The organism is Pseudomonas sp. Irchel s3b2, from assembly GCF_900187445.1.
Lineage (GTDB): Bacteria > Pseudomonadota > Gammaproteobacteria > Pseudomonadales > Pseudomonadaceae > Aquipseudomonas.
This window is the reverse complement of record NZ_FYEB01000001.1, coordinates 1,092,293-1,149,963: the sequence shown is the minus strand read 5'-3', so window position 1 is coordinate 1,149,963 and position 57,671 is coordinate 1,092,293. Positions and strand designations below refer to the sequence as shown.

Here is a 57,671-nt window from a genome sequence, read left to right as displayed (position 1 = left end):
CCGCTGGATGAAGTCGATGATCTGCCCGCCGGCAGCTACTGCATCGTCATGACCCACAACCACCAGCTTGATCTCGAACTCACCGCCGCGATCCTCAAGCGCAACGACTTCGCCTACTTCGGCCTGATCGGTTCGAAGACCAAACGAGTGAAGTTCGAACACCGCCTGCGTGATCGCGGTTTCGACAGCAGCGTGCTGCAACGCATGCGCTGCCCGATGGGTATCGGCGAAGTCAAAGGCAAGTTGCCTGTGGAAATCGCCATCTCCATCGCCGGCGAAATCATCGCCACCTATAACGCGAATTTCGGCCGGCACACTGCCAGCGCCGGATCATCGATCGCCAAACTGCTGCCTGCTTCACGCCGCAGTCAGGCTTCCCATTGAGAACCCCCATGCCCCAGACTCGCAAAGCCTACCGCGCCGCCCTCCTGCACAGTATCGCCGACCCCGCCGAAGTGGGTATCGAAGCCTCATACGAGTATTTCGAAGACGGCCTGCTAGTGGTCGATAATGGCCAGATCAGCGCCATCGGCCACGCCAGCGAATTGCTGCCGACCCTGCCAGCCGACATCGAGATCACCCATTATCAGGACGCACTGATCACCCCCGGCTTCATCGACACCCACATCCATTTGCCGCAAACCGGCATGGTCGGTGCCTATGGCGCGCAACTGCTGGACTGGCTCAACACCTACACCTTCCCGTGCGAAAGTCAGTTCGCCGACAAGGCCCATGCAGATGAAGTCGCGGATATTTTCATCAAGGAACTGCTGCGCAACGGCACCACCACTGCACTGGTGTTCGGCAGCGTGCATCCGCAGTCGGTGAACTCGTTTTTCGAGGCAGCCGAACAGTTGGACCTGCGGATGATCGCCGGCAAGGTGATGATGGACCGCAACGCGCCGGACTACCTGACCGACACCGCCGAATCGAGCTATGTCGAAAGCAAGGCGCTGATCGAACGCTGGCACGGCAAGGGCCGCCTGCACTACGCGGTCACCCCGCGCTTCGCGCCGACCAGCACCCCGGAACAATTGACCCTCGCCGGTCAGTTGCTCAGCGAATACACCGGCTTGTACATGCAGACTCACATCAGCGAAAACCTCAAGGAAGTCGAGTGGGTCAAGGCGCTGTTCCCGGAGCGCAAGGGCTACCTGGATGTCTACGATCACTATCAATTGCTCGGCGAGCGCTCGGTGTTCGCCCACGGTGTGCACCTGTGCGACGACGAATGTGCGCGACTGGCGCAGACGGGTTCAGCGATTGCGTTCTGCCCGACCTCGAACCTGTTCCTCGGTAGCGGCCTGTTCAATCTGCCGATGGCCGAGAAACACAAACTGAATGTCGGCCTGGGCACGGACGTTGGTGGCGGGACCAGTTTCTCGCTGCTGCAAACCCTGAACGAAGCCTACAAAGTCATGCAGCTTCAAGGCGCGCGACTGAGCCCGTTCAAATCGCTGTACCTGGCCACCCTCGGCGGTGCCCGCGCGCTACGACTGGAGGACAAGATCGGTACCCTGCAACCGGGCACCGACGCGGACTTCCTGGTGCTGGACTACAACGCCACGCCGTTGCTTGGTTATCGCCTGAAGCAGGCCAACAACATTGCCGAGACGTTGTTTGTATTGATGACGCTGGGGGATGACCGGACGGTGCTGCAGACGTATGCGGCGGGGAATCTGGTGCATCAGCGCTAAATCTTTCGGGCATAAAAAATCCCCCGTCGCTTTTCAGTCCGGGGGATTTTTATTGCCTGTCAGAAAGCCATCGGTGCAACGCGGTCTGACTTAAAGCTTGGCTGTTGAACGTCCAGGCTTCTTGGTCTGCAACAAATGCGAGAACACCGCATGCAAATCATCCGACGCACTTTCTTCGTCGAGGTTGAGTTTGCTGTCGATGTGGTCCATGTGATGCATCATCAGGTCCACCGCCAGCGTCGCGTCCCGGGCTTCGATGGCATTGATCAACTGGGTATGTTCATCGTAGGAACAGTGGGAACGGTTGCCACTTTCATATTGGGCGATGATCAACGAGGTCTGGGACACCAGGCTGCGCTGAAAGCTGATCAGCGGCGCGTTTTTCGCAGCTTCTGCCAACTTCAGATGGAACTCGCCCGACAGCCGGATACCGGCGCCGCGATCGCCACGGGAGAAGCTGTCGCGCTCGTCGCTGACCATCTGCCGCAGTTCGGCGATTTGCTCGGCGGTGGCGTGCTGAACGGCCAGTTCGGTGATCGCCCTCTCCACCAGACGCCGGGCCATGAATACTTGGCGAGCTTCTTCGACACTCGGGCTGGCGACGACCGCACCGCGATTCGGTCGTAGCAACACCACGCTTTCATGGGCCAGACGCGACAGCGCGCGGCGAATGATGGTGCGGCTGACCCCGAAAATTTCCCCCAGCGCTTCTTCGCTCAACTTGGTGCCGGGCGCCAGACGCTGTTCGAGGATGGCCTCGAAGATATGCGCGTAGACAATATCGTCCTGGGTACCGCTGCGGCCGGCTTTGCCTGCTCGCGGTTGTTTCTTGAGGGGTTGCAACTGTTCGTTCATGGGCACTCGAGTCGGGAGAACTGCGGCGAATTGACCGTGACTGTAATACGGCACAGTGGGTCGCTGGCAAGTATCGCGTAAAAAACACCGCGATTGTACACAATGAAAGGTGGCAACACGACTGTACGGCTGTTTGTCGCCTTCGCTGTATTGCAACGACCGGTTACTTTTCAGTTTAGGCTTGAACGCAGAATCCGCAGCCAAATGCGATGCCCTGTAGGAGCGAGGCTTGCCCGCGAAGGCGTAGTGTCAGTCGATATCAATGTTGAATGACACGACGCCTTCGCGGGCAAGCCTCGCTCCTACAGGGTTCATCAGAACAAGGAACACCACCGTGATGACCGACGCCACGCACACGCAGCTTCGCCCCCTGACCGATACGTCGCCTTCAGCCATCGTCGCCGGGTTCATCGCCATGATGACCGGCTACACCAGCTCACTGGTGCTGATGTTCCAGGCCGGGCAAGCGGCGGGGCTGACCAGCGGGCAGATTTCGTCGTGGATCTGGGCGATCTCGATTGGCATGGCGGTGTGCTCGATTGGCCTGTCCCTGCGTTATCGCACGCCCATCACCATCGCCTGGTCGACCCCCGGCGCGGCGTTGCTGATCACCAGCCTGGGCGGGGTCAGCTATGGAGAGGCCATTGGCGCCTATATTACTTGCGCGGTACTGGTGACCATTTGCGGCTTGACCGGCAGTTTCGAACGGCTGGTGAAAAAGATTCCTGCCTCATTGGCAGCAGCGTTGCTGGCGGGAATTCTGTTCAAGATCGGCAGCGAGATTTTTGTCGCCGCCCAGCACCGCACTGCGCTGGTCCTGGGGATGTTCTTCACCTATCTGGTGGTCAAACGCCTGTCGCCGCGCTACGCCGTGCTGGCCGCGCTGTTGATCGGCACCGCACTGTCAGGGCTCATGGGGCTGCTGGATTTCAGTGGCTTCCATCTGGAAGTCGCGACGCCGGTCTGGACCGCGCCGCATTTCTCCCTGGCCGCGACCATCAGCATCGGCATCCCGCTGTTCGTGGTGGCGATGACCTCGCAGAACATGCCGGGCATCGCCGTATTGCGCGCCGACGGCTACAACGTGCCTGCCTCGCCGCTGATCACCACCACCGGCATTGCCTCGTTGCTGTTGGCGCCGTTCGGCTCCCATGGGATCAACCTGGCCGCCATCAGCGCGGCAATCTGCACCGGGCCGCATGCCCATGAAGATCGCAACAAGCGCTACACGGCAGCGGTCTGGTGCGGGATTTTCTACGGGATTGCCGGAGTGTTCGGCGCGACGCTGGCGGCGTTGTTTGCCGCATTGCCTAAAGAGTTGGTGCTGTCGATTGCCGCGCTGGCGCTGTTCGGCTCGATCATCAATGGGTTGAGCATTGCCATGGCGCAAGTGCAGGAACGGGAAGCAGCGCTGATCACCTTTATGGTGACGGCGTCGGGGCTGACGCTGTTTTCCATCGGTTCGGCATTCTGGGGGATTGTGGCGGGAGTGTTGACGTTGGTGATTCTGAACTGGCGCAAAGCCTGAGGGGCCCTTCGCGGGCAAGTCGAATCGCCGCACTGCTCGCTCAGGTTCAGCGCGAAGCCCTTGTAGGAGCGAGCGGTGCGGCGACCCGACTTGCCCGCGAAGGCATCCCCGATATCGACACTTCAAGTGGTCAGCGCCGCACCGGTAATCATAACCAAGCCAACGATTCAAGGACCATGACGCGCAAAGGATTGCTTTCTACGCTCAGCAGCTTGATGGCCAAGGCGCAGCAGACCACGATCAACATGGGTTTAATCAACCGTGGACCGACACGAACAGCGGCTCGTGCACCCAATTGAGCGCCGATGAAGGCCGCCAAAGCCATGGCTATGGCAATCGGCCAAATAATCACACCTTTGGTAATAAAGACCGACAAAGAACCCAGGTTGCATGAGGCGTTGGCAAGTTTGGTAAAACTCATGGCCCGCATCATGCCCAAGCCGCAGAGAAGTACAAACCCGACAATAAAGAAAGAGCCCACACCGGGGCCAAATATACCGTCGTAAAAGCCCAGGATTGGCGCGACGGTAAACGAAAAAAGCAAAATGCCGATTCTCTTGCGTCGATCTTCATTGACCAGTTTGGGAGAGAAAGCAAAATAGATTGCCACCAGAATCAGCATGACAGGCACGCAAACTTCCAGATAGCGCTTATCAATAGAGCTGACCAGCAAGGCACCACTGGCGCCGCCAATAAACCCGCAGATCACCAGGAAACGGCCTTCGCGCCACTCGATCATTCCTTTGCGAGCAAAGGTTACAGTGGCCGAAATTGTTGCTGAAGCGGCCTGGAACTTGTTCGTTGCAATGGCACTGATCGGATCTACACCTGCCAGAAACAATGCAGGTAAGGTAATCAAGCCCCCACCACCGGCAATCGCATCAAAAAAACCGGCGAAAAAAGCGACAAGCGCCAACATGCCTATTAAATCCCAAGACATTGCATTCTCTCTTTCTAGTTATTGGCCAGTAATCACATGACTAGCAGCTTGGACGCTTAAAAAATCAGCCCTGCAGCAGTAACGGGTCCTCTGAAATAACGACAGGGGAAGAAAATTTTGAAAGCCCGAAAATACGTACCAGGACCCGTCTGTTGTCTTTGATGACATCGCGACAGTGCAGGGATCGGACGTTATTGATGACCATGGCCGACTCTTGCGTCAGCGTGTATTCGACTGGAGTTGCTTCGCTTACCCCTTGGCAAAGGGCGGCATAGGCCGTTTTGACAAAATTCGAGGCGTTGTCATTGACCGAAAAGCGATATGAGTTGAAGCGCGCTGCGAACCCGACCTTGTCGTCAAACTCCAGAATCGAAACGTTACGGCCATCTTCCCCTTTGCCACTGACAAAGGAGTCGCTACGAGTGAATTGGAAGTTACCCGTGGTCAGAGCGAGGCAGTTGGTGACGCCGATTTTTTTCAGTATGGGAAGCAGCGGGATGACCCGCGTAGGTTCCAGGCTCGGGTTCCACAGGGCGGAAAGTATGAGCGAGGACGGAGACGGCGAGTGCCCGTCTTTCGCGTTCATGGCGCACCAGTAAGGCGCCTCGGTATGCGGGCCAAGCGCGAGGCCGGAATGGGAACTCAGTTCTTTGATGTCCGGCTCGGCATTGATTTTGATGAGCCCGCCACCTTTGAAGTTGGCCACCAATCGAACCAGTTTTCCTTCGTTGTCCATGTCATAGGCAAAGGAAATGTTATCCACCAGTTTCAGCAAGATCTGATTACGGGCCGCCAGGAAAAGGACGTCGTATCGACTTTCCAGGAATGTCAGGTCTGGTAGTTCATTTGGAGGGCTGCCATCAGTGATTTTTTGCAGCCCTTCAAAGATCAACACGCAAACAAGGCCATTGGAGTAGGCCGCCAGTAGTTCGCATTGGTCTTTCGAAAACGAGAACTTTAATTCGGTGGCTGCCAGAGAGGCTTTGGACTTGGCGCCTTGTGCCTGCGGCCCGCCAATGGCGGCCAGTTCTTCAGCGAACCTGTGAAGCAATATTGACTGCCTAATATCAAAGCTGAAAATTCTGATTTCCTGTTCAGTAAAAAGCTTAGCGTTTTCGACGTACTGTTTGATGGCGTCAGTCATTGCCTACATCCCTGTTGTGTATCTGCTCCCGGTTATGCGGCAGCTCCTCCTCCGATTCTGCCCAATCCGATGATCAGCGTATGTCATCCATTTCCGTTAAAGCATACGGAACGTTCCGGCAGACCTGAGAGACTGCCAGGAAAGGCCGATGCTTCTCAGGCCGCGCCACGCGGCTCTTTTCCGGCCACCATAGCCAAGCTGGTTGCGCTTACGCGCAACGCGCTATGCCTGGCGCAGGCATAAAAAAACGGCGACCCTGGGGTCGCCGTTTTTTTTGAACATCAAGCTACCGGATTGATCGGCTTTTCCGGGTACCAGACGTCGATCAGCGGGCTGACGGTTGCTTCGGTCAGTTCGCTGCGGCCTTTGAGCCAGGCTTCAACAGCGGCACGCTGCTCTTCGGAAACCGAGCCACGCTTCTGCAGGCAAACCAGACCGAAGTCGTCGCCGCCCACATAGCCCAGACCGTTGGCTTCCATGGCTTCTTTCAGGAAAGCGTCGAGGAAAGCATCAATGGCTTCATCAGCCAAATCTTCTTTGAAATCCAGGTTCAGTTCGAAACCCAGCTCTTGAAATTCATCGACGCACAATTTTTTGCGCAGACGCTGGGAACGGTTAGTCGCCATTGGAACAATCCTCAAAAGTAATAACGGGCCGCACTTTAGCAGTTTAAGGCGCCGATTGCCCGCCTCAGAACGGCGCTACGCCTACCGTCGGTAAAAAAATAGCGGATTAGAAGACCGGAGTAAGGCACAAGCCATTACACCTTGGGGCATAATGCCGACACTTTCATGACCACTGAGGGAATTTATCTCCATGCCCTCGTCTTTGTTCCCCTCGGCTGTAGGGTTTTATTTCAGATGATCAAATCTTTGCGTCCATTGCTGCTGGCAAGTCTTCTTCTGCCCCTGGCCCTTCCCGTTTCCGCCGCTTCGATCAACACCGCCCTGTCGCCCAACGTCGAAAAGGCCCTCAAGGCCAGCAAGTTGCAGGACAGTGCTCTGTCGCTGGTGATGATCCCACTCAATGGCCCGGGCACCCCAACCATTCATAACGCTGACGTTTCGGTTAACCCGGCCTCGACCATGAAGCTGGTGACCACGTATGCTGCGCTGGAAATGCTTGGCCCGAACCATCAGTGGAAAACCGAGTTCTACACCGATGGCACCCTCAGCGGTGGCATCCTCAACGGCAACCTCTACCTCAAGGGTGGCGGCGATCCGAAGCTGAACATGGAAAAACTCTGGCTGCTGATGCGCGATTTGCGCGCCAACGGCGTGACCCAGGTCACCGGCGACCTGGTGCTGGACCGCGGCTTCTTCGTGCAACCGCAACTGCCTGAATTCAACGACGATGGCAATGACGAAAACAAACCGTTCCTGGTCAAACCCGACGCGCTGCTGGTCAACCTCAAGGCCTTGCGCTTCGTTGCTCGCAACGACTCGGGCAAGGTCCTGGTATCAGTCGAGCCGCCGATTGCCAGCATCCGCATCGACAATCAGGTCAAGGCGCTCAACTCCAAGCAATGCACCGGTGGCGTGCGCTACAACCCGGTGACCCAGGCTGATGGCAGCGTCACCGTGACCGTCGGCGGCCAGTTGGGCGAAGGTTGCAGTTCCCAGACCTACCTGTCGCTGCTCGACCACGCGACCTACACCGCCGGCGCCGTGCGGGCGATCTGGAAGGAATTGGGCGGCAGCATCCAGGGCCAGGATCGTCTGGCGCCGACGCCGAGCAACGCCAAGGTGCTGGCCCGGGCCTACTCCCCAGATCTGGCGGAAATCATTCGCGACATCAACAAATACAGTAACAACACCATGGCTCAGCAGTTGTTCCTGAGCCTTGGCCAGAAGTTCCGCACCGATGCCGATGGTGATGACGCCAAGGCCGCCCAACGCGTGGTGCGTCAATGGCTGGCGCAGAAAGGCATCACCGCGCCGCACCTGGTGATGGAGAACGGCTCCGGCCTGTCCCGCTCCGAGCGGGTGAGTGCGCGTGAGATGGCTGCAATGTTGCAAGCCGCGTGGCGCAGCCCGTACTCCGCCGAGTTCATCAGCTCGATGCCGATTGCCGGCACCGACGGCACCATGCGCAAACGCCTGAAGACCACCGCGATGCGCGGTGAAGCCCACGTCAAGACCGGTACCTTGAACACCGTGCGCGCCATTTCCGGCTACAGCCGCGACATCAATGGCAATACCTGGGCAGTGGTGGCAATCCTCAACGACAAGGCACCATTTGGCGCCTCCTCGGTGCTGGATCAGGTGCTGCTGGACCTGTATCGCCAGCCGAAACTGCCGACTACGGCTTCGGTGTTGTAATCCCCAACCTGATCGTTCCCACGCTCTGCGTGGGAACGATCACAAGCCCCCTCGCCACACAGGCTCGCTCCCACAGGGATTGCATGCAGCCTGGGTTAATTCATCTGCCCCTCAACCCGATCCCTTCCCGCCTGCTTCGCCGCATACACCCCTGAGTCCGCCCGCAACAGCAGCGCATCCGCGCCCTCTCCGGCCTTCCAACTGGCAATCCCGAAACTCGCAGTGACGATCCCGACCTCGTCGATCGGCGCACTGCGCAACCCTTGCCACAACTCCACGGCCAGCACATGAGCCTGTTCGCCGTCGATGTCCGGACAGAGCACCATGAACTCTTCGCCCCCCAGGCGACAAAACACATCAGTGCGCCGCAGGCGACCGCCAATACGCTCGCACACGGCCTGCAAAACCCGATCGCCCACGGCATGACCGTGCTGGTCATTGATGCGCTTGAAGTGATCGATGTCGAGCATGATCACCGACAACTCGCCGCCGCCGCGCTCGACCCGGGCCATTTCGGTGGTCAGGCGCTCCTGGAAATAGCGACGGTTATAGATTCCGGTCAGGGAGTCGGTCACCGACAGTGCGCGCAATTCCTCTTCCACGCGCTTGAGGTCGGAGATGTCCGAAATGTAGCCATGCCAGAGCACACCACCGCCGGGCAGCTCCTCCGGGGTCGCTTCACCGCGGACCCAGCGCAGACCACGCTGGGGTAATTGCACGCGGTATTCCTCACGCCATGGGCTGAGGGTGTGCGCCGATGCCTGGATCGACGCGCGGACCCGGCGCGCATCCTGAGGATGAATCCGCGCGAACACCGCCTCGGCGTTGTGCAACAGCACGTCCGGCTCGAGTTCGTAGATTTCGCGGATACCGTCGCTGGCGTAGATCACGCTGAAGCGCCCATCGAATTCCATCTTGAACTGGTAAATCCCGCCGGGCACATGAGCGCTGAGCTTCTTCAACAACAGGTCCCGTGCCGCCAGAGCCTCGTGGACGCGCTTGCGCTCGGTGATGTCGATACAGATCGCCAGGTGCCCGACCCACAAGCCTTGCTCATCGAGGACCGGGGTCGCCAGCATATTCACCGGCAAATGACTGCCGTCGTGACGGAGCAGCGTCCACTCCCGGGCTTCGTGACCGCCCTCTTCCCCGCCTTCGACCAACATCGCCTGGCACGTCGGGATCGGCTTGCCATAGCGCGCGCTCAACTCCGCCGAGCGCGCTTCAAGCTCCCGGGGCAGGTGCAGATTTTCCAGGGTCATGTGGCCCACGGCCTGCGCACTGGAGTAACCGAGCATTTGCTCTGCACCGGCATTGAAGGTGCTGATAATCCCGCGCAAGTCAGTGGCAATGATCGCCACCTGAGTCGCGGCATCCAGCACACCGCGCAACTGCCCATGGGTGCCGCGCAACTCTTGCTCACGGTCGTGAAGTTCCTGGGTCCGCTGCTCCACCATTTTCAGCGCCCGCTGGCGCTGGCTGACCAACACATAGAGCAACACACTGAGCAACACACTGAGCAAACCGCCGAGCACCACCAGGCTGGCTACCGAGGAATGGTTAGCGTTCAGGAACGCAGCGCTGGGGCGCATGTCCACTTGATAATCGTGGTCGGCCAGACGCAGTAATCGCGTGGAGGACAAGTCACTGGCCCCCGCCGTGTTGGTCGACTCGTACAACACTTCGCGCTGATCATCGGTAGACAAGTCGAGGATTCGCACCGAGAGAGAGTCGTGATTCTCCTCCGGCAGCCCGTCCGCCAGCAGCTGACGCATGCTGATCACCGCCATGACGTACCCGGCGGGCGCGGCACTCGGGAGGTTCTGATGATTGACCGGCGCCACCAGCAACACACCCCGCGCATAGGCGGGCTCGATGCCTACCAGATGCAACGGTTGCGACACGACCATGCTGCCACTGCGATCGGCTCGCTCCAGAGTCGAGCGCCGCAGGGGCTGCGCCAGCAGGTCATAACCCAGCGGCGTGGGCAATCGGCTCTGGGTTTGGGTATACAGCACCGGCACGTACTCGTTCCGTTCCGCGGCCGGCTGCAACTGGCCATCGGCGGTGAGTTCGCGAAAGGTGAAATTGCTCAAACCCTCTTCAAGCACCGCGCGCTCAAGTAGAGGTCGTTCAGCGCGGGAAACCCGTGGAGCCCAGGAATAGGCCTGGGTGCGACGTAAAAGAGGCTTGGTGTAACCGTCGAATTCTTCGCGGGACACCGTCCCGGAATAGACAAAGAACCGGCGCAGGCCGTCGAGGCGCTGCTCCTGATCTTCGAAACGTTCTTCAATACGGCTGTAACGTTCACTGGCGAGCAGTTGAAAACGTTGCCGCAATTGCTGATGAAACTGATTGAGCGTTGCCCAGGCCAGCAATCCCGTGAGAATCCCGCCGACGAGTAATACCAGCAGCGCGACCAGCCAGGCCGAAACATCTTCGCGGATAAAACCCAGGATCTTGGGGCGCACGGCGTGCAACGACATAAAAACAACTCAAAACGCCAAGTGCCGGAAAAGCCCATTGGCCATGAATGGAGTTATAGCTATTAGCCACTAATTTGACCAGCACTGAACAACCCTCTGTAGGAGCGAGCTTGCTCGCGAAGGCGGCAGCGCAGTCAACATTGATGTTGCCTGACACACCGTCTTCGCGAGCAAGCTCGCTCCTACATCCATGGATCAGCGAGCAGTGATCTTCCACGCACGGTGGATTTTGCCATTACGGGCGAAATCCGGATCGATGGTCTGGGCGGTGATTTCTTCAACGGCATAACGCTCGGTGAGGTTTTCCTCAAGCGTGAACTTGCGGAAGTTGTTGGAGAAATACAACACCCCGCCCGGCGCCAGGCGCGCCATGGCCAGATCGATCAACTGCACCTGGTCACGTTGCACGTCGAAGATCCCTTCCATGCGCTTGGAGTTGGAGAAGGTCGGCGGATCGATGAAGATCAAGTCATACTCGTCACGGCAGGCATCGAGCCACGCCATCACGTCGCCCTGCTCCAGACGGTTCTTGTCGGAGAAACCGTTCAGCGAGAGGTTGCGACGCGCCCAATCCAGATAAGTTTTCGACAGGTCGACGCTGGTGGTGCTGCGCGCACCGCCCTTGGCCGCATGAACGCTGGCGGTCGCGGTGTAGCAATACAGGTTGAGGAAGCGCTTGCCGGCCGCCTCTTTCTGAATCCGCATGCGCATCGGCCGGTGGTCGAGGAACAGCCCGGTGTCGAGGTAGTCGGTGAGGTTCACCAGCAGCTTCACGCCGCCTTCGTTGACCTCGTTGAACTTGCCCTGCGCGCTCTGACGTTCGTACTGCTTGGTGCCGCTCTGACGCTCGCGACGTTTGACCACCACGCGGCTCTTGTCGATGTTCAACGCTTGCGGAATCGCCGCCAGGGCATCGAACATCCGCGCCGAGGCTTTTTCCGGGTCGATGGATTTCGGGGCAGCGTATTCCTGAACGTGGACCCAGTCGTGATACAGGTCGATGGCCATGGAATATTCCGGCATGTCGGCATCGTAGACGCGGTAGCAGTCGATGCCTTCACGCTTGACCCACTTGCCCAGCGCCTTGAGGTTTTTTTGCAGACGGTTGGCAAACATCTGCCCGCCTTCGCTCAGGCGCGGCTGCTCGACCACCACCGGTGCCGGTTTGATCGGGTTGCCGTTCTTGTTGTACTTCTCGTACTTGCCCGGCGCTTCGATGTTCGACGGCGCATCGGACTCGGCCTGTTCCCGCTCGATCTGGCGCTGTTCCGGAGTACGACGCTCGCCGGTGACGAACTGGTCCGGCGTGACCTTGATCAGCAGCAATTTGCACGGCAAGGCGCCGTTCCAGAACGAATACTGCTTGTGGCTGCGGATGCCCATGCGCTTGCCCAGGTCCGGGGCGCCAGTGAACACCGCCGCTTCCCAGTTCAGGCAGGCCTGACGCAGACGTTCGCCGAGGTTCTGGTAGAGGTAGAGCAGGCTCGCCTCATCGCCCAGACGTTCGCCGTACGGAGGGTTGCAGATCACCAGGCCTTTCTGGTTCTGGTCCGGGCGCGGCTCGAACGTCGCGACTTCACCCTGGTAGATCTTGATCCACTCGCTCAGGCCGGCACGTTCGACGTTGTTGCGGCCCGGTTGAATCAGGCGTGGGTCAGCTTCGTAACCGCGAATCCACAGCGGTGGCTTGGCCAGGCCGGCAGCGGCGCGTTCGGTGGCTTCTTCGTGGAGTTTTTTCCACAACGCCGGCACGTGACCGAGCCAGGCGGTGAAGCCCCATTGCTCGCGACGCAGGTTCGGTGCCATATCGGCGGCGATCATCGCAGCTTCGACCAGGAACGTACCAACACCGCACATCGGGTCAGCCAGGGCTCCGCCATCGGCGGCAATTCGTGGCCAGCCGGCACGGATCAGAATCGCCGCCGCGAGGTTTTCCTTCAGTGGTGCCGCGCCTTGCTGCAAGCGATAACCACGCTGGTGCAGGCTGTGACCGGAAAGGTCGAGGGACAGGATCGCTTCGCCACGGTCCAGGCGCAGGTGAATACGCAGGTCCGGGTTGAGTTTGTCGATCGACGGACGGTCGCCCTGCGGGGTGCGCAGTTTATCGACGATCGCATCCTTGACCTTCAAAGCGCCGAAGTGCGTGTTGTCGATACCCGAACCGTGACCGCTGAATTCGACAGCCAGAGTGCCATCGTTGAGCATGTGGTCTCGCCACTCGATATCCAGCACGCCGTGGTAGAGGTCTTCGGCGTCCTTCATCGGGAAGCGCTTGAGCACCAGCAGCACGCGGTTCGCCAGACGCGACCACAGGCACAGGCGATAGGCGGTTTCCATGGTGGCCATGCCGCGCACAGCCGAGGTGTGCTCACGTGCTTCCTCAAGGCCAAGCCCGACGGCTTCCTCGATGAGCAGGCCTTCAAGGCCTTTGGGGCAAGTGAGGAAGAGTTCGAAACGATCGGACATGGTAATTCCAGAGCCTTTAGCTAAGTGAATCGGCAACGCATTGCCGATCCGGTTTTCAATCAGGCGCTTTTCTAACAGAACGCCCGCGTGGCACGAAGGTGTGCCGTTCCCACCCTGACTGCTCGGGTTAAAAGAGCTTAGATGCCAGGGCAGATATAAAAGTTGATGCAACAAAATGTCATAAATCGACCCTTCGTCGAATAGTCCCCAAATGCAATGGGGGTCACTTTCGTTAAAGGCTCAGCCCTGTGAGCCGCGCAGGGCCGATCATACCGGGGTTTGGCCAATAAACACGGGACAAATAACGTGTTACTTATGGCCATACCATCTTTATGGTTACGTTCTTATGACAAAACGATCATTCCCTCGATGTGACGCATTGGTTAGAACTCAACTCAGGTTGACGTCGCAACGGCGTCAACACCTTGGCTCGCGACGCCGGCAGCGAGCCACCAACGGCAGAATTTTTCTGCCTGACCTCGATTGAGGTCGACGCGATACATACAGTCAACAAGTGAGGGCAACACCCTATGAGAAGACTTAAGCGTGATCCGTTGGAAAGAGCATTTTTGCGCGGATATCAATATGGCGTTGGTGGTAAATCCCGTGAGCTTTGCCCTTTTACTCTACCGTCGGTACGCCAAGCCTGGATCAATGGCTGGCGAGAAGGACGCGGCGACAACTGGGACGGTATGACCGGCACTGCGGGAATCCACAGACTCAACGAACTTCACGCCGTCGGCTAATACAGGGCACACACTCCGACACGACAATCTGATTACGCAACGACTTAACCACGCACGTCCCATCCGGACGGCGGGCTTCGGCCCAGGGGCTCCTTCGAGGAGCCCTTTTTTATGCCTGTAAAAATTGCGGTGGGGCTTTTGTGGCGAGGGAGCTTGCTCCCGCTGGGTTGCGAAGCGGCCCCAAAACCAATCAACTCGGTGTATCAGGTAAAGCGCGATTGCAGGATTTACGACTGCTCCGCAGCCGAACGGGAGCAAGCTCCCTCGCCACAAAAGCCTTTACCCAAGGCTACCCAGGTTTCAGCGCAGCGCGGCGATGGCATCCACCGATTCACGAATCAGCGCCGGGCCCTTATAGATGAAGCCGGAGTAGAGCTGCACCAGGCTCGCACCCGCGGCGATTTTCTCAGCCGCGTGCTTGCCTTCGGTGATGCCGCCCACGGCAATGATCGGCAAGCGACCGGCCAGTTCCGCCGCCAGCACCTTCACAGTGTGAGTGCTCTTGTCGCGAACCGGTGCGCCGGACAACCCGCCCGCCTCATCACCATATTCCATGCCTTCGACGCCGACGCGACTCAGGGTGGTGTTGGTGGCAATCACCGCGTCCATCCCGGTTTCGATCAACGCTTGGGCGACTTGAGCGGTTTCTTCGTCGGTCATGTCCGGTGCAATCTTGATTGCCAGCGGTACATGTTTGCCGTGACGCAGCGCCAGTTCCGCCCGGCGGGTGGCCAGGTCGGCGAGCAATTGCTTGAGCGAATCGCCGAATTGCAGGCTGCGCAGGCCCGGGGTGTTCGGCGAGCTGACGTTGACCGTCACATAGCTGGCGTGGGCATAGACCTTGTCCAGGCAGACCAGGTAATCGTCGACCGCGCGTTCAACCGGCGTATCGAAATTCTTGCCGATGTTGATGCCCAGCACGCCCTTGTACTTGGCTGCCGCCACGCGAGCGAGCAAGTGATCGACGCCGAGGTTGTTGAAGCCCATGCGATTGATGATCGCCTCGGCGTCCGGCAAGCGGAAAATCCGTGGTTTCGGGTTGCCTGGTTGCGGACGCGGAGTGATGGTGCCGATTTCGACGAAACCGAAACCCAATTGGGCAAAGCCATCGATCGCCGCACCGTTCTTGTCCAGACCGGCCGCCAGACCCACCGGGTTCGGGAACTCCAGGCCCATGACCGTCACCGGCATTTTCGCCGGTGCTTTGCACAGCAAGCCGTTGAGGCCCAAACGCCCGCCCGCGCCGATCAGGTCCAGGGACAGATCGTGGGAGGTTTCCGGGGAAAGTTTGAACAACAGCTGACGGGCCAGGGTGTACATGGGCGGGTTTGACTCTGGGCTATTAAAAGTGGCGGCGATTATAGCCGGGCTGGAAGGTTACGGGCGAGAAACGCTGTTAATTAGAAGCCATTTTTGCGGTCACCCATCGCAGCCTTCGCCCCAAGAGCGGTATTTGATAGTCCAAGCGAAGAAGAGCGATTAATGATCGACGCAACTGCAACAACGCCCCCTCCGCCATACAGGATGCAAAAATGCCTCTATTGCCCGCAACGTTCACTTCATCAATAGCTCAATCCCGTACAAACGCGACCGTCTCTGCCTCTACCACAACTCGCGATGCTCACACGATCATAGAAATGGAAGGTAGCTCCCAAACCATCGCCGAGATTCTCACCGAACATGTGAACACCCCTAACGGGCACATAGCTCAACTTCCAATGAACGACGTCATGCAAGGACTGACGAGCCTCGCCAATGAACTCGATAACGTCCTTACAGAGGAAACAGCGAACGCCCCTGCCAGCACTCAAGCGTTAGTCGTCACCATCGAATCACTGATGCGCGGCGACTCCGACGCTGTCAATCCGTCATATGAATACATCACTCTGAATATTGATGACCCGTCTCTGTTCGAAAACTCACGGCATTCGCAAGAGACCAGCCTATTTGTACAGCGCGCCCAAGCAATCGTTGACTCCCTCGGCGAACTATTGGGCAAACTAGGTCGTAATGAATTCGAAGGCGATCTCGGACGCTGGGCCAGCAACCTGACGATTTCCGGCGTGCGCACAGGCTTGGTCATCGGCACCCTGACAACGATCAGACAACTGATCGGATTCGCCGTGGAAAAGACCTTGCAGTCCAATGCCACCTCGCCGCTGACGCGCAACGTGATCGGCGCAATCGCCCTGACAATCGGCCCCGCGCTAAACATCCTCGGCGCGATCAGGGATGAGTGCAATGGAACTGCAAATCAACAAACACGCCTGGCTCGTCTCGCCACGCTCACGTTATCGATCGCAGCCTTGGCATCGGCAGCTGCAGTGCCATCCGCGCTACCGGCATTGGCCTCCTTCGGTTCACAAATGGCTTTCTACAGTTTTGCCCAGGATCTGGTGAACCTGTTCTGCCCAATCAGCGACAATGCCAAAACCAACCCTGGCGGCACAGCAGCCACAGGCGTGCTGAACGGTGCTCTTCAATTTTTGTCCTTCACCGGCATGAACTACACCGCACCACACTCCGGTCCCGGGTATGTCATGGCGCAAAGTAACAAGTCACCGCCCTCCGAAACCGAAGGTTTCGCCTATCAACTCTCGATCTGGCTGCAACATCAGGCAGACGCCGTACCTGATGCCAACCTGTCGGTCGAGACCCGGGCCAATGAGATTGTCGAATCCCTGGTCCCGGTGTTGGGACACGATGCACTGCGGGGTGCCTATAATGCTGGAGCAGACGTCGCCGGTCAGGTGTTCGGTGGCGAATTGATGCACCATTTTCAAGCGAACTCTTCCGACAAAGGTTTTCGAATCAACCCCATCTCTGTACGGATGCCTACCGCCGAACAAGTGGCCAATCAGTTTCTGTCCACGAATGCGATACGGACCTCCATGGGCGAAACGATCATTGCCGTCGTACTTGCAGGAACCCGGTATTTTACGACCCTGCCGATTTCGAAAGCAGAGGTTGACCATATCGTCAATACAATGGTCGCCATCGTGGTGTTCGCAGGACGTCCCGGTACGATGTACGTCAATGAGCGCACAAAGCCTGCATAAATCCATCTTCAACTGACGCCTATGCGCCTTGCCCTTATCGGCCTGGCGCACACAGTCTCACCACTCACTCTTTTCCCACGCTTCGTCGTCCATCGGCTGGAACACATCGCGCATAAAGCCCTTGACGAAGAGATCCATGCTGAACGCCAGGCCATTCGCGCCGCTGACTTCCTTATAGAGCGCCGTTTTTTCCAGATTCTCGTCTTTCAATCGGACCAGAACCTGCAGCGTGACCATCATCAACGCCTTGGCAGAGGGATACGCAGGAAATTCACCATCCGCCCCCCGCCGCGAGCGGAGAAATTCATAAATGGCCTTCTCGCCTGCTCCCTCCATCGCCAAGAGCTGTTGATACAAGTGCTCGAACTCAGGGTCCGGGCGCTTGCTCCCGGAAAGATCCTGGCTGGCGGCAAGCAGGCGCGACTCCAGTGTCTCGACCGGCGGGCTGCCACGTTCACGTGTGCTGGAGCCCATCACGGTTTCAATCTTCATGGCGGACCTCGGTCGGGGCAATTTGAGTAGAACCGGCAAAACGCCGGGCGAAGGTCGAACACAGGTCCGTGAGTGCCTGCAGCGAAGCCTGGTCCAGCGAACGAACCGACTCCGGCAGATTTGCGACGCACGCCAGTAACCGCGGTTCCAGTCGTTGCCAGGTCGTTTCAATATCGAATTCGAGCAACTGATCCGCAAGGCGCACCACGTATCGCTCTTGCGAGTGATAGTCGAGGACCACCTCGCCGGACCAAAGCCCGCGCAATCGCTCGCGCAGTTCATTGCCCCGCGACCGACAATGCACCGGTAGCAGCACCTGCAATGTCGCGCCCGAATGAACCGGTTGTTCCGTCAGCCAACGCTCCAGCATTTCGTCCAGCCATTCGGGGCGGCTCAACGCCTCTGCAAGCAACCCGTGAGCGGCCTGTGCAAGGTCTGCGCGCAATTGCAGCCCCAGCGCTTGCGACTCGAGCAACCCATTGGCCAGATGCTCGATCGCGCGCAAGAGGCCTTCGGCATAGCCTTGCTGAAAGGCCAGGGCATGGACCGCATCGGCGTCACGTCGGGCCTGGTCGATACACTCACGGGCCCAGCGCTGAGCCTGAAGCTGCAAGGTGCGACGTCGACGCGCGGCGGCAATGTCTTCGCGGGACAAATGCGCATCGCTCGACTCGGGGAGTTCAGTCAGGGTTCGGATGGAGTCGAGCATGCTGCACCGCCAAAAAGAAAAGAGCTGTATCGGGTTCAGTGACCGGCCATTGCCTGTGCAAGCGAACAACCGTCTCGGAAAATTGCAAGGTCAGGCGTTCCAGCAACATCGGCGGTACCTGTTCGGACCAGCTCCATAACGCATTGAGGCCGGCGGCTTCGACCTGTTCCATTGACACAGGCGAGCACTGAATCGACAGGCCGCTTCGAGCACCCAGGCTACAACCGGCGAACCTGCGCAACGGCAATGGCAGACGTTGCAGTGCCGCGCCTCGCGCCAGATTGGGCAACAGGCGATGAGCCCCCATCAGGGCGGCGATATAGGGCAATTGTGCCCAATGACGAACCCATTGATTCGCCACGGCTGTCAGTGGCATCGAAGGCCACGGACCTTGCAGTGCGAGACCTTCCAGCAATATCCGGTTGATCAGGTTTCGTGCTTCAGGCCCATCGAATCCCGCCGGTACAGGCAGGCGCTGCGGGTGCAAATAACTCAGAGGCTCGGCGAGAATCCGCTGTAAACATTCAGCGTGCGACATCACGTTGCCCTGCGCTTGACTGGCGGTAGGCCCAGGCTGCGCCACCGGCCAACAGCAATCCGGTCACCGCGGCCAGCAACCACACCCCGTACGAATGCCCCCGGGTTGCGGTCATGGACGGCGCCACATGCTGTGTCGGTGAACGCTTCGACAGCACCACCGAGATGTTTTCGTACTCGACCGCCGCAAAGCTGTTCTTGAGAAAACGCTTGATGTCGGTGATCAGCAATTGCGGTTGGATGTCGCGCTCATGGATCGCCACCGCCGAGAGGTGGATGGGTGGCGCCTTGCGCCCGCCTTCGCCGGCATCCAGGTCATAACTGACATGCACCCGCGCCGACACCACGCCTTCGAGCACGCCCAGCGACTGTTCGATCCGCTGCTCCAGCGCCGAATAAAGTCGGGCTTTTTCAGCACGAGGCGAGGCCACCAGCGAGTCGGCAGGAAACATCTCTGCCACTTGCAGGCGTGGCCGGGAAGGCAACGAATAGAGATTGAGCAAATCGACGGCTGCGGAAAAATCGACTTGATCGATTTTCACCGCATAGCCGGTTTTGCCCGCGTCGACTTTCACCGCTGCGATGTTGTTGCGTTGCAGGACCGAAAGCACTTCATTGGCCTGCTGCTGGTCCAGCCCTTCGAGCAGATTCGGTTGGCGACATCCCATCAGCGCCAGGCACAACAGCATCAACAACACGCCTGGCTTCATGACGCACGCAACAGGGTTTCGGCCGTGCCCACCGCTTTGCGGACCAACACGTTGAGCAAATTGATGTCCACGTTGTATTGCCCGGTCATCTCTTGCAACTGGGCCAAGACTTCGGGGTTGGTGATATCCGGGCGCTGCATCAGCTGATTGATTGCTGAAACGTCCTGCTCACTGTTGACTGCGGAACCGGCAAACGCTTCGATCAATCGTGACTCGAGGGAAACGATCGGACCTTCCTGCGGGTTACGCAGTTCAGTGAAAGCTGTGCGCTGGATGATCGAACCGGAAATGTTTTGAATAGACATAGAATGCACTCATGAAAATGGCCATGGTCAGGAACCAATGGCCGGTTAAAGGCAAAAGTCAGCGAGCCGCCTGGATGATCGCCATGTCGATATCCTTGAAGCCTTTGATCGTGTTGGTCTGGGCATTGCGAAAGACGGTGTAGGACGAAAAAGCGGTCTGGTAAGCCGCTAATTTCGAAGGATCCGAAGCATCATCCTTCAGCGCCACGAGTGCCGCATCCAGAGCCTCCTGAAGGGTTTTTGCACCGTTCTCGAATCCCTCGGCCTGACGCCCGAGAAAATCATCAGGAAAGAGGATCGGAAATCCGGGGATGCCTGGGTCTGCCATAAGTCACCTTTTAGTGTTGTGTTGGAAAATGCCAGGATGACGAGGTCATCTTGATGTAGCCCTGTGGGCCGGTTTGAAATGACTTGTCCTTGAGCGCGTCGTCCTTGAGCTCGACCGTGAAACTCACGTAGCGATCACCCCACTGCCGGTAAAAGTTGTCGACGTATCGGCGAGCGGCGGCCAGTTCGGAATCCTGCAAGTTGCCGGCTACGGCAAACGTGACACTGTCTTCATGCTCGATGCGGCTGAAGGTCAAGGACAGGCGTTGCAAACCCTCTTGCGCCAAGTCCGCCAGCAAGCTGTCGTCCTGCATCTGCACCCCGATGTCGCGGGCATAGGGCGCGGCCGCGAGCAGCGCATCGAGCAGTTCGGTTTGCTTTTGAGGCGTGAGCAGATTGCGCTGAGTGCTGAGCAGCAGTCGCGGTACCGACGGATCCTTGAGATCAAGGGAATGCCAGGCCAGTTGCGGATCATGGTCGACCAGCAACTGCTCCAGCCGGCGGCGCTCCTGGTCCATGACCAGGACTTTGCCGGTCAGCGTGTTGTGGCGCATCAGCACTTGCCGACTCCAGCCGGCATCGCGCTCGGTATCCACGAACACATAGATCGCATTGTCACGACCGCTCAACACCTTCGCCTCGGCACTGGCCCCGGCGATCAGCGTGCGAACATCGGTTTCAGGCGCCGGCCCCGGCACCGACCAGATAGCGACTGTGGTCACCAGCGCAACCAGCACCAGAGTGCCGGCGATCCATCGAGTCAATGGGGCACGCCACCCTTCAACATCGGCAGCTTTGGCTGAAGCGCTGTGTTGCTGACCGAGCAGTTCAGGTGCCCAGGATTGGTCTTCAGGACGCAGGGCGATTTGCAGGCCGCCGATCTGCACCCTGATCTGAAAGGCACAGTGGCGTAGTTCTGCTGACTCATTGAGTAGCCGCAACGGTAAGCCATCCGGCGTGCCTTGGTCGGCCAGCACCTCAAAATTACAGCCACCCTCCTCCAGAGGAACGAAGATGGCATCGGCAGGAACGCTGGCGGTCAGTGCCCCCTCCCCCAGCAGATCCACAGCCCCGACCACGAACAAGGTGGTGGTGTCGCCGAGCGGGAATTCGCAGCCTTGCAGCGGACCATTTAGTATCCGTAGAACGCAGGATTGCGGGGCGGGGGCCGTCAGGACTGTCACCGTTCAAGCTCCAGGGTTGTGAAATGAGCGGGCATGCTAGATAGGCTGGCGGCAGGATTCCTGATCGAATTCTGCCGATTGCACCCGGCAGAGGATCAGAATCCTCAGCCAGCCTTTTTCATAGCGCCGTCACTGTCGAGCCTGGGTAAACACCTGATAGCGCTGCCAGACCTTGCGCGCATAGCGAAGACGCGCGGCTTGCCGGTGGGGAGAGTTGCCGGCGTTGTAGGCACCCACCGCCGTCCAGTTGTAGCCGTAACGGGCGACAAAATCGGCAAGCACCGATGCACCGACTTCCACCGACAGGCAGGGCTCATCCAATAGGCGCTGCTCGGTAATGCCCTGAGCGCTTAAACGGGGTAGATGATGGCTGTTGATTTGCATCAACCCGATGTCGTGGCTCCCATCCTTGTTGTAGTTCATGGCATCCGCCGATTGTCCTGACTCCACATCGGCGATCGCCTGGAGCAGCTCCGGCTCGATGGCATGTTTCGCGCCTGCCGAATGCCAGCAATACGCGTGCGCGGACCCGAAGCCAAGACACAGCAGAATGAATATCGGTTTGAATGCGTACCGACTCATGCCAGACACCGCCGACTACCAAACGCAGGCGACTTCTCAGCGCCTTGCAAGGTTTGTCGCCCCATCAGCACGACATCCGCGCAATTGCCTGCCAGAACAATACGGTCCTGGAAAATCTTCGCTCGCACACAGTCGGGATCATGCCGTAAACACCTTTCGAGACTGTGCATCGCCTGCTCGTTGCGCCGCCAGAACCAGTGATGCCAGGCGTAGAAGAAATAAACATCGGCCTGTTCGGCGTCCAATAGACAACGTCGAAAAAGTACTTTTGCGGCATCCTCGCATCCACGAAGACTGGTCAACAACGCAAGACGCACAAGTGCCTGCGTGCTGGCGGGGTCCAGCGATAAGGCTCTGGAAATCGCGCAATGCGCCTCGTCGACAGCGCGCCCCTGCTCGCACAGGCCAAGCATGGCCTTCCCCAGCCAGGCATCCGCCAAACCGCACCAGGCCGCGGCGTAATTTCCGGCCAACTGCAAACAGTGTCTGAACTGCACCAGGGCATCACGCAGGCTTTGCGGCGTGTGCTGTTGCACGCTGCACAAACCACTGAGATAAGCCACGGCCGCGGGGTACGAAGAACAGGAATCACCGACAGGACGCAAGCCGGGAGCGCGCTGCGCAACCAGACACGTCAACGCGCCAAGCGCCTCTCCCGGATCACTGGCGTCCAATGTCTGTCCATGCAACAGAGCGTGATCACGCCCACGGATCAGTTCGACCGACCACCGCTGTCGCTCACTCGAGCCGGTACAGCGCCCGCTCAAGCAGTAGTCAGCAGACAATTGCCCAACCAGCCCCCGAACATCAACCGGTTGGCCGAAAGCTGCCATCAGTCCCGAGGGAATGACGTGCAACGCCTCGCCGAACGCCGCAGTCAATTGACGGATCATCACATCCTGCAGATCCAGAGCGGCAACCTCGTCGAGATTGCGAAAAGGCAGAACGGCCAGCGTCGGTGCCGCGATCCTCGTGTGGCTCGGCGTGTCGAGTTCGACAACCGCACAGGTTAATCGATAACCCTGGCCGTACACCGTCGCAATGAAATCCTTGTTCTCCTTGAGCAGCTTGCGCAGCGCGTAAATGCAGCGGGTCAACGACTCTTCAGCCGCATCGGCTTCAGGCCACACACAATCCAGCAAATGGTCTTTGCTGAGCACCGTGCCCGCCGAACCGAGCAGCAGACGTAAAACACTTAACTCTTTTGGGGGAACGTGGACTCCTTGTCCGTCTCGCATCAGCGTTCCATCGCTTTGCAGTTGCCAGTGGTCAAAAACGTACGACTTGACCGGCGTTTGATCAGTTGCACTGTCCATACTTTGAGACTTCTCTATAGAAAGGTACTGAAGCGCAATCAAGCCTGAGAGGGGTCAGGCTCGAGATGACAAGCTGCGTGACTATAGGAAGTTGAGTGGGGGGATTCCGTAGGGCACAAGCATTTAGAGTCAGACGAAATCACGACAAGAACTGTAGGAATAGTTTCTCAAATCTAATTTTTCAAGCCTCCATAATCCGCCATCTCGACTGGTGAGCAAGCATAGCCATGAGCTTTTTTTGTAAGTAAATCGCTGTACGGAGATTTATTGTGCCCACCCCTATTTAAAACACATATCACCATGAATATATCAAGCATTTACACTCCGCAGTTCACAAGACCTGTCCCAGTCGAAAGTTCGGCTACCAGTACTGTCAACGAGCGTGAACCAAAAACACAACATAACGAAAAAACCTATCAAAACGTTTTCACTATGATCAGTGAACGCTATCAACATTTCCGCCCGGATACAGAACTCGGTTTTCAACAACGCCCGGGCGTCACCGCGGACATCGAGTCCATTTCAAAACAAAATTTAATCTCCATACTAGAGCACATCAAAACCAATGACAATTTATTGGAAAGCTGCAAAAACAATTCAGCCAAGGCTCCGTTTTTCAATAAATTTTACTTGATGTCTAACCCAGACCAGGGCTGGAATCTTCGCCTTCACTCTTTTAATGTCAGAGGTAGCGGCCTCGGAGAAGAAGATAGCCCTCATTACCATCGCTGGACATTGGCATCAAAAGTTCTGGCGGGAGGGTATCTCAACATTAATTATCAGGAAGGCCCTAAAACAGAATCCACACCACAAAAAGATACTTACTCAAAATATGAACTCAGCTCATCAAAATCCCAAATCAGCAATGAAGCACGCAATGCCAAGTACATTTCAGAAGCGGAGATGAAACCCACAGAAAAAACTTTGTATGCACAAGGAGACCTGAACCATTTCCCTATAGCTAAACCTCATAGCGTGGAAACTCATGCGACCACAATGGGAACCACGTTAACACTCGCCCATACAAGCAAGGCCGCCTCTAACACTTCAATTACATTCAAAAAAACAACTAACATCGAAGCACTCCCCGAGATAAAAATAGAAAGCAATGAAGCTTTCATGGCCATGCTCCAAGAACAGATAACGCATCTACAGGTACTCGACATGAGCGACAACCTGAACAAGTTTCTGCTCTCAAAATTCGAACAGGGCGCTACACTTTCAACGGGAGAGGAAAAGCATCTGGCTGATTATAAAGAACCAAACTACGTAGAAACCTCATTACTCCCAGCACTTGCCATTTATCAAATGGAATCCCTTAACGGGATTGAACACAACGAATTTTCCGAAGACACTGCACGCCTTATTGACACTGAACTTTCAGAAATAGAATGTAATTCCCTTAACACATTAATCGCCACCAATCAGCACGATCTCTTCGACAAACAATTATCTGTCATCATCGACGATATTGAGCTCGCACGTCAACTGAGTGAGCGCACTAACCAAGCGACCTCAACACCCTAACCCATCCTCCTTAAGAAGACCGCCCCTATCGGGCGGTCTTCTAAAAAGGCACCCAGCCAACTATTACCGACAAATAAAATCAACAACCTCTACCCACAACCAACACTAACACTTACACCCACTCGCTAAATCTACTCACCACACTCTGCTCTTTGAACAACTCGCTCATCAAACTTGTTGCTGCACCGTGCCCTAGTAAATGACCCGCGTCATCCTTAGGGTTACCCAGAACAGCTCTGAGGTTTTGCCCCATGTAGCTGAGCGTGCCTTCTGCAACTTCAACCGCACTGTGATAGCCCAGCCCTACGAGGAATGCTGCCGCCCCTGCTACTCGTGCAAGTTGTTGATCTTGCCTCTCCAAAGAAACGGTAGAAAGTGGATCCCAGTGATCGCCTTCCCTTTTGTTCAGTGCGCCAAGGAACTGCATCTCATGAGAGTCACCCCGCAGCATATCCCATACTTGCAGAATTTCTGCTGGAGAGCCTGACATATGACCAACTAGTGGCTCAGTGGTAGCGACAACTCGATCTTTGCTGAGATGGGCTATATCCCATTTAGCACCAGGAATTCTTTGATTCGGTGCAATGCCAAGCTGTATATCTGCTTTCTCGCCAGTGTTGTGTATTCCTGTTCGTAGGCTCAGCTCAGCTGGTGGCCGATATCGCTCTTCTTTCTTCAGAGGGCCTACGCTCGAGGACCCCGCAACTTTCTGGATATTCCGAATATTATTTTCCGTGGGTGTAGACAGTTTCCGCTCTACCATTAGACCATGCAGGTTTTCTATAAGAGCATTCGACTGGTGTAGAGTCCGCCCTTCAACCACACTCTTCTCTAATCCATCTACATATAAAGCGCCAATATCGCCCATAAGAGCTATCACAACCGCTCGATCTAAACCTGTGACAGTATTCGGCTCATCGGGACACCGGTTTTCGTCACGTACTCGCGCGAGGGTTTCGAGAAGTGTTTCAACACTTCCACCCAAAAGCAATCCTTCCGACCCAAACAAACGTGCGCCCAATATTTGCTGATTCTCAGACTTCAGGTCCTGAACCAGATCATGCAATGTCGAGGCAGCCTCACCAAGTTCACTTTTAAGTAGAGGCCCTGGATTATAAAGAAGATTTCTCGCCGCCTCTGTTTGCGATATAGCCAGATTGAGGGTCATTGCGCTGCTCGTTGAGCGCAGCGCTGGATCGATAAGAAACACCGGTGGCGCAGAAGACAAATTATGCTTACGATCCGAAGTCGAATCATCGCTCTCCTTCTGCATGCAGGTGGAAAGCTCGCAAAAAATCGCACCACTGAAGTTATTGCGGTCTGCAATAGAGATACTGCCTACCAAACTGCCCACTGAAAGCACGGTACTGCTTGCCTCTGCCTTTACCAACTTTGTTGATAACTGTGTCACCGCAGGTACTGGGCCAGAATTAGCCATGAACATAGGGATTTGGCCTACAGTCGTTCTATCGATATTTTTCATCATTCAGTCCCTTGATCACCCATTAAATCCATAAAATCCACAAATTCGTAGACACTAGATGCAATGCATCATTACCGAAGGCTCTCAGTTGCGGGATCACACATCCTGCGGATCCTTAGACTCAGTTCTAACCACACAAAACAACGACTGATAACGCTGCTCTAGCCATATGACTAAAAGAGTACAACACTAAACCTCGAAACCTCCTAATCATTTTATTTCAAAACAAATCGATGCGGTCATTTCAGCGACCTGACTAAAGACATGGACACTTTCTAAATCATTCGGCATTTCCCCCCAGGATAATGCCCTAGTCCACAAACCAACTCGCTCACCTACACTTATCCACCAAACAACAGATATCCCTCACTGTCTTCCACTCCGCCACCCCGCCCTCTGGCAACTCAACACCGAACACCTCGTTTAACGCCATAACAACCTCAACCAAACTCATGGAGTCAACATACAAATCTTCGACCAACCGCGAATCAACCTCAACCTTTCGACGATCGACCGAAAAGTAATCCGACAACACTTTAATGACCTGACACTCAACTTCACATTGAGCACTTGATACGCCAGACATTACTCCTCCAATACAAAAAAAATGGGCGCAGGCCAGTTAAAAACCAACACCACACCCACTACTTAAATTAGAACACTGATTTTTTGTTTTTTCACACTTCAAAAATTCAACATCGCCTTCAACATATCTGCAAACTGATTCAAATGCGAAGACAGCGTCTTATTAAAATTATCGTGATAAGAGTTGGCATTCGAATATTTCTGGGTAAAGGACTGCAACGTATTTTTCATACGCTCTTCCTGAGCATTGAAACCTGTTTGCCAGGCCTGGAATCTCGCGGTGTCCCAAGTGACTGTACCGCCAGCAGGCAGGCTGCCCAACATGGTCGATAGTGGTCCGGTATCCATGACGACACAGTAGGTACCGTCGGCATTTTGCTTCAGGCAACTGGCGGGCAGGCCCAGTGCTTTGCGCCAGTTCTCGGCCTCTTCCCTACTGGCGCCATCACTGCCGGGTTTCGGGAACAGCACGGCCAGGGGGTTTGGATGACTGTACTTGGCGAGAAGGTTGTTCAGTGCGGTTCTGAGTGCATCTGCATTGAGCTTGACCTCTTTGCCGTCGCTGGCACCTTCGATCCAGTCTTTCAACTTCGCGGTAATTTGCGCATTGAAGTCGGCGAAGAAGTCCGAATAGGCCGCGATGATGTGTTCATATCCGGCCAGGTAACCGTTTTTTATCAGGTCGATGAGTTCGAGCAGCTTGTCGAAAAAGTCGCTTGAAGAATTCAATCTGGCGTCGAACCCGTCAGCGATCTCGTCCGGCACGGGCATTCGTCTCAGTTCACCGAGAATACGATTTTGTTCATCGTAGAGTTGTTGGCGCTGTTCCATTGGCAGTGTTTCGAGGCAATGGGTGAACACCATCCCACATTGCTTTATCTGCTGCGTCCACATCTGCGATCGAATGCGTTTGGCCTGGATTTGTTCGACAAACTCAGCCGACGTGAAGTGTTGCGCCAAAGCTTCAGCCGACCCACCTTCAAGCCCCTTGGCTACTCCCGTCGGGCACTTGAGCATATTTTCATAATTACGATTCAATGCTTTTACCGAGCGTTCCAGTAACTGCGTCATGGAAAACGCAGCATGGATCTCGGCGTGCATTTCGGGGGGCCGCGGCGGTTCAGCAACGGGATTGAAGTCTGCTGACGGCATGCGTCCAGGCGGTGTGGAATCCGCAATTTTCATTTTTGATTCCCTATTCAGGCCGATATTGCACGAATGACTTCAGCGCGCGATTGAAAAAGCTGCATCACCATGTCCATCAGTTTTTGCAGCAACGCCGTCTCGGCCGAGTCTTTCTGGCCGACTTCATCGCTCAAACTCTTCTGGGTGTTTTGCGCACTTTGCTGCAATACCTCCTGTTCCCGTGCGGCGTGTTCGGCCATGCGCACCATGTTCGACACCACTTGGCTCATGCTCATCGACATGGCATTGAGCGCGCGACCGATTTCGAGTTTCTTTTCGATGCCCTTGGTGCCCATCTGGCTCAGCCAGTCGGAGGTCTGGCCGATCTTCTGCGCCTTGAGGATTTCCCCATCGAACCACGCTTGCTCCTTAGGAGTCAGTGTGGCCCCCTGAGGTTTGAAGTCGACTGAAGTGGACCTGCCGAAATCATCGAAGGTCTTGATCTTGTAGGTGGTTTCCGGGTTCCAGTCATCGCGGTTGCGATCACGCCTGAGGTCGCGTTCGATGTTGCCGGCGTCCATGGCGTTACGCTTGTGCAGGTTGATATCCGCATGCTTCAAACCTTGCCCCTGAAAAGTCTTGACCATGGCGAACCCGGCGATGGCACCGGACACCACTGCCGCGGTGATGGCGCTGTACAGCGCAGCCTTGCCTGACTCGACAATGGCAGCGCCCTGGGCCTTGGCGGCGTCGGCGGCCATGACGCTGAAATGGCCGCGCAGTTGTGCGTTGGCCACTCGCGAGATATTCAGCGCAATGATCGCGGCCACCAAGACGTTGGCGTGCTTCTCCCAGGCCCCGGGGTCGAATACCAGATCGTTGCGTACTTCATCGCTGAGCATTGTGGAAGCCGCGACGAAGTCTTGCCAATCGGATTCACTCAGCTGGTAATCGTTGCTGGCATTGTCGAGCTCCCCTGCCGACGGGGTTCGAACATCAGGGTTCTTGAGAATTTGTTTTTCGGCGCTCGCTGTATTCAAAGCGAAACCCTTGGGCACCTCGAGTTTCTTTTCTGCGGGAGCTAGCGCCGCTTGCGAATTGATCAGTGCGCGTGAGAACACGCTTGTGCTGTTAATGGCGGTCATATCGAGTTCCTTTTATCGATAAGTTCAAACGTGCCGAACCATTTGCAGGCTGACGGAATGGCTGCGTTGCATATCGGCAAACAGCTGCTCGATTTCTCGGGTACGGACCTGCATGGCCTGGCCGTAGTCATCGACCAACCGGCTGAGGTAGGAAGTGATTTCCTCGCTGATCGCCATGCGCACCCGCACGTCAGCCAGGTGCTCGGCAGCCTGGGCCTGGTGCATGCCACTCCTGATCTGCAACCCGCCCTGCACGGCCACACTGCCGAATTCGGTGACGGCTTGGGCGATCTCGAGATTGGCGGCGTAACGTGCCAGCGATACCGCGTCTGCACCGTTAGTGATGAAACTGCGTAATTGCGTGAGCATCTGGGTCAGCGAATTGCCGACCGATGTCGCTAACTGCTTCATGGCCTGCATTGCGGCAGGCGCCGCCTGAGCGACCACCGAAGCCAGTTTCGATGCCACTGCACCGAGCATTGGCCCGATCACCTGAGCCCCGATCACTGCCGTCAACACCACGGCCGCCAGCGTGGCGGCAATCCCCTGGATCATGCCGGCGATCTGCGCGATGTCTTTTGCAGTTTCTGGATCGACGCCCAGCCCAATCAGCATTTGGGTGTAGAGCTCGGTGAACAGTTTGATGGCTTCCTGCATCACAGTGGTCAACGGTTTCATGGCCTCGGCCATGAAAGACACGCCCGTCGTCTCCTTGACCACCGCGTCGGAAATCATCACCGCCGCACCGATCACCCCCACTGCGACAAGCACCGGGTTCGCGGTCAGTACACCGGCCGCGATTGTCGCTACGGTCAATATCGCGCCGACGATTGCACCAATGCAGCCCATGGTCTTCTGCAGCGCCTCGGCCTTGCGGACTTCTTCCAGGTACTTTTCCGACTCGAGCTTCATATGTTCCTGAAGCTTGGCTTGCAGCTCCTGGAACAGCTCTTGACTGATTTCCTCCTTGTTCTGGGCCGACTCGCCGAGCAGCTCGATAATCTTCAAGCGGTTCAGCAGTGCCAATGCACTGCTGCTCAGCGCCTTTTCATTGGATTCCTTGACGGAGGGGCCACCGAGTCCCGCCTCCTGCGCTTTCGCGAACACCACAGCCAGTGTTTTGGCGCAGGCATTGGCGATCTCGACCAGTTTCAGATGAGCAGCGGTCGCCGTTTTCAGGGTTTGGGTGTGACCCGACAGCTCGCCTTTGAGCTTGTCACGCAGCGCCAGTTCACGCGCGTACTCAGGTGACTCAGGATCCAGCTCCGCCAGCCGTGCTTCGCTCTCATCCAGCAGTCCCTGACAATGCAGAACCCGTTCGCGCAACTGATCGAGGTGTTCCTGGCTGCTCCCGACCTGACCCTCGGCAGCTTCCAGCGCCTCGACGGCAGCGGAGTATTCAGCCGCCAGTTTTTCATACCCTTGCTGCCTGGCGCCGGCCATGCTTTGCAACATCGCCAGGCGATTTTTCAGCTTGTTGACGTCGACCTCGCCGAGCATCTCACTGATCAACGCCATCAACAGCGTGAACAGGTCTCCGTTGGTTTCCTGTTTGTTGCCATCGGCACCAGGTGCTGGTGCATACAGCACGGGCCGTCCCGCGCCAGCAGAGGATTGGCCGGGCCGACCTTCATAGTTCACCGACATCAGGCGTGCCAATGCCTCTTGGCCGGCCTTCTGATAATCGGCCGTCCTGGCGGCCTGACTGGCCGCGTTGCCGTACATTTCAAACGCTTCAGTACGACTCATTGGCCCCTGAAAGGCCGGGTAAAAAGTACTTTTGATTTCACTCATGTTCAGTCTCCGAATAGTCCTTTTCAATGTGACTCAAGGTGTCGAGATACACCCGAGCCTGCGTACGCAAATCATCTTCCGTTGCCTGCTCGATCACGTACTCGAAACACAACCTGGCCTTGCCGACCCTGCCCAGGGCAAGTTGGCACTGGCCGGTATAAAACATCGGCCGCCAGTCGTTCTTGCCTTGGGCGAAGGCGATCGCATACAGGTCGATCGCTTTCTGGTGGCTCTGTTTGAGTTGGTGTACGGCGGCCAACCCCATCCAGTAATGGCTGTTGTAAAAATCGTAAATGCACAGGAAGTGGAAAAATTTCTCGGCATCGTCCAGCCGCCCCTGCTCGTAAAACTGGAACGCGAAGGCGTAGAGACTGTTCATGTGCTCGTCACTGATGCCTTGCACGTCTTTCAACGCCGCGCCACCGAGCACTGCATCCACGACTTCGAGGGCCACTTGTTCAGCTTGTTGTTTGTCGCGACTCATCAGCCACACTCCTGAAAAACGTCAGCGCTGCTGACGACTGCATTGAGCCAAAGCGCTGGCGAGCACGCTGCCAAATTGCGCTCATGCCAACGTTCAGAGGAAAAAGGAAAAGGAAGAAATCAGGCTTGTTCGACTTGCTCGAGCCAGATCAACAGACGCAATACTTCCTCGACTTCCTGCACCTGAAGGAAGCTGTAGCGCTGGTGAGTTTTGAAGATCCGCCGGGCCAGGGCGATGTCGTTGATCACCGGCACACCGACCTCTTTGGCATAGGCTCGAACGGCCAGGGCGCGCTGGTTGGTTTCCATCAGGGAGATGAACGGCAGCACAGTGATTTCCGGGCGGAAGTACACTCCGATGGCAATGTGGGTCGGGTTGGCGATGATCATCCGCGAGCTGCGCACATCGGATTTAACCTGTTCGGACAGGAGTTCCCGGTGCAGGTCACGACGGCGCCCCTTGATTTCCGGATTGCCATCCTGTTCCTTGTGTTCGCGCTTGACCGACTCCTTGTCCATCATTTGATCTTTCATGAACAGCCAGTATTCGCTCAGCGCATCCAGCACGACGATCAGCAGGACGCACCCCAGGAACGCCAGCACCAGCACTAGCAGCAAGTGCCCCCAGATCGCGAACAGGTCCGGTGCCTGGGCGAACAGTTGGGCGAACAGCAGTTGCCGCTGGGTGATCCAGACGATCCACAGCGCCATGGCAAAACTGCCCAGGTACAAGAGCGCTTTGACGGTGTCCTTGACGGTGCGCATGCTGAACAGTTTTTTGAAACCATTGATCGGGTTCAACGCCCCCAGATTGAGCTTCAAGGCCTCGCTGGCCAGCGCAAACCCACTTTGCAACAGCGCAGGCAATGCGCTGGTCAACACGCACACCAGCAGCAATGGCAACAACGCCTTGAGCCCGACCAGCACCAGCATCGCCGAGTACTCTTGCAGGTCAGTGTCAAAGTCGCTGGCGATGATGCGCCGATAGACTTCCATGACCTCGAGCAATGAGCTGTTGAACACCATGTAGGTGATGCCGCAGAGGGTCAGGCAGGTGATCACCAGATCCTTGGCCTTGAATGTCTGCCCTTTGCGCGACGCATCGCGCAGACGCTTGGCAGTAGGCTTCTCAGTCTTCGAGGCGCTGGACGACATCGGTACCCTCCCCGTCGACGCCCAGGTAGTGCTCCAGCCCATGGGATTTGGTGCCCATGCGCAGGACTTCATCCGGCAGGTTCACGCCGAAATACAGCATCAACACCACCAGCGCCACCAGGCTCTTGACCGTCAGCGACACCGAAAATGCGTTCATTTGCGGCGCGTAGCGCGAGAGCAAGCCGAGCAACGCTTCGCTGACCAACAGCGTAGCCACCACCGGCGCGCTGATCACCAGCGTCTTGCTCACCAGCGCATCCAGCAGGCTGAAGAGTGATTGCAGGTGCATCTCGCAACCGGTGGCCGGTGTGCAAATACGGTAGCTGTGGCCAACGGTTTCGAGCATCAGCAACATGCCGCCGCCTTCGAGATAAACCACTGCGGCAAACAACTGGAGAAAATTCGCCAGCTCCGAGGTATCGACGCCGTTGGCCGGGTCCACGGTGCTGCTGAGCATAGCCCCGCGCTGGTTGTCGATCAGGTTGCCCATGGCGTGCAACACCCAGAACGGCCAGCACAGAAGGCATCCAAGCAGTACGCCAATGCCGGCCTCACGCAACACCAGACCGAAGAACGCCAAACCTTCGAGAGCAGGCAGCGGCACGCCCACATAAGCCCAGAACCCCGTCACCACCAGCACAATGACAGCCTGACGTGGTGCGCCCGTGAGCACGCCGCTGTTGAGAAACGGCAACATGAAAAATAATGGCGCCAGGCGTGCAACCCCCAGGATGGCGGCGGCGAACCAGGCGTACAGGTCGAAAAACAACGTCACCGACATCGCTAACCCAGCGCCAGGCGGATGACTTCACGGCTGAAATCGAGCAGGGTTTCACCGTACCAGCCCGACAGCAGGAACAGGCACGCGGCGACCGCCAACAACTTGAAACCGAACGGCAGTGTCTGCTCCTGCAATTGGGTCACGGTCTGAATCAACCCGACCACCAGGCCGACCACCGTGGCGACAATGATCGGCCAGGCCACCATCAACAGAATCAGGTATAGGGTTTTATTGCCGGCATAGACCAGATCGTTCATGAGCCGCCCCTACGCCAGCAAGGTCAGGTATTGCTTGACCAGCCCGGTCGACAGCAGCGCCCAGCCATCCAGCGCCACAAACAGCACCAGTTTGATCGGCACCGAAATGATCACCGGACTCATCATCATCATGCCCAGCGCCAGCAGAATGCTGGAGATCACCAGATCGACGATCACGAACGGCAAATACAAGTAGAAGCCAATCTTGAATGCGCTTTTGATTTCACTCAACGCGTAGGCCGGCAGCAGCGAAAACAGCGAGGGCGTGAGTTCTTCATCGGCGGGCAGGCTGATGTCGGATTCACTCTGAACCGCTTGGGCCCGTTCGAAGAACAGCGCCAGTTCCGGGTCGGTGTATTTACGCAGGTAATCCTTGTATCCCCCCAACCCGTTCTCGGCGAAATTCACCACCGACTCGATATCGGTAAAGGCCACCTGCTCTTGCTTGTAATAGCCATAGCCTTGCTTCATCACCGGTGTCATCACGAAAATCGCCAGCATCAGGGCAATCGCATTGAGGGCCATGTTCGAGGGCACCTGCTGCAAGCCCAGGGCGTTACGCACAATGACAAAGACAATGGAAAACTTGATGTAGCAAGTGCCGGCCGCCACCAGAAACGGCAGCAGTGAAGCGAACGCCAGTAGCGCGATCAGCGAAACGTCGTTCATCGCGGGTGTTCCGATAAAGTGCTCCGATAGACTTCAATCAACTCGACACCCAATTGCTCGTCCAGCTGCACCAGTTCCCCCCGGGCAACACGCTTGCCATTGGCGCGAACCTCGATGTGTCGCGCAGCATTGTCGGCCAGCGGGATCAGTTGCCCATCGACGATCTGCGACAAGGTAGCCAGGTTGATGTCATGGGTCGCGAGGATGAACTCCAGACGCACGCAAAGTGTACCGAGTTCGACATCCGTTCCGGGGTCAGTCGCGGCCTGTTGATTTGCATCGGCAACGGTCGATTGCATGAGTAGTCCTTCTTCAATAAACGTGAATACGCCGATGCGTCGACCCGCCAGCCAGCCCTGACGCGTCTGCTGAGTGATCCGCAGGACATCGCCCTCTCTCAGTCGTATCCGGCGCGCATGGCTCAGGTGACTGACACCCAGTATCAGCTCAAGGCGCAGTGGCAAATCGCTCAACCAAGAGCCGGGGTTCAAGGGCTCGCTGACGGCGCGTAACGGTGGCAACTGCGTCACCCACACGCGCCCCTGAGGCGTTTCGAGCCATGGCAAGGGGTGCATCGGCAATTGCTGTGGGTCGACCAACTCGACATCGAACAGCGCCTGGTAATGCAACTCGTCCGGCTCCAGCAGCAACGCTCGCGGCACTGCCCGGAACAGGTCGGCGATACGTGTCACCGGGGTCTCGATCGCCAGTAACGACTGCAACAATGGGAGCGAGTGCTGCAGCCAGTCGCGGGCCTTGATCAGTCCGTGCCAGTCCCCGCCTTCGCTGCGTGCGCAAAAACGCAAATAGCCAGGCAGCCGTCGCAGACAACCCGAACCTGCGCCATGACCGGCACCCCGCCAGCGCTGGACCGACCGCGTACGGGCATGGGCCGCAGGGTCGACCCGGCGCAACTTCAGTGTGCTCATGCGGGAAGTTCAGACTGTTCGGCCTGCTCGTCGTCCGGCGACTGCTGCGAACCCTGACGCTGCTGCTCGCCGCCACTGTCGGTCAACCGCCAGGCCGGCTCTCGCACCTGTTCGAAAGGCACCTTGAGTTGCTCGAACACCAGGGCATTGCTCGGGCTGAGCTGAAGATTGCGAGTGGAATCGTCAGGCATTCGACTGATGGTCACTTGCCCGCTGACCGTGCCTTTGTTGAATGGCACCTGCAGCAAGCCCCGGTCCGAGCCGGGCAAGGTTTCGAGCATCATGTCCGGCGCCGGCATGGGCCGTAATATCGGGGATAAAGGAATGGATGGCGGTACGACCGATGCCGATTGACGCATCACCGGCGGCTGCAACAGTGCCTCGGGCAATTGCGGCTCGGCGGGGAGCAGAATCGGCGTATGAGCGGCTCGTTCGATTGACATTGGTTCAGCGGTACTCGACGAGCGTTCGATCGGCGCCCCCACAGGCAGCCTCGATGGAGGCGGGTCCAAATCAGTTTTGCCGGACGGCCCTTGCACAGGCATTTCCATCCTGTCGACGGTCGGACCGATAGACGTCATCAGTTGGGGTGGCCGGTGTTGGATCGGCCGGTCGGGTTGTGGATAAGTCATCGCTACCGGGACGGGCGACAGCGCATTGTCGCGCACAACATCCGCCGCCCCATGGCCCGCGATGATGGTCATCGATTGCCCGAACGCTGCGCGCCCGGTTTGCGTCGCGGATCGATGACGCAGGATCAGCGCAGCCAAGAGATCGAGCACACCTTGCGGCAGATCCTCCTCTTGCACCGGTACGAACACGTCTTGCAGTTCATCCAGGGCGCCGTCGGTAACGGGGTCAGGGACTTGAACCGGCAAAGGTAAAATTACAGATACATCGTTCATCGCCGAACTCCACTCATCTCTTCTATCTCCCTTTCTTCTCGACGCACCTGTTCAAGCCGTTGCCCACGCAACAGCTGCTGGACAGACCGCTCGTACTTGTCGTGCTTGCGCTGCAACAGACGCAATTGCTCGCGTTGTTCTTGCAACAATTGCTCAACCTGCCGGCACTGCTGGTCCACGCGATCACGCTCGACACGCAACAGATCGATCTGCCGACGGATGACGGCCTGCCTTCGCAACAGCGCCAACAGTTGCCCGTGATCCAGTACGCAGTCGTTCGCGCGATGGCTGGCCAATAGACTTTGCAGTGAGGCCTCCTGCCCCTCGAAACCGGCACGCTCCTGCAGCAGCGGTTGCAATTGCTGCTGTGTTCGCAACACCGTTTGTTCGCCGCGTTGCCGACGGAACTGACTGAACGCCAACAGGCGCCGCCGATCACCCAATGAGTTCATGCAAACTCCGCAGGGTTTCGTCCGGCTCGCAACATTCGCCCGTCGGCTGACGCAGCCACTGCATGAGCTCTTCGCGACGCTGCATCGCGTGGTCGTTGGCCGCGTCTGCGCCCTGGGTGTACTCGCCCATATCGAGGAAAATCTGCAACTGCTCAAGGCGCGTCAGCGTTTCCCGGGTCGACGCCGCCAGTTGCTGCACCTGTGGCGTGGTGACTTGCGTTGCCACGCGACTGACGCTGCGCAAGACATCGATTGCCGGGTAGTGACCTTTGGCCGCCAGGGCACGGCTGAGGTAAATGTGGCCGTCGAGAATGGAGCGAATCTCTTCGGCAATCGGGTCCGGCTCGTCGTCACTTTCCAGCAGGACGGTGTACCAGGCGGTAATGCTGCCGGAAGCGGTCACACCCGGTCGCTCCAGCAAGCGCGGTAAGGCATCGAACACCGAGGCCGGATAGCCGCGCCGCGCCGGTGCTTCGCCGGCCGCCAGGGCCAGGTCACGGCGAGCCCGGGCGTAACGCGTCAACGAGTCCAGCAACAACACCACACGCTGACCCTGGTCGCGAAAATACTCGGCGATGGCCGTGGCCTGGAGCGCCGAGTTGCAGCGATCAACCGAAGAAAAATCCGACGTGGCATACACCACCACGCAACGAGAGCGCTTCTCAGACTGGCGCAGATGCTCGATGAATTCGGTCACTTCACGCCCGCGTTCGCCAATCAGGCCGATGACAAAAACGTCCGCGTCAGTGTGGTTGATCAGCATGTTGATCAAGGTGGTTTTACCGGAACCGGCGGCGGCAAAAATGCCGATGCGCTGACCGACACCGCAGGTCAGCAAGCCGTCGATGACGCGAATGCCAGTACGCAACGGTTCCGCTACGGGGCGCCGCTGCTGGTAGGACGGAGGGTCCGCATCCACGGGATAGTCCCGTTGCGCCACCGTCGTTGACGGTGCCAGACGCTCGACGATCGTGCCCTGTGGGTCGACCACACTGCCGAGCAAGGCGTCACTGCACGTCAGTTGCAGCGTCGCGCCCGTGGGAACGATCATCGACTCCCTGGACAAGCCTTTCGCGTCACCGAGCAAACTGAGCAGAACGGCGCCAGGTTTGAAGCCGATGACCTGCGCCCTGGCCGCGACCTGAGGCAAGCGCCAATGGCGACGCACTTCGCAGACTTCGCCAATGACCACGTCACCCAGCGCTGCTTCGATCAACGGACCGCTCAAACGCAGGGGATGGGCCGCATGCCTTTCCAACCGGGTGTTCATCGGCGTAACAGTTCACACAGCGTTTCGGTGGCCTGCACGAAAGTATCGAGGGCTTGTGCGAAGTGTTCGGCGTCACTGAGGGCGTGAGCATTGGCCATCAAGCGCAGTTCGAGCCGTTCCTGAACGACGCAAAGATGCAATTGCCCGGTGCGGGAAAAAGCATTGCCTTCCAGCAGGAACTGCATCAAATCGAAGGCGCAATGATTCACTGCATTCGGGCTCGCTTCTGCGACCGTCGCCCAGACCCAGACGTCATCATCGACCACCGCCACGCTGATATCGGGCAGGTTTTTCATCTGCATCTCAATAGTGCTGTGACTGTCGAAGTGCCCTATCTGACGGTCCTCGCAGCCACTATGATGCAGCGCTTCGCGCAACAGGCCGGCAATATCCATCGGTATCATTTACAGGATTTCCTTACAGCGTTTTGATGACATTGACGGAGACGGTCTCGGAGATTTCACCGAACGACATCACGTCCAGCTCCCGGAAACGCCCCTCGATCAGCTTTTTGATGTAGCGCCGCACGTCAATCGAACACAGCAGCACCATGTCCTTTTGCGCGATGTGCAGGCTGTCCAGGCCGACACTCAGTCGGTCCATCAGTTCTTCCGACTCGGCCGGTTCCAGGTTGATGAAACTGCCGCCCGACGTTTGCCGAATCCCTCGCCGCACCACTTCTTCGAACTCTGGTGACAACAGCAGCACGCGCAAGTCATTGCCCTGGGCAAACTTGTTGCTGATGTAGCGGGCCATCGCGCCGCGAACGTGCTCGACCAGCGCCAGCACATCCTTTTCCCGCGAAGCCCAATGGGCCAGCGATTCGAGAATGAGCTTCATGTTGCGCACGGAAATACGCTCGCCGATCAGCCGTTGCAGTACTTCGGCGATCTTCTGCACCGTGACGTGGCGATACACTTCCTTGAGCAGATCGGGGTAGCGCGCTTCCATTTCGTCGAGCAGTTGCTTGGTTTCCTGCACGCCAAAAAACTCCTGGATATTGCGCGCCAGCAACGTGACCAGGCAGCGATAGCATTCTTCGTCGGCCGGGCGCAGGTGATAACCCAATTGCTGTACCCGCTCGCGGTCGGTGGCGTTGACCCAGACGCCGCCCAGGCGGTTGCTGTCATTGCCGCGCACCAACGCAAAACCCATGGGTTCGAGCTCCGGTGAATAGTCGAGCAGACGCCAGTGATCGAAATGGATATCGAACTGTTCGGCGCGTACTTCATTGATCAGCACCGCGACCTGATGCGCCGGCAACGCATCGCTGGCACGAAGCTGCGGTTCGGGAATGCGCAGCCCGTAGTCGACGAAAAACTGGCTGCGAAAGCGCGCTGCCCAACGGGCCTTGTTCAGCTCTTCCAGGCGCGTGGTGGGCACCAGCAACATCAGAGCGATGGTTTCGGTGGCGATGTTGTCGACGTCGTCGAGCAGTCCCGACTCGGTTTGCAGTGCGCCTTGCTCTGAGGGTGCAACACGACCTTCGCCCTGCCCGGCTTGCCTGGAAGATTTGCGATGTCGCATGAACACAACCAGCCCCAGCACACCGGCAATCGACAAGAACGTCAGCAGCGGAAAACCGGGCAGCAGGCCTACGCCCACCGCCAGCAATGCGGTCACGCCCAGAACGAAGGGGTTACCCAACATTTGCGCGAGCATGTTGCGCCCCAGGTTGCTGTCATCGCCGTTGACGCGGGTCACAATGAAGCCGGCACCGATGGCAATCAGCAACGCTGGAATCTGCGCCACCAGACCGTCGCCGATGGTCAGCAAGGTGTAGGTCGACAGGGCCGTGGACATGTCCATGCCCATTTGTCCGACGCCAATGGCCATGCCGCCGATGAAGTTGACGAAGATAATGATGATGCCGGCGATCGCATCGCCCTTGATGAACTTCATGGCCCCGTCGAAGGAGCCATACAACTGGCTTTCGCGCTCCAGTACGCTGCGTTTTTCACGCGCTTCTTCGGCAGTGATCGCGCCAGCCTTCAGGTCGCCGTCGATGCTCATTTGCTTGCCCGGCATGCCGTCCAGCGAGAAGCGCGCCGCGACTTCGGCAACCCGCTCCGACCCCTTCGTGATCACGATGAACTGGACAATGGTGACAATGGAAAAGATCACGAAGCCCACCACCAGACTTTCGCCGATCACAAAGTCACCGAAGGACGCGATGATTTCGCCCGCATCGGCCTGACTGAGAATCAGACGGCTGGTGCTGATTGAAAGCGCCAGGCGAAACAACGTGGTCAACAGCAGTAACGCCGGGAACGTCGAATAGCTGAGGATGCGCTCGATGTAGAAAGAACCCATGAACACCAGCAGCGAAATGATGATGTTCAGGCCGATGAGAAAATCCACCAGCATCGTCGGCAAGGGAATGATCAGCATGGCGATGATCATCACCATCAGCGTGAGGATCAGCAGCTCCGGTCGAGCCCCGACATTTCGCAAAAACACATTGAACATGGCCAGTCAGCTCCAGGACAAAATCATGAACAACCGCCGAGACGTCGCCGTTCAATACACTCGTGGGCGTAGGCGATGTTGGCCAGACGCGTGAACTGTTGTGCCAGGCGCTGCGGCGCCTCTTCATCGGCAAACAGGGGCAATGGCAGTTGCAGGCTGAGCCGGCGCACCGTTTGCAGCACCGTCGAGCGTTCACGGTGAGGGCTCAACAGCAGGCGTTCGCCCAGCGCGCCGAGCAACAGCTGGTCGAGTTCGTCGGGGTAGGTCAACAGCCCCATGAGGAACACCAGCCAATCAGACTCTTCGGGGTTGTGCCGGCAAATGAGTTCATCGCCGAGCAGGCTGCCGATAAACAGGCCATCGGCTGAACGCAGGCGCTTGAGGTCAGCCAGCCTGGCCAGCAGCTGGCCAAACTCTGTACGCGAGCAACTCGGGTCCTGGGCACTGATATCGGTGAGCAAGGCGTCTTCGATGAACACCAGCACGCTCATGCGTTTGAGCGGGCCATACAACGCAATCCAGTCCTGATAACAACTGACCGGGCCGTCGTCGGACTCCAGAAAATCCCGATAGGTTTCGCGCAGCAGACCTGCACGCACGGCCATGCTCGCACCGAACATTCTGGCTTTGAGGGCCGTATTGATTCCCGCGCTCATTCGCTTGGGCGAGGCCTCGGCGAGCGCCACCTGCAATACCCGCTCGAGTCGCCGACGCGAGCCGGCATCGAGCCGTTTACGGCGCAACAATTCGCGCAGCACCAACACCCGATCGCTGTCGTCGGGAAACAACCCGCGCAACTGCTGCAGCAACCAGGTGACAGGCTTGTCCGCCAGCCGCGCCAGACTGAGTACCCGTTGCACCTTGGGTAAGGTGTCGTCGTCGAGCACTCTTTCGAAGTTGTCTGTCAGGGTGTCGGACTTGAGCTCAAAATGTCGCCGGCCGCGAAACTGCGCCAACGCCGCCGACATTTCATCGCTGATCTGGACAAAGCGCTGCGCGGCAGCCGCCGTACCGCTTTCATCCAGATCAATGTCGGCATCCACCTGCGGTTGTGGGTGCTCCGCGGCTCTCTCGGCATTCAGCCGAGCCTGGGCAGCTCGCCCACCCGTGGAAACCGGTGGCAGGATCATTCAATCGCCGCCCGAAAGTACGATCGGCGCACACGCTCATGCTGCTCTGGGGTCAGCACCTGCGAGCCCGGCTCCGTGACAGGTTCAAGGGCGTCGAGAATCTCCTTGGGCTGAATCAGGAACACCCGCACCGTGTTGGCCGAGCGGTTCTGGCGATAGCTGAACAATCGCCCGATCCACGGAATCGCCCCCAGTATCGGTATCCGTCCGACTTGCTCACTGTTGTCATCGCGGGTGAAACCGCCTACCAACAGGCTCTTGCCTTGAGGCACTCGCGCCACCGTGCTGATTCGCGTGCGACCGACCGTGGGCAGCGCATTTGGACGCTCACCCTGGCCGGGGTTTTCGACTTCATTGCCGTCCTCGATATTGAGCGACATTTCCACCTCGTCCGACTGGGCGAAACGCGGCAGTACGCTGACCAGCGTGCCATAGGTCACGTGCTGCAAATCGACACTGCGCTCGCCCACCAGCGGGGCATAAAACGTGCGGTTGTTGTCGAAGATCGCCGGCACGTTTTCCTGGGTCAGGATCACCGGTCGCGAGACTACGTTCGCTCGGTTGGTCCGCTCCAGCGCCATGACCTGGGTCACGAACGAAGCGCCATCGAGGGTGGTCGCCGAACCGGCATTGAGCGATGCGGAAAATTTACCGCCCGAATTCACCGTGCCTTGCCAATTGATGCCCAGCTGATTGAGTTCATCCTTGTGCAAATCAATGATCCACAACGACAACTCCACGTGGCGTTTGGGCGTGTCCAGCGCACTCACCAGGTTCTCGATAAAGCGCACTTGCTCCGGTAACCCCTTGACCAACAGGCTGTTGGTATCGGGGTAGGCCACCACCCGAATGTTTCCGGCGGCCGTGTCGCGCGCAAGGATTCTCGGCGCAGACGGGTCCTGATCGGAAGGCGTGGTCGCCAGGCCTTGCAATGGAAACACCGGCATCAAGCCCTGTGGTCGCTGTGCAGGAGCTTGCGCCACCGACGGCTCGACTTCGCGCTTCTCGCCACGCAACAAGCTCTCGATCACGGTCGCCAGCCCGGGGATGGTCACCTTGTCATCGCGCAGCTCGTATTTGCGGTCGCTGACAAAGGTGTTTCGCACCTGAATGACGCCAATCTGCTGCTTGCCCAGCAACAGTTCCGAACGCTGGTTATCCATCAGCCCGGCCGCTTGCACGACCAGATCGACATACATCGGCGGGCCGGACACATGGAACGTACGCAGACCGTCGTGGCGCAATGGATAACGGCGATCGTACAAACCGGAGCGTTCCAGGAACGCCTGAAGTTTCGCCACGGTCAGGGTCTGCAGCGACACCATCGAGCTTTTGAACTCCGAGGCGTCATACAGATAAATCGCCTGACCATCGCTGTACCAGATCAGGCCCATTTTCGCGCTGATTCGCTCAAAGGTCCGTTGCGGCGCGAGCAGATCGAACGTACCGGAAATCCGCTTGGCCGCAGCGACCTTGCTGACGATGACCGGCTTGCCCAGTGGACCGGACAGTTCGCTGAAAAAAGTGCGCGCGCTCTGTTCCCGGGCTTCGAAATTATAGATTCCGGCCTGCGCGGAAAACGGCGCGAGCAGCAACACGGTGGTTAAGCAGGCGGGCAAAAGGGATAAGGAGAACACTCGACAGTTCATGCGGCTCACTTGCCTGGAAGGTAGGTAATATCGGCCAGACTGCTGGGCGTGAAGCCCACCAGCTCGCGGATTTCCTTGGAGAAATGCGAAGAAGAGGCAAAACCGAATTCCAGCGCCACATCTGTCAGGGAGCCCTCCTGCAAACTCATGTTCAATAGCGCTTGGGCTGTCCGCCAGCCGCGCAATGCAGGCTTGGCCGCAGTGCCCAACGCCTGTCGGCACAGCCGACGAAAATGCGATACAGAAACGCCATAACGCTGCGCCAGAATGGTCAACTTTTCGCTGTGGGTGCCCTGCTCCAGCAGAAAGTGCACAAGTCCGTAACTCTCGGTACGACGCAGCACGCCGGCAAAGGCCTGATAGGCCAAGCCACTGGCCATTGCCTGTTCGAGGTACCAGCGCTCAAGCGCCCTCTCGGACTGGATGGTCGGATAAGCCACCGGCAATGCCGCCCAAGGTGCCTGGCGGGGTCGTTGATCAATCAGCGCGTCACTCAGATCGATAAAAACCTGTAATTTCACCAGCAGCGCTTCAGATATCGGCAGCACCTGCACGCTGCCACCGCTCACTTGCAGTGCATCGCTGTGCGCTATCAGCCCCTCCCAACCGACGGGCAACCGACAGCCCGCCGAACACGGCGCAGAGGCGAGATCTACGACTGACTCGGTGACACGCAGATGCAGCACCCGCTCGGCGAAACGAGCATCAGGGAATGTTGTGGCGCGACGCGATTCGATTTGCACGCCAACCTCCTATGCGGCCTGACGATAATGGCCGACAGGATGAAAGGCATGGCGCGTCGAATCCTGATGGAAAACTGATGAAACCCGGGCTGGCATATGCCTTGCACCCGAAAACGCATCAGCACTCATGCCAACGACGGGATGAGTGGAAGGACAATGGCGTCGTCACCCGGCTTTGCCCACGCAAGGGCCTTGGGACGACGCTTTTTTTTGGAAGGTGCGAAATCGATGAACGAACCATCAGCCGGCCCACTGGCCTGGGTCAATGGCAGCGATGCCCCGGAAAAAACCGCAATCAACCTCGGCTTCATGGCCCTGAGCGACTGCGCCTCAGTGGTGGTCGCCGCCACCCAGGGCTTCGCCCAACCCTACGGCCTGACCCTGAACCTCAAGCGCCAGTCGTCCTGGGCCAACCTGCGAGACAAACTGGTCAGCGGCGAACTCGATGCCGCCCACAGCCTGTACGGCCTGATCTACGCCGTGCACCTGGGCATCGGCGGCGTAGCCTCCACCGACATGGCCGTGCTCATGGGCCTGAACCAGAACGGCCAGAGCATCAATCTCTCCCACGGCTTGCAGGCCTTGGGCGTGACCAGTCCTGAAGCACTGGACCGACATGTGCACCAAAGTCGCCCAAAACTGACCTTCGCTCAGACATTTCCTACGGGCACCCACGCCATGTGGCTGTATTACTGGCTCGCGAGTCAGGGCATTCATCCGTTGCAGGATGTCGACAGCGTGGTGGTGCCGCCGCCGCAAATGGTCGCGCACTTGCAAGCCGGGCGCATCGACGGTTTTTGCGTCGGCGAGCCATGGGCGGCCAGCGCGGTGCAGCAAAATCTGGGATTTACGATGGCCACCAGCCAGACCCTCTGGCCCGATCACCCGGAAAAAGTCCTCGGCTGCACCCGCGCCTTTGTCGAGCAATACCCCAACACCGCCCGGGCATTGGTGATGGCGATCCTCGAGGCCAGCCGCTTTATCGAAGCCAGCGGCGAAAATCGCCGCAGCACCGCGCAACTGTTGAGTGCGCCTGAATATCTGGATGCACCGCTCGATTGCATCGAACCGCGCTTTCTCGGTGACTACGCCGATGGCCTGGGCAATCGCTGGCAAGACCCGCACGCCATGCGTTTCCACGGTGGCGGCGAGGTCAATCTGCCGTATTTGTCCGATGGCATGTGGTTCATGACCCAGCTCCGGCGCTGGGGTTTGTTGCGTGACGACCCGGATTACCTCGGTGTGGCCCGTCAGGTCCAGCAACTAGACTTATACCGAGAGGCTGCCACCGCTGTCGGCGTGCCTGCCCGGAGTCAGGAAATGCGCAGCAGTCAACTGATCGACGGCAAAGTCTGGGACGGCTCGGACCCGGCCGGCTATGCCCGCAGCTTCACGCTGCACGCCATGAGCGACAGCGCTCTTCTTCTCGCCAGCCACTGACAGGAGCCTGCGAAATGTTGCGTATCCTGCTGATCAATGACACCGCGAAAAAAGTCGGGCGTCTGAAGGCTGCCCTGACCGAAGCCGGGTTCGAGGTCATCGACGAGTCCGGCCTGACCATTGACCTGCCCGCGCGCGTCGAAACGGTGCGTCCGGATGTGATTCTGATCGATACCGAGTCACCGAGCCGCGATGTGATGGAGCAAGTGGTGCTGGTGACCCGTGATCAACCACGGCCAATCGTGATGTTCACCGACGAGCACGACCCCGGTGTAATGCGTCGGGCGATCAAGTCCGGCGTCAGTGCCTACATCGTCGAAGGTATTCACGCACAACGCTTGCAGCCGATTCTCGACGTGGCCATGGCGCGCTTTGAAAGCGACCAGGCCCTGCGCGCGCAACTGCACGCCCGCGACCAGCAACTGGCCGAGCGCAAGCGCATCGAGCTGGCCAAGGGGCTGCTGATGAAGATGAAGGACTGCAACGAAGAAGAGGCCTACACCCTGATGCGCCGCCAGGCCATGAGCCGCCAACAGAAGCTGATACAGGTGGCGGAGCAGATCATTGCCATGAGTGAGTTGTTGGGCTGAAGCCTTGCGGAGCCTGTGCTGACGCCTTCGCGGGCAAGCCTCGCTCCTACAGGTTTCGTGTCGTTTACAACATCTGAATTCACCACAAAACCCGTAGGAGCGAGGCTTGCCCGCGAATGGCCACAACGCAATCTCACGTGTTGGCACAAATCTCGCTAAGTAAATCCCTGCAAGGTAACCAACGGCGGTTGCCCCACCTACGACGAAGACGTCGCTCACCTCATTCGCCCCCCTGGCGGATCGGGTAGCGGCGTTTTTTCGTTTTGGCCCCAGAGACCGGGGCTGGTGGTGCGGCCATTGCGGCGCCCACCTGCAAGCTCATGACTCCTTCTTGATACGCCTGACAGCTGAGGTGCGCGATGAATTCAAGCTTCTGGAAATCCGGCCATACCCCGACACTGTTCGCAGCCTTCCTCTATTTCGATCTGAGCTTCATGGTCTGGTACCTGCTCGGCCCAATGGCGGTGCAGATCGCCGCAGATTTGCAACTGACTACACAACAGCGCGGGCTGATGGTGGCCACGCCAATTCTGGCCGGGGCCGTATTGCGCTTTGCGATGGGCCTGCTGGCTGATCGCCTGTCGCCAAAAACCGCCGGGATAATCGGCCAGGTGATCGTCATCTGCGCCCTGTTCGTCGCCTGGAAAGTCGGCATTCACAGTTACGAACAAGCACTGTTGCTGGGCCTGTTCCTCGGCATGGCCGGTGCGTCCTTCGCCGTCGCCCTGCCGTTGGCCTCGCAATGGTATCCGCCACAGCACCAGGGCAAAGCCATGGGCATCGCCGGTGCCGGTAACTCGGGCACGGTGCTCGCTGCCTTGATCGCTCCGGTTCTAGCCGCCGCGTTTGGCTGGAGCAACGTGTTCGGCTTCGCCCTGATCCCGCTGATCCTGACCCTGATCGTCTTCTACTGGCTGGCCAAGAATGCGCCTGAGCGGCCGAAAGCCAAGTCCATGTCCGACTACTTGAAGGCCTTGGGCGACCGCGACAGCTGGTGGTTCATGTTTTTCTACAGCGTGACCTTCGGTGGCTTCATCGGTCTGGCCAGCGCCCTGCCCGGCTACTTCAACGACCAATACGGCCTGAGCCCGGTGACTGCCGGCTACTACACTGCTGCATGTGTGTTCGGTGGCAGCCTGATGCGTCCGTTGGGCGGCGCGCTGGCGGATCGCTTCGGCGGGATTCGCACCTTGTTGGCGATGTACACCGTGGCAGCGATCTGCATTGCGACAGTGGGTTTCAACTTGCCGAGTTCCTACACAGCATTGGCGCTTTTCGTCTGCACCATGCTCGGTTTGGGGGCAGGCAACGGCGCCGTATTCCAATTGGTCCCGCAGCGCTTTCGTCGGGAGATCGGTGTGATGACCGGACTGATCGGCATGGCCGGCGGCATCGGTGGCTTCGCTCTGGCAGCCGGCATGGGTGCAATCAAGCAAAGCACTGGCAGCTATCAACTGGCGTTGTGGTTGTTTGCCAGCCTCGGCGTACTCGCCTGGTTCGGTCTGCACGGTGTGAAACGTCGCTGGAGAACCACTTGGGGTTCGGCAGCCGTCACCGCTGCTCGGGTGTGAGAACTGAATGAGCCTGCAACTGAGCTTTGCCGAACACAGCGCCATCGGCCCCCGCGAGGAGAACCAGGATGCTCTGCGCCTGGTCACTCCGGCCCCGGCGCTGGCGGCGAGCAAGGGTTATTTGTTCGCCATCGCCGACGGCGTGAGCCAATGTGCCGATGGCGGGCTCGCCGCCCGTTCGACCTTGCAGGCCCTGGCGCTGGATTACTACGCCACTCCGGAAACCTGGGGCGTCGCCCAGGCATTGGACCGTCTGCTACTGGCTCAAAATCGCTGGTTGCAGGCTAACGGCGGCGGGCAACCGCTGCTGACCACCGTCAGCGCCTTGGTGATGCGCGGCCGGCGTTTCACTCTGGCTCACGTCGGCGATTGCCGGGTTTATCGTTGGCACGCCGACACGCTGCAACGGGTGAGCGAGGATCACGTCTGGGACCAGCCGGGCATGCAGCATGTGCTCAAGCGAGCCCTCGGACTGGATCAACACCTGGTGCTGGACTTTCTCGATGGTGAACTGCGCCTGAACGAGAGTTTCGTGCTGCTCAGCGACGGCATCTGGGCCGTGCTGGGCGACACGGCCATTGCAGCGATTCTGCGCGATCAACCTGACCTGAACAGTGCCGCGCAGACCTTGGTCAGCGCCGCGCACCTGGCCGGCAGCCAGGACAACGCCAGCGCCCTGCTGGTGCGGGTCGATGCCCTTGGTGAAACCAGCATTGGCGACGCACTGATTCATCTGCAGCAATGGCCACTCCCGCCTGCGCTGAAGCCGGGTCAGACTTTCGAAAGCTGGCAGGTCGAAGGGATCCTCGGCCAGAGCCAGCAATCGCTGCTCTACCGGGTGCGCGATGCACAACAACAGCCCTGGCTGCTGAAAACCTTGCCCGGTGCGCTGCGTGACGATCATCAGGCCGGGCAGGCATTGTTGTCGGAGGAATGGTTTCTCAAACGGGTGGCCGGGCGGCATTTCCCTGAAGTCCATACCGCCAGTCAGCGTCAGCATTTGTACTACGTGATGCGTGAATATTCCGGGTCTACCCTGGCTGAACTGCATGAGCGTGTCGGAACGCTGCCATTGGCTCAATGGCTGGACCTGGCCGAACGCTTGCTGCGGGCCATCGGCATATTGCATCGACGGCAGATTTTGCATCGCGATATCAAACCGGAGAACCTGCTGCTGGGGGACGACGGTGAGCTGCGACTGCTGGATTTCGGCCTCGCCTACTGCCCCGGACTGTCTGAAGATCAAGCCTGCGCGCTGCCCGGAACGCCCAGCTATATCGCGCCGGAAGCCTTTCGAGGTGACGCTCCTACACCACAACAGGATTTGTACGCGGTCGGCGTGACCTTGTATTACCTGCTGACCGGGCATTATCCCTACGGCGAAATCGAAGCGTTCCAGCGCCCTCGGTTTGGTGTGCCTGTCAGCGCCAGTCGCTACCGGCCCGACCTGCCGGAATGGATTGCGCAAAGCCTGGAGCGCGCGGTGGCGGCAGCTCCGGATCAGCGTTTTGAAACGGCGGAAGAATGGTTGCTGCTACTGGAACAGGGAGAACGTCGCAGTTTGAGCGTGCGCCCCAGACCGTTGCTGGAGCGCGAACCGTTGAAAGTCTGGCGGACATTGGCGCTGGTGTCGTTGCTGGTGAATCTGGTGCTGCTGTTTTTACTCTTTCATGACTGACCAGAAGATCAAAAGATCGCAGGCTGCGCCAGCTCCTACGGGTGCCCACGATCTCCTGTAGGAGCTGGCGCAGCCTGCGATCTTTTGATCTTTCTGCTTCAAAACCGGGCATCGCGCCTTGAACCGGTGCACGCAAACATCCTTTTCCCATGATGAGAACCCATAAATTGGGCATTTGTGCGACTTGGCACAACCACTGCATTACCTTTCCCAACATACATAAAGCCCAACCTTCAACGTAGAAGGCTGCGCTGCCCGAGAGAACGGGACAAGGACAAAGGCGTCCTCGCTAGTTAACTAGCGGGACGCCTTTTTTTGTTTGCGCAAAATTTTGTCGAGCAAGGCCTGAATGCCCTGATGAGGCAGGCCCGAGCTCCCCGGAGAACCTGATGAAAAAACTAAAACTGGTGATGATCGGCAACGGCATGGCCGGGGTTCGTACCCTGGAAGAACTGCTCAAGCTGAGTAATGAGCTGTACGACATCACGGTCTTCGGCGCCGAACCCCATACCAACTACAACCGCATCCTGCTGTCGCCTGTACTGGCCGGCGAACAGACGTTCGAAGAGATCGTACTCAACGATCTGGACTGGTACCTGGAAAACAACATCAAGCTGCTGCTCAACCGCAAAGTGGTGGAGATCGATCGGGTCAAACGCCGGGTCATCGCCGAAGACGGCACCGAGGCCGAATACGACCGCCTGCTGATCGCCACCGGTTCGACCCCGTTCATCCTGCCAATCCCCGGCAATACCTTGCAGGGCGTGATCGGCTACCGCGACATTGCCGACACCCAAGCGATGATCGACACCGCCAAGACCCACAAGCACGCCGTGGTCATCGGCGGCGGCCTGCTGGGCCTTGAAGCCGCCAACGGGCTGATGCTGCGCGGCATGCACGTTACTGTGGTGCATATCGGCGAATGGCTGCTGGAACGGCAACTGGACAAAACCAGCGGCCAACTCCTGCAAACCGCCCTGGAAGCCCGTGGCCTGCACTTTCGCCTGTGCGAACAGACCCAGGCCCTGCACGACGCCGGCAACGGCCGGGTCGGCTCGGTGCAGTTCAAGAACGGCGACATCATCCCTGCCGACCTGGTAGTGATGGCCGCTGGCATTCGTCCCAATACCGAGCTCGCGGAAAAATCCGGCATCCCTTGCAACCGCGGGATTCTGGTCAACGACACCCTGCAAACCTACGACCCTCGGGTCTACGCCATCGGCGAGTGCGCCAGCCACCGTGGCATCGCCTACGGTCTGGTGGCGCCGCTGTTCGAACAGGCCAAGGTCTGCGCCAACCACCTCGCCCAACTGGGCTTCGCCAGCTACAAGGGCTCGGTGACGTCGACCAAACTGAAAGTCACCGGCATCGACCTGTTTTCCGCCGGCGACTTCATGGGCGGCGAAGGCACCGAAACCATCACCCTCTCCGACCCGATCGGCGGGGTGTATAAAAAGCTGGTGATCAAGAATGACGTGCTGGTCGGGGCCTGTCTGTACGGCGATACGGCAGATGGCGGTTGGTATTTCCGGCAGATCCGTGAGAACCATGCCATCGGCGAGATCCGCGATCACTTGATGTTTGGCGAAAACGCCTTGGGCGACGTAGGACATCAGGGCCAGGACAAAGCCATGAGCATGGCCGATACCGCCGAAGTCTGCGGTTGCAACGGCGTGTGCAAAGGCACCATCGTCAAGGCCATCCAGGAACACGGTCTGTTCAGCGTCGATGACGTGAAAAAACACACCAAGGCCGCCAGCTCCTGCGGTTCCTGCGCCGGTCTCGTCGAGCAGATCCTGATCAATACCGTGGGCGGTGCGGCGGACGTCAAACCGAAAAGCGAAAAAGCCATCTGCGGTTGCAGCGACCTCAACCACGGGCAAATCCGCCAGGCCATCCGCGACCAGCACCTGCTGACTATCGCCGGCACCATGAGCTACCTGAACTGGCGCACCCCGAACGGTTGCGCCACGTGCCGTCCGGCGCTCAACTACTACCTGATTTCCACCTGGCCGGGCGAAGCCAAGGACGACCCGCAATCGCGTCTGATCAACGAACGCGCCCACGCCAACATTCAGAAAGACGGCACTTACTCTGTAGTCCCACGGATGTGGGGCGGTGTGACCAATCCTTCAGAGCTGCGGCGCATTGCCGACGTGGCCGACAAGTACAACGTGCCGATGGTCAAGGTCACCGGCGGCCAGCGCATCGACTTGCTGGGGATTAAAAAGCAGGACTTGCCTGGCGTCTGGAAGGATCTGGACATGCCGTCCGGCCACGCCTACGGCAAATCCATCCGCACCGTAAAAACCTGTGTCGGCAGCGAGTTCTGCCGCTTCGGCACCCAGAACTCCACACAACTGGGCATCGAGCTCGAACACGACCTGTTCAACATGTGGTCGCCGCACAAAGTGAAACTGGCCGTCTCCGGTTGCCCACGCAACTGCTCGGAAGCGGGAATCAAGGACGTCGGAATTATCGGCGTGGATTCCGGCTGGGAGATGTACATCGGTGGCAACGGCGGGATCAAAACCGAAGTCGCGGAGTTCTTCGTCAAACTGAAAACCGCCGAAGAAGTACGCGAATACAACGGCGCGTTCCTGCAGCTGTATCGCGAAGAAGCCTTCTACCTCGAGCGCACCGTGCATTACCTGCAACGGGTCGGCATGGAACACATCAAGAAAGCCGTGCTGGAAGACCCGGAGCGGCGCAAGGCCTTGAACGAGCGCCTGCAATTTTCCCTGTCGTTCGAACAGGACCCGTGGAAGGAACGCCTCGAACAGCCGCTGCTGAAAAAAGAATTCGAGGTCATTCCCGTGAAGAACCTGGAGGTGTCGGTATGAACTGGCTGGATATCTGCGCACTGGAAGAGATCAACACCCTTGGCTCGCGGATCATCGCGGGCCCGAAAGGGGACATCGCGATTTTTCGTACGAGCGACGATGAGGTTTTCGCCCTCGACGACCGCTGCCCGCACAAAGGCGGGCCGCTGTCCCAAGGTTTGATCTACGGCAAACGAGTGGCCTGCCCGCTGCACAACTGGCAGATCGACCTGGAAACCGGCGAAGCCCAGGCCCCGGATATCGGCTGCGCCCACCATCACTCGGCACGGGTCGAGAATGGCCGGGTGCTGCTGGCCCTGCGGGAAGCAAGCTGATGGACCGTCAAATCACCGCCTCCACCTGCTGCTACTGCGGGGTCGGCTGCGGCGTGCTGATCGAACACGACGGCGAGCGCATCCTCGGCGTCAGCGGCGATCCGGCACACCCGGCCAACTTCGGCAAGTTGTGCAGTAAAGGTTCGACCCTGCACCTGACTGGCGACCTGAAGGCACGGGCGTTGTACCCGGAATTGCGCCTGGGCAAAGGCCTGGCCCGCAGCCGCACCGACTGGGACACGGCTCTCGATCACGCCGCCAGCGTCTTCGCCGAGACCATCGCCGAGCATGGCCCGGACAGCGTTGCGTTCTATATCTCCGGGCAGTTGTTGACCGAGGATTACTACGCCTTCAACAAACTGGCGCGAGCGCTGGTGGGCACCAACAACATCGACAGCAATTCGCGGCTGTGCATGTCTTCTGCGGTGGTCGGCTACAAGCGCAGCCTCGGCGCCGACGCTCCGCCCTGCAATTACGAAGATCTGGAATTGAGCGACTGCGTGATGATCGTCGGCAGCAACATGGCCTACGCCCACCCGATCCTCTTTCGTCGGCTGGAAGAAGCAAAATCCCGCCGCCCACAGATGAAAGTAATCGTCATCGATCCTCGGCGCACCGACACCTGCGATTTGGCTGACCTGCACCTGGCGATTCTTCCCGGTACCGATGTCGCCTTGTTCCATGGGATTTTGCACCTGTTGCTGTGGGAAGACTGGGTCGACCGCGACTTCATCAAGGCCCACACCGAAGGCCTCGCCGAGCTGAAAAACCTGGTGCGCGATTACACCCCGACAATGGTTTCGCAACTCTGCGGCATCAGTGTCGAGCAACTGCATCAATGCGCGGAATGGGTCGGCACTTCACCGAGCTTTCTGTCGCTGTGGTGCATGGGGCTGAATCAGTCCACTGCCGGCAGCGCGAAGAACAGCGCGTTGATCAACCTGCATTTGGCCACCGGGCAAATCGGCCGACCCGGTGCAGGACCTTTCTCGCTGACGGGTCAGCCGAATGCCATGGGCGGCCGGGAAACCGGCAGTTTGTCGAACCTGCTGCCAGGCCATCGCGAAGCGGCCAATGCCGAACACCGCGCACAAGTGGCCGACTACTGGGGCGTTGATCAACTGCCCGCGAACACCGGCCTAACGGCCATCGAACTGTTCGAGCAGATGCGCAGCGGCAAGATCAAAGCCCTGTGGATCGCCTGCACCAACCCTGCACAGTCGTTGCCGGACCAGACCGCTGTGCGCGCGGCACTGCAAGCCTGCCCGTTCGTGGTGTTGCAAGAAGCGTTTCGCACCACCGAAACCGCCGCGTTCGCCGACCTGCTGCTGCCTGCCGCCAGTTGGGGTGAAAAGGACGGCACGGTCACCAACTCCGAACGACGCATTTCCCACGTCCGTCAGGCCATCGGCGCACCCGGTGAAGCACGGCCCGACTGGGCAATCACCGTGGATTTCGCACAGCGCCTGGAAAAACATCTGCGCCCTGGAGCTACCAGCCTGTTTGCCTTTGAAAACCCGGCACAGGTATTCGACGAATACAAACACCTGACTCGTGGCCGTGACCTCGACCTGTCCGGGATCAGCCATGAACTGATCGACCAGCTCGGTCCGCAGCAATGGCCCTTCCCCGCTGGAGCTGGCGAAGGCACGGCGCGGCTGTATCTCGACGGGATTTTCCCGACCGCCAGCGGGCGCGCTCAGTTCGTGACCGACCCGTATCGCGCCGCCAAGGAACAACGCGATGCGCGCTTCCCGCTGACCCTGATCACCGGCCGCCTGCGAGATCAATGGCACGGCATGAGCCGCACCGGCACCGCCGCGCAGTTGTTCGGCCATGTCAGCGAAGCCGTGTTGAGCCTGCACCCGGATGAACTGCGTCGGCATCGCCTGCAACCGGGCGATCTGATCAATCTGAAAAGTCGGCGGGGCTCGGTGATCGTGCCGGTCAGCAGCGATGACAGCGTACGTCCGGGCCAGGCGTTTCTGCCGATGCACTGGGGCGACCGCTTTCTCAAGGGTGGCGTGAATACCCTCACCCTTCCCGCCTTCGACCCACTGTCGAAGCAACCGGAACTCAAACACAGCGGTGTGCGACTCGAGCCTGTGCAATTGCCTTGGCAGCTTTTCGCCTTGATAGAGGGTGATGTTCAACAGCACTTGGAGACGCTGCGACCGCTCTGCGAGGGGTTTTCCTACGCAAGCCTCAGCCTTACCGGCCGTGAGCGCCCTGCACTGCTGATACGCGCCGCCAGCGCCACCGCGCCAGATCCACAGCTGTTGCGTGATATCGATCAATGCCTGGGGCTCAACGAAGGCCCGGTATTGGCCTACGACGATCCTCGGCGCTCGATTGGCAAACGGGTACGGATCGAGAATGGCCGGATCACCGCGATTCGTCTGGCCGGTGAAACCCTCGCTCAGCACTGGCTACAAAGCCTGTGGCTCGAAGGTCGTGCCGACGAACAGCTACGTCGCTGGCTGTTGGCACCCTTGAGTGCACCGCCGGGCAGCGCTGGCAGTCCGGCGTCGGGCACCAAAACTCTATGCAATTGCATGAACGTCAGCCAGAACGCGGTCTGTGCCGGTATTGGCCGTGGCCTGGATTTGCAGGGTTTGAAACAAGAATTGGGCTGCGGCACGCAATGCGGATCCTGCGTCCCGGAAATCAAGCGTTTGCTGGCCGCCACTGCGCAGCCAGTCGCCGTCATCTCGTGAGGAAAACACTATGAGCGCAAAAGTCTGGCTGGTGGGTGCGGGTCCTGGCGATCCTGAATTGCTGACCCTCAAGGCGGTTCGAGCGTTGCGCGAAGCGGACGTGGTGCTGATCGACGATCTGGTCAATGACGCGGTGCTGGAGCATTGCCCGAATGCCCGAATTATTCCTGTAGGCAAGCGCGGGGGCTGTCGCTCCACGCCTCAAGCCTTCATTCATCGCCTGATGTTGCGTTATACCCGCCACGGCAAATGCGTGGTGCGCCTCAAGGGCGGTGATCCGTGCATCTTTGGGCGTGGCGGCGAAGAAGCACAATGGCTGCGTGAGCGCGGCGTCGAGGTTGAGCTGGTCAATGGCATCACGGCCGGTCTTGCCGGTGCGACCCAATGCGATATTCCGCTGACGCTGAGGGGCGTCGCACGTGGCGTGACACTGGTCACGGCACACACTCAGGATGACAGCAGCCTGAACTGGCAGGCTCTGGCACAAGGGGGCACCACGCTGGTGATCTACATGGGCGTGGCGAAGCTCAGTGAAATTCGCGAGCAACTGCTGGCCGGTGGAATGGCAGCCGATACGCCTGTGGCGATGATCGAAAATGCTTCCCTGCCGCACCAACGGGAATGTCGGAGCGACTTGGCAAACATGGAAGAAGATGCCTGCGACTTCCAGCTCAAAAGCCCGGCGATTCTGGTGATCGGTGCTGTGGCGGCCTGTGATGAGATCAAAAGATCGCAGCCTGCGGCAGCGCCTGCATTGGCTCGGTGTTTATCCTTGTAGGGATTAAAAGATCGCAGGCTGCGATCCTTTCGGAACACCGCCAACCCTCGCTGAAACCCAAATCGCAGACAAAGAAAAGCCCGGCCTGAGCCGGGCTTTTCCAGAGCTGCGAGCTAATTACTTAGCGCTAGCTTCAACCTGCGCTTCTACGCGACGGTTTACAGCGCGACCAGCGTCAGTTTTGTTGTCAGCAACTGGGCGGGATTCGCCGTAGCCAACAGACTGAACGCGGGACGATTCAACACCGTACTGGTTGGTCAGAACGTTCTTAACGGCGTTTGCACGACGCTCGGACAGTTTCTGGTTGTAAGCGTCAGGACCGACGGAGTCAGTGTGACCTTCAACAGTAGTAGTGGTGGATGGGTACTGCTTCATGAAGTCAGCCAGGTTTTTGATGTCGCCGTAGCTGTTAGGCTTGACTACCGACTTGTCGAAGTCGAACTTCACGTCCAGCTCAACACGAACAACTTCAGCAACTGCCGGGCAGCCATCAGCGTCAACAGTTACGTTGGCCGGGGTGTCCGGGCACTTGTCAACGTTGTCGCAAACGCCATCGTTGTCGCTGTCGGCGCAGACTTCAGCTGGTGCTGGAACTGGAGCAGCAGCAGGCTTGGAGCCGCCACCGAAGTTCACACCGATACCGACGCTAGGAGCCCACTCGGTGTTGCCCTGGTCGATGTTGTACTGAGCTTCAACGCCGGCACGGGCGTAGAAGTTGTCGGTGAAGTACAGCTTGGCGCCGCCACCAACGTTGGCGAAGGTGGAACGGTCACGACCGTTCGAACCGTTCTGGTCGATGCTCTGGTCGGAGAAACCGGCCGAGACGTAAGGACGCAGCATGTCACCTGGGTTGTTGAAGTGGTACAGAGCGTCCAGAGCGGTGTTCGCGCCCTTGATGTTCTGACCGGAGTCGGAACGCACGTTATGCACTTCGTCGTAGCCCAGACGCAGTTCAACGTCGTCGGTCAGGAAGTAACCAACAGAACCACCGAACAGGTTGCCGTCGTTTTTGAAGTTACGAGTGCTGTCAAAGTACTCTTTCTTTGCGAAGCCTTCGATTTCAACTGCGCCTTGGCCTTGTGCCAGAGCGCCGAACGAAGTGGCGGCAATAAGAGAACCAATGGCCAAGCCCAAGGTGTTTTTCAGTTTCATCCGTTAAATCCCCATCTGGTGATTGTGAAGCAGTCCCGCAAACCGGGGGACAACTCGGCGGCAAGTCTATCAGAACTTGCCTACACGTAAGAGATATTTGCGCCGAACTAAGTTTCAGCGATACCTGCAAATTTCTCACGCAATTTGTCTAGAGCGCGTTTGTAACGCATTTTTGTCGCACTCAAACCCATGTGCATTATGTCTGCGATTTCCTGAAATTCCAGTTCTGCGACAAATCGTAGCACCAGAATTTCACGGTCAATCGGATTCACATACACCAGCCAGCGATCAAGTCCACCCTTCTCCTCGGGTTTCGGCGTCTTTTCTTCAGACGCTTCCTCGAGGGGGTCCAGACTCAAAGCGTCCATCAAGCGACGCTTTCGCCGTTCCTTCCGATACTGCGTGATGCACTCGTTGTACGTGATGCTATACAGCCATGTCTTGAACTTCGATTTGCCCTCGAAGTTCTTCAAGCCGTACAGCACCTTCAACATCACTTCCTGACAGACATCATCTGCGTCACGATCGTTCCCGAGATACCGTGCACAGACGTTAAATAATGTTCGCTGGTAACGCCGCATCAGTTCTTCATAAGCGCGCGTTACGTGAAACAGCTCGGTATGCGAGCGCGCG

The 57,671-nt window shown here is 58.3% G+C and carries 52 protein-coding genes (2 of these 52 running past the window's edge); 15 read left to right on the top strand and 37 right to left on the bottom strand.

The features are described from left to right. Both xdhC and guaD read left to right on the top strand, forming a co-directional pair. Positions 1-384 carry the 3' portion of a xanthine dehydrogenase accessory protein XdhC gene (gene xdhC / locus CKW20_RS05440; RefSeq protein WP_095051980.1) on the top strand. The gene continues 462 nt to the left of window position 1, outside the view, so 384 of the gene's 846 nt are visible here — the last part of the coding sequence; the start codon falls outside the window, past its left edge; it ends in the stop codon at positions 382-384. Positions 385-392: 8 nt separating this feature from the next. Continuing rightward, a complete protein-coding gene (gene guaD / locus CKW20_RS05435; protein ID WP_095051979.1) occupies positions 393-1,697 on the top strand; it encodes a guanine deaminase in 1,305 nt (434 codons plus the stop codon). A 90-nt stretch (positions 1,698-1,787) separates the two neighbouring features. Here the strand turns inward: guaD and CKW20_RS05430 are convergent, their stop codons facing one another. Continuing rightward, positions 1,788-2,552: a GntR family transcriptional regulator gene (locus tag CKW20_RS05430; RefSeq protein ID WP_095051978.1), complete on the bottom strand. Its 765-nt coding sequence runs from the start codon at positions 2,550-2,552 to the stop codon at positions 1,788-1,790. A 337-nt stretch (positions 2,553-2,889) separates the two neighbouring features. Between CKW20_RS05430 and CKW20_RS05425 the strand changes: the two genes are divergently transcribed. Continuing rightward, a complete protein-coding gene (locus tag CKW20_RS05425) occupies positions 2,890-4,080 on the top strand; it encodes a benzoate/H(+) symporter BenE family transporter (protein WP_095051977.1) in 1,191 nt (396 codons plus the stop codon). A 148-nt stretch (positions 4,081-4,228) separates the two neighbouring features. Here CKW20_RS05425 and CKW20_RS05420 read toward each other — a convergent pair whose 3' ends face one another. From CKW20_RS05420 to CKW20_RS05410, 3 genes are all read right to left on the bottom strand, one after another. After that, positions 4,229-5,020, bottom strand: a complete 792-nt coding sequence (locus tag CKW20_RS05420; RefSeq protein ID WP_095051976.1) for a TSUP family transporter — start codon at positions 5,018-5,020, stop codon at positions 4,229-4,231. A gap of 64 nt (positions 5,021-5,084) precedes the next feature. Further along, positions 5,085-6,164 carry a hypothetical protein gene (locus CKW20_RS05415; RefSeq protein ID WP_095051975.1) on the bottom strand — a complete coding sequence of 360 codons (1,080 nt, stop codon included), beginning with the start codon at positions 6,162-6,164 and terminating at the stop codon, positions 5,085-5,087. Positions 6,165-6,445: 281 nt separating this feature from the next. Then, a complete protein-coding gene (locus tag CKW20_RS05410) occupies positions 6,446-6,790 on the bottom strand; it encodes a YggL family protein (protein ID WP_007896965.1) in 345 nt (114 codons plus the stop codon). A gap of 234 nt (positions 6,791-7,024) precedes the next feature. On the opposite strand from CKW20_RS05410, the gene dacB reads away from it, so the two are divergent. Further along, on the top strand, positions 7,025-8,485 hold the full coding sequence (gene dacB / locus CKW20_RS05405) for a D-alanyl-D-alanine carboxypeptidase/D-alanyl-D-alanine-endopeptidase (protein WP_095051974.1): 1,461 nt from the start codon (positions 7,025-7,027) through the stop codon (positions 8,483-8,485). Between the two features lie 95 nt (positions 8,486-8,580). Here the strand turns inward: dacB and CKW20_RS05400 are convergent, their stop codons facing one another. Together CKW20_RS05400 and rlmKL are read right to left on the bottom strand one after the other, a co-directional pair. Continuing rightward, the gene (locus CKW20_RS05400; protein ID WP_095051973.1) at positions 8,581-10,971 is read right to left on the bottom strand and encodes a GGDEF domain-containing protein; all 2,391 of its coding nucleotides are present in this window, start codon (positions 10,969-10,971) and stop codon (positions 8,581-8,583) included. Positions 10,972-11,166: 195 nt separating this feature from the next. Beyond that, entirely contained in the window at positions 11,167-13,437 is a 2,271-nt protein-coding gene (rlmKL, locus tag CKW20_RS05395) for a bifunctional 23S rRNA (guanine(2069)-N(7))-methyltransferase RlmK/23S rRNA (guanine(2445)-N(2))-methyltransferase RlmL (RefSeq protein ID WP_095051972.1), read from the bottom strand. A 530-nt stretch (positions 13,438-13,967) separates the two neighbouring features. Between rlmKL and rmf the strand changes: the two genes are divergently transcribed. Further along, positions 13,968-14,183, top strand: coding sequence for a ribosome modulation factor (rmf, locus tag CKW20_RS05390; RefSeq protein ID WP_003223300.1), 216 nt, complete (start codon positions 13,968-13,970; stop codon positions 14,181-14,183). Between the two features lie 300 nt (positions 14,184-14,483). On the opposite strand, the gene CKW20_RS05385 is transcribed toward rmf, so the two are convergent. Further along, on the bottom strand, positions 14,484-15,503 hold the full coding sequence (locus CKW20_RS05385) for a quinone-dependent dihydroorotate dehydrogenase (protein ID WP_095051971.1): 1,020 nt from the start codon (positions 15,501-15,503) through the stop codon (positions 14,484-14,486). 317 nt (positions 15,504-15,820) lie between these two features. On the opposite strand from CKW20_RS05385, the gene CKW20_RS05380 reads away from it, so the two are divergent. After that, positions 15,821-17,242 carry a hypothetical protein gene (locus tag CKW20_RS05380; protein ID WP_256584988.1) on the top strand — a complete coding sequence of 474 codons (1,422 nt, stop codon included), beginning with the start codon at positions 15,821-15,823 and terminating at the stop codon, positions 17,240-17,242. Between the two features lie 57 nt (positions 17,243-17,299). Here the strand turns inward: CKW20_RS05380 and CKW20_RS05375 are convergent, their stop codons facing one another. The 9 genes from CKW20_RS05375 to CKW20_RS05335 form a co-directional block, all read right to left on the bottom strand. Next, a complete protein-coding gene (locus CKW20_RS05375) occupies positions 17,300-17,734 on the bottom strand; it encodes a hypothetical protein (protein ID WP_095051970.1) in 435 nt (144 codons plus the stop codon). Beyond that, positions 17,724-18,443, bottom strand: coding sequence for an oxygen-regulated invasion protein OrgB (locus CKW20_RS05370; RefSeq protein WP_095051969.1), 720 nt, complete (start codon positions 18,441-18,443; stop codon positions 17,724-17,726). The genes CKW20_RS05375 and CKW20_RS05370 overlap by 11 nt, the downstream gene beginning before the upstream one ends. After that, a complete protein-coding gene (locus CKW20_RS05365; protein WP_095051968.1) occupies positions 18,415-18,981 on the bottom strand; it encodes a secretion system protein in 567 nt (188 codons plus the stop codon). The genes CKW20_RS05370 and CKW20_RS05365 overlap by 29 nt, the downstream gene beginning before the upstream one ends. After that, on the bottom strand, positions 18,968-19,690 hold the full coding sequence (locus CKW20_RS05360) for an EscJ/YscJ/HrcJ family type III secretion inner membrane ring protein (RefSeq protein ID WP_095051967.1): 723 nt from the start codon (positions 19,688-19,690) through the stop codon (positions 18,968-18,970). Before CKW20_RS05360 ends, CKW20_RS05365 begins: the two co-directional genes overlap by 14 nt. Next, on the bottom strand, positions 19,687-19,995 hold the full coding sequence (gene sctI / locus CKW20_RS05355) for a type III secretion system inner rod subunit SctI (protein ID WP_095051966.1): 309 nt from the start codon (positions 19,993-19,995) through the stop codon (positions 19,687-19,689). The genes CKW20_RS05360 and sctI overlap by 4 nt, the downstream gene beginning before the upstream one ends. Positions 19,996-20,053: 58 nt before the next feature. Further along, the gene (gene sctF, locus CKW20_RS05350; protein ID WP_095051965.1) at positions 20,054-20,323 is read right to left on the bottom strand and encodes a type III secretion system needle filament subunit SctF; all 270 of its coding nucleotides are present in this window, start codon (positions 20,321-20,323) and stop codon (positions 20,054-20,056) included. Positions 20,324-20,333: 10 nt separating this feature from the next. Continuing rightward, on the bottom strand, positions 20,334-21,506 hold the full coding sequence (locus CKW20_RS05345; RefSeq protein WP_095051964.1) for a PrgH/EprH family type III secretion apparatus protein: 1,173 nt from the start codon (positions 21,504-21,506) through the stop codon (positions 20,334-20,336). Between the two features lie 129 nt (positions 21,507-21,635). Beyond that, positions 21,636-22,088, bottom strand: a complete 453-nt coding sequence (locus tag CKW20_RS05340) for a transglycosylase SLT domain-containing protein (RefSeq protein ID WP_095051963.1) — start codon at positions 22,086-22,088, stop codon at positions 21,636-21,638. Next, complete coding sequence (locus CKW20_RS05335; protein ID WP_256584987.1) at positions 22,085-23,446, bottom strand: winged helix-turn-helix domain-containing protein; 1,362 nt, start codon at positions 23,444-23,446, stop codon at positions 22,085-22,087. Before CKW20_RS05335 ends, CKW20_RS05340 begins: the two co-directional genes overlap by 4 nt. Before the next feature lie 390 nt (positions 23,447-23,836). Between CKW20_RS05335 and CKW20_RS05330 the strand changes: the two genes are divergently transcribed. Next, the gene (locus CKW20_RS05330) at positions 23,837-24,931 is read left to right on the top strand and encodes a hypothetical protein (RefSeq protein WP_095051961.1); all 1,095 of its coding nucleotides are present in this window, start codon (positions 23,837-23,839) and stop codon (positions 24,929-24,931) included. A 112-nt stretch (positions 24,932-25,043) separates the two neighbouring features. On the opposite strand, the gene CKW20_RS05325 is transcribed toward CKW20_RS05330, so the two are convergent. The 19 genes from CKW20_RS05325 to CKW20_RS05235 form a co-directional block, all read right to left on the bottom strand. Continuing rightward, positions 25,044-26,414 carry a hypothetical protein gene (locus CKW20_RS05325; protein ID WP_218227992.1) on the bottom strand — a complete coding sequence of 457 codons (1,371 nt, stop codon included), beginning with the start codon at positions 26,412-26,414 and terminating at the stop codon, positions 25,044-25,046. Between the two features lie 331 nt (positions 26,415-26,745). Further along, complete coding sequence (locus CKW20_RS05320; RefSeq protein WP_095051960.1) at positions 26,746-27,000, bottom strand: acyl carrier protein; 255 nt, start codon at positions 26,998-27,000, stop codon at positions 26,746-26,748. 98 nt (positions 27,001-27,098) lie between these two features. Continuing rightward, positions 27,099-28,184, bottom strand: a complete 1,086-nt coding sequence (locus tag CKW20_RS05315) for an IpaD/SipD/SspD family type III secretion system needle tip protein (protein WP_095051959.1) — start codon at positions 28,182-28,184, stop codon at positions 27,099-27,101. A gap of 14 nt (positions 28,185-28,198) precedes the next feature. Further along, positions 28,199-29,269: a cell invasion protein gene (locus CKW20_RS05310; RefSeq protein WP_095051958.1), complete on the bottom strand. Its 1,071-nt coding sequence runs from the start codon at positions 29,267-29,269 to the stop codon at positions 28,199-28,201. A gap of 24 nt (positions 29,270-29,293) precedes the next feature. Beyond that, positions 29,294-31,063, bottom strand: coding sequence for a type III secretion system translocon subunit SctE (gene sctE, locus CKW20_RS05305; RefSeq protein WP_095051957.1), 1,770 nt, complete (start codon positions 31,061-31,063; stop codon positions 29,294-29,296). Beyond that, positions 31,056-31,547 (bottom strand): type III secretion system translocator chaperone SicA, encoded by a 492-nt coding sequence (sicA, locus tag CKW20_RS05300; RefSeq protein ID WP_095051956.1) that lies wholly within the window; start codon positions 31,545-31,547, stop codon positions 31,056-31,058. Before sicA ends, sctE begins: the two co-directional genes overlap by 8 nt. Positions 31,548-31,666: 119 nt before the next feature. Beyond that, positions 31,667-32,701, bottom strand: a complete 1,035-nt coding sequence (locus CKW20_RS05295; protein WP_095051955.1) for an EscU/YscU/HrcU family type III secretion system export apparatus switch protein — start codon at positions 32,699-32,701, stop codon at positions 31,667-31,669. Then, complete coding sequence (sctT, locus tag CKW20_RS05290) at positions 32,676-33,482, bottom strand: type III secretion system export apparatus subunit SctT (protein ID WP_095051954.1); 807 nt, start codon at positions 33,480-33,482, stop codon at positions 32,676-32,678. Before sctT ends, CKW20_RS05295 begins: the two co-directional genes overlap by 26 nt. A gap of 2 nt (positions 33,483-33,484) precedes the next feature. After that, complete coding sequence (locus tag CKW20_RS05285; protein WP_020795892.1) at positions 33,485-33,739, bottom strand: EscS/YscS/HrcS family type III secretion system export apparatus protein; 255 nt, start codon at positions 33,737-33,739, stop codon at positions 33,485-33,487. A 9-nt stretch (positions 33,740-33,748) separates the two neighbouring features. Further along, the gene (locus tag CKW20_RS05280; RefSeq protein ID WP_095051953.1) at positions 33,749-34,408 is read right to left on the bottom strand and encodes an EscR/YscR/HrcR family type III secretion system export apparatus protein; all 660 of its coding nucleotides are present in this window, start codon (positions 34,406-34,408) and stop codon (positions 33,749-33,751) included. Beyond that, positions 34,405-35,337 carry a FliM/FliN family flagellar motor switch protein gene (locus CKW20_RS05275; protein WP_095051952.1) on the bottom strand — a complete coding sequence of 311 codons (933 nt, stop codon included), beginning with the start codon at positions 35,335-35,337 and terminating at the stop codon, positions 34,405-34,407. Before CKW20_RS05275 ends, CKW20_RS05280 begins: the two co-directional genes overlap by 4 nt. Continuing rightward, entirely contained in the window at positions 35,334-36,242 is a 909-nt protein-coding gene (locus CKW20_RS05270) for an invasion protein (RefSeq protein ID WP_095051951.1), read from the bottom strand. The genes CKW20_RS05275 and CKW20_RS05270 overlap by 4 nt, the downstream gene beginning before the upstream one ends. Continuing rightward, complete coding sequence (locus CKW20_RS05265) at positions 36,239-36,694, bottom strand: type III secretion protein (RefSeq protein WP_095051950.1); 456 nt, start codon at positions 36,692-36,694, stop codon at positions 36,239-36,241. Before CKW20_RS05265 ends, CKW20_RS05270 begins: the two co-directional genes overlap by 4 nt. Then, positions 36,678-37,964 (bottom strand): type III secretion system ATPase SctN, encoded by a 1,287-nt coding sequence (sctN, locus tag CKW20_RS05260; RefSeq protein ID WP_095051949.1) that lies wholly within the window; start codon positions 37,962-37,964, stop codon positions 36,678-36,680. Before sctN ends, CKW20_RS05265 begins: the two co-directional genes overlap by 17 nt. After that, positions 37,961-38,368, bottom strand: a complete 408-nt coding sequence (locus CKW20_RS05255) for a CesT family type III secretion system chaperone (protein WP_095051948.1) — start codon at positions 38,366-38,368, stop codon at positions 37,961-37,963. Before CKW20_RS05255 ends, sctN begins: the two co-directional genes overlap by 4 nt. Before the next feature lie 13 nt (positions 38,369-38,381). After that, on the bottom strand, positions 38,382-40,433 hold the full coding sequence (locus CKW20_RS05250) for an EscV/YscV/HrcV family type III secretion system export apparatus protein (RefSeq protein ID WP_095051947.1): 2,052 nt from the start codon (positions 40,431-40,433) through the stop codon (positions 38,382-38,384). A gap of 23 nt (positions 40,434-40,456) precedes the next feature. Further along, a complete protein-coding gene (gene sctW / locus CKW20_RS05245; protein WP_095051946.1) occupies positions 40,457-41,563 on the bottom strand; it encodes a type III secretion system gatekeeper subunit SctW in 1,107 nt (368 codons plus the stop codon). Further along, entirely contained in the window at positions 41,560-43,212 is a 1,653-nt protein-coding gene (sctC, locus tag CKW20_RS05240; RefSeq protein ID WP_095051945.1) for a type III secretion system outer membrane ring subunit SctC, read from the bottom strand. Before sctC ends, sctW begins: the two co-directional genes overlap by 4 nt. A 5-nt stretch (positions 43,213-43,217) precedes the next feature. Next, positions 43,218-43,955, bottom strand: coding sequence for a helix-turn-helix domain-containing protein (locus tag CKW20_RS05235; protein WP_095051944.1), 738 nt, complete (start codon positions 43,953-43,955; stop codon positions 43,218-43,220). A gap of 228 nt (positions 43,956-44,183) precedes the next feature. Here CKW20_RS05235 and CKW20_RS05230 point away from each other — a divergent pair, with 228 nt between their 5' ends. The 8 genes from CKW20_RS05230 to cobA all read left to right on the top strand — a co-directional run bounded on the left by CKW20_RS05230 (position 44,184) and on the right by cobA (position 55,886). Further along, positions 44,184-45,395, top strand: a complete 1,212-nt coding sequence (locus tag CKW20_RS05230; RefSeq protein ID WP_095051943.1) for a CmpA/NrtA family ABC transporter substrate-binding protein — start codon at positions 44,184-44,186, stop codon at positions 45,393-45,395. Between the two features lie 14 nt (positions 45,396-45,409). Further along, positions 45,410-45,985: an ANTAR domain-containing response regulator gene (locus CKW20_RS05225; RefSeq protein WP_030127923.1), complete on the top strand. Its 576-nt coding sequence runs from the start codon at positions 45,410-45,412 to the stop codon at positions 45,983-45,985. A 359-nt stretch (positions 45,986-46,344) separates the two neighbouring features. Further along, positions 46,345-47,556 carry a NarK/NasA family nitrate transporter gene (locus CKW20_RS05215; RefSeq protein ID WP_095051942.1) on the top strand — a complete coding sequence of 404 codons (1,212 nt, stop codon included), beginning with the start codon at positions 46,345-46,347 and terminating at the stop codon, positions 47,554-47,556. Between the two features lie 7 nt (positions 47,557-47,563). After that, complete coding sequence (locus CKW20_RS05210; RefSeq protein ID WP_095051941.1) at positions 47,564-49,234, top strand: bifunctional protein-serine/threonine kinase/phosphatase; 1,671 nt, start codon at positions 47,564-47,566, stop codon at positions 49,232-49,234. A 389-nt stretch (positions 49,235-49,623) separates the two neighbouring features. After that, positions 49,624-52,077, top strand: coding sequence for a nitrite reductase large subunit NirB (gene nirB, locus CKW20_RS05205; RefSeq protein WP_095051940.1), 2,454 nt, complete (start codon positions 49,624-49,626; stop codon positions 52,075-52,077). Continuing rightward, entirely contained in the window at positions 52,074-52,391 is a 318-nt protein-coding gene (gene nirD / locus CKW20_RS05200; protein ID WP_007902067.1) for a nitrite reductase small subunit NirD, read from the top strand. Before nirB ends, nirD begins: the two co-directional genes overlap by 4 nt. Then, the gene (locus CKW20_RS05195; protein ID WP_095051939.1) at positions 52,391-55,108 is read left to right on the top strand and encodes a nitrate reductase; all 2,718 of its coding nucleotides are present in this window, start codon (positions 52,391-52,393) and stop codon (positions 55,106-55,108) included. Before nirD ends, CKW20_RS05195 begins: the two co-directional genes overlap by 1 nt. Before the next feature lie 10 nt (positions 55,109-55,118). After that, the gene (gene cobA / locus CKW20_RS05190; protein ID WP_095051938.1) at positions 55,119-55,886 is read left to right on the top strand and encodes a uroporphyrinogen-III C-methyltransferase; all 768 of its coding nucleotides are present in this window, start codon (positions 55,119-55,121) and stop codon (positions 55,884-55,886) included. 117 nt (positions 55,887-56,003) lie between these two features. On the opposite strand, the gene CKW20_RS05185 is transcribed toward cobA, so the two are convergent. Beyond that, positions 56,004-57,038: an OmpA family protein gene (locus CKW20_RS05185; protein ID WP_095051937.1), complete on the bottom strand. Its 1,035-nt coding sequence runs from the start codon at positions 57,036-57,038 to the stop codon at positions 56,004-56,006. Between the two features lie 107 nt (positions 57,039-57,145). Beyond that, a protein-coding gene (gene sigX / locus CKW20_RS05180) for an RNA polymerase sigma factor SigX (protein ID WP_032834987.1) crosses the window boundary here: on the bottom strand, positions 57,146-57,671 show its 3' portion. 65 nt of this gene lie beyond the right edge of the window; 526 of the gene's 591 nt are visible here — the last part of the coding sequence; its start codon lies beyond the right edge, outside the window; the stop codon is at positions 57,146-57,148.

What these genes read in the sequence shown, in the direction of transcription:
- guaD (WP_095051979.1), top strand. Translation starts at nt 393, where the DNA reads ATGCCCCAGACTCGCAAAGCCTACCGCGCCGCCCTCCTGCACAGTATC.
- CKW20_RS05430 (WP_095051978.1), bottom strand. Translation starts at nt 2,552, where the DNA reads ATGAACGAACAGTTGCAACCCCTCAAGAAACAACCGCGAGCAGGCAAA.
- CKW20_RS05425 (WP_095051977.1), top strand. Translation starts at nt 2,890, where the DNA reads ATGACCGACGCCACGCACACGCAGCTTCGCCCCCTGACCGATACGTCG.
- CKW20_RS05420 (WP_095051976.1), bottom strand. Translation starts at nt 5,020, where the DNA reads ATGTCTTGGGATTTAATAGGCATGTTGGCGCTTGTCGCTTTTTTCGCC.
- CKW20_RS05415 (WP_095051975.1), bottom strand. Translation starts at nt 6,164, where the DNA reads ATGACTGACGCCATCAAACAGTACGTCGAAAACGCTAAGCTTTTTACT.
- CKW20_RS05410 (WP_007896965.1), bottom strand. Translation starts at nt 6,790, where the DNA reads ATGGCGACTAACCGTTCCCAGCGTCTGCGCAAAAAATTGTGCGTCGAT.
- dacB (WP_095051974.1), top strand. Translation starts at nt 7,025, where the DNA reads ATGATCAAATCTTTGCGTCCATTGCTGCTGGCAAGTCTTCTTCTGCCC.
- CKW20_RS05400 (WP_095051973.1), bottom strand. Translation starts at nt 10,971, where the DNA reads ATGTCGTTGCACGCCGTGCGCCCCAAGATCCTGGGTTTTATCCGCGAA.
- rlmKL (WP_095051972.1), bottom strand. Translation starts at nt 13,437, where the DNA reads ATGTCCGATCGTTTCGAACTCTTCCTCACTTGCCCCAAAGGCCTTGAA.
- rmf (WP_003223300.1), top strand. Translation starts at nt 13,968, where the DNA reads ATGAGAAGACTTAAGCGTGATCCGTTGGAAAGAGCATTTTTGCGCGGA.
- CKW20_RS05385 (WP_095051971.1), bottom strand. Translation starts at nt 15,503, where the DNA reads ATGTACACCCTGGCCCGTCAGCTGTTGTTCAAACTTTCCCCGGAAACC.
- CKW20_RS05380 (WP_256584988.1), top strand. Translation starts at nt 15,821, where the DNA reads ATGGAAGGTAGCTCCCAAACCATCGCCGAGATTCTCACCGAACATGTG.
- CKW20_RS05375 (WP_095051970.1), bottom strand. Translation starts at nt 17,734, where the DNA reads ATGAAGATTGAAACCGTGATGGGCTCCAGCACACGTGAACGTGGCAGC.
- CKW20_RS05370 (WP_095051969.1), bottom strand. Translation starts at nt 18,443, where the DNA reads ATGCTCGACTCCATCCGAACCCTGACTGAACTCCCCGAGTCGAGCGAT.
- CKW20_RS05365 (WP_095051968.1), bottom strand. Translation starts at nt 18,981, where the DNA reads ATGTCGCACGCTGAATGTTTACAGCGGATTCTCGCCGAGCCTCTGAGT.
- CKW20_RS05360 (WP_095051967.1), bottom strand. Translation starts at nt 19,690, where the DNA reads ATGAAGCCAGGCGTGTTGTTGATGCTGTTGTGCCTGGCGCTGATGGGA.
- sctI (WP_095051966.1), bottom strand. Translation starts at nt 19,995, where the DNA reads ATGTCTATTCAAAACATTTCCGGTTCGATCATCCAGCGCACAGCTTTC.
- sctF (WP_095051965.1), bottom strand. Translation starts at nt 20,323, where the DNA reads ATGGCAGACCCAGGCATCCCCGGATTTCCGATCCTCTTTCCTGATGAT.
- CKW20_RS05340 (WP_095051963.1), bottom strand. Translation starts at nt 22,088, where the DNA reads ATGAGTCGGTACGCATTCAAACCGATATTCATTCTGCTGTGTCTTGGC.
- CKW20_RS05330 (WP_095051961.1), top strand. Translation starts at nt 23,837, where the DNA reads ATGATCAGTGAACGCTATCAACATTTCCGCCCGGATACAGAACTCGGT.
- CKW20_RS05325 (WP_218227992.1), bottom strand. Translation starts at nt 26,414, where the DNA reads ATGAAAAATATCGATAGAACGACTGTAGGCCAAATCCCTATGTTCATG.
- CKW20_RS05320 (WP_095051960.1), bottom strand. Translation starts at nt 27,000, where the DNA reads ATGTCTGGCGTATCAAGTGCTCAATGTGAAGTTGAGTGTCAGGTCATT.
- CKW20_RS05315 (WP_095051959.1), bottom strand. Translation starts at nt 28,184, where the DNA reads ATGAAAATTGCGGATTCCACACCGCCTGGACGCATGCCGTCAGCAGAC.
- CKW20_RS05310 (WP_095051958.1), bottom strand. Translation starts at nt 29,269, where the DNA reads ATGACCGCCATTAACAGCACAAGCGTGTTCTCACGCGCACTGATCAAT.
- sctE (WP_095051957.1), bottom strand. Translation starts at nt 31,063, where the DNA reads ATGAGTGAAATCAAAAGTACTTTTTACCCGGCCTTTCAGGGGCCAATG.
- sicA (WP_095051956.1), bottom strand. Translation starts at nt 31,547, where the DNA reads ATGAGTCGCGACAAACAACAAGCTGAACAAGTGGCCCTCGAAGTCGTG.
- CKW20_RS05295 (WP_095051955.1), bottom strand. Translation starts at nt 32,701, where the DNA reads ATGTCGTCCAGCGCCTCGAAGACTGAGAAGCCTACTGCCAAGCGTCTG.
- sctT (WP_095051954.1), bottom strand. Translation starts at nt 33,482, where the DNA reads ATGTCGGTGACGTTGTTTTTCGACCTGTACGCCTGGTTCGCCGCCGCC.
- CKW20_RS05285 (WP_020795892.1), bottom strand. Translation starts at nt 33,739, where the DNA reads ATGAACGATCTGGTCTATGCCGGCAATAAAACCCTATACCTGATTCTG.
- CKW20_RS05280 (WP_095051953.1), bottom strand. Translation starts at nt 34,408, where the DNA reads ATGAACGACGTTTCGCTGATCGCGCTACTGGCGTTCGCTTCACTGCTG.
- CKW20_RS05275 (WP_095051952.1), bottom strand. Translation starts at nt 35,337, where the DNA reads ATGAGCACACTGAAGTTGCGCCGGGTCGACCCTGCGGCCCATGCCCGT.
- CKW20_RS05270 (WP_095051951.1), bottom strand. Translation starts at nt 36,242, where the DNA reads ATGAACGATGTATCTGTAATTTTACCTTTGCCGGTTCAAGTCCCTGAC.
- CKW20_RS05265 (WP_095051950.1), bottom strand. Translation starts at nt 36,694, where the DNA reads ATGAACTCATTGGGTGATCGGCGGCGCCTGTTGGCGTTCAGTCAGTTC.
- sctN (WP_095051949.1), bottom strand. Translation starts at nt 37,964, where the DNA reads ATGAACACCCGGTTGGAAAGGCATGCGGCCCATCCCCTGCGTTTGAGC.
- CKW20_RS05255 (WP_095051948.1), bottom strand. Translation starts at nt 38,368, where the DNA reads ATGATACCGATGGATATTGCCGGCCTGTTGCGCGAAGCGCTGCATCAT.
- CKW20_RS05250 (WP_095051947.1), bottom strand. Translation starts at nt 40,433, where the DNA reads ATGTTCAATGTGTTTTTGCGAAATGTCGGGGCTCGACCGGAGCTGCTG.
- sctW (WP_095051946.1), bottom strand. Translation starts at nt 41,563, where the DNA reads ATGATCCTGCCACCGGTTTCCACGGGTGGGCGAGCTGCCCAGGCTCGG.
- sctC (WP_095051945.1), bottom strand. Translation starts at nt 43,212, where the DNA reads ATGAACTGTCGAGTGTTCTCCTTATCCCTTTTGCCCGCCTGCTTAACC.
- CKW20_RS05230 (WP_095051943.1), top strand. Translation starts at nt 44,184, where the DNA reads ATGAACGAACCATCAGCCGGCCCACTGGCCTGGGTCAATGGCAGCGAT.
- CKW20_RS05225 (WP_030127923.1), top strand. Translation starts at nt 45,410, where the DNA reads ATGTTGCGTATCCTGCTGATCAATGACACCGCGAAAAAAGTCGGGCGT.
- CKW20_RS05215 (WP_095051942.1), top strand. Translation starts at nt 46,345, where the DNA reads ATGAATTCAAGCTTCTGGAAATCCGGCCATACCCCGACACTGTTCGCA.
- CKW20_RS05210 (WP_095051941.1), top strand. Translation starts at nt 47,564, where the DNA reads ATGAGCCTGCAACTGAGCTTTGCCGAACACAGCGCCATCGGCCCCCGC.
- nirB (WP_095051940.1), top strand. Translation starts at nt 49,624, where the DNA reads ATGAAAAAACTAAAACTGGTGATGATCGGCAACGGCATGGCCGGGGTT.
- nirD (WP_007902067.1), top strand. Translation starts at nt 52,074, where the DNA reads ATGAACTGGCTGGATATCTGCGCACTGGAAGAGATCAACACCCTTGGC.
- CKW20_RS05195 (WP_095051939.1), top strand. Translation starts at nt 52,391, where the DNA reads ATGGACCGTCAAATCACCGCCTCCACCTGCTGCTACTGCGGGGTCGGC.
- cobA (WP_095051938.1), top strand. Translation starts at nt 55,119, where the DNA reads ATGAGCGCAAAAGTCTGGCTGGTGGGTGCGGGTCCTGGCGATCCTGAA.
- CKW20_RS05185 (WP_095051937.1), bottom strand. Translation starts at nt 57,038, where the DNA reads ATGAAACTGAAAAACACCTTGGGCTTGGCCATTGGTTCTCTTATTGCC.